General features: G+C 72.2%; 53 protein-coding genes (2 of these 53 only partly in view). 18 read left to right on the forward strand and 35 right to left on the reverse strand.

The features are described 5' to 3' along the window. Together AC6H2I_RS11810 and AC6H2I_RS11815 are read left to right on the forward strand one after the other, a co-directional pair. Positions 1–467, forward strand: the 3' portion of a protein-coding gene (locus AC6H2I_RS11810) for a M20 aminoacylase family protein (RefSeq protein WP_497500833.1). Its footprint begins 709 nt before the window's first position; the window shows 467 of its 1,176 coding nt (coding positions 710–1,176); its start codon lies beyond the left edge, outside the window; its stop codon occupies positions 465–467. Positions 468–560: 93 nt separating this feature from the next. Then, positions 561–1,547 (forward strand): S1C family serine protease, encoded by a 987-nt coding sequence (locus tag AC6H2I_RS11815; RefSeq protein WP_497500834.1) that lies wholly within the window; start codon positions 561–563, stop codon positions 1,545–1,547. A 24-nt stretch (positions 1,548–1,571) separates the two neighbouring features. Here the strand turns inward: AC6H2I_RS11815 and AC6H2I_RS11820 are convergent, their stop codons facing one another. The 7 genes from AC6H2I_RS11820 to AC6H2I_RS11850 form a co-directional block, all read right to left on the reverse strand. After that, complete coding sequence (locus tag AC6H2I_RS11820) at positions 1,572–2,198, reverse strand: glutathione S-transferase family protein (protein ID WP_497500835.1); 627 nt, start codon at positions 2,196–2,198, stop codon at positions 1,572–1,574. A gap of 155 nt (positions 2,199–2,353) precedes the next feature. Beyond that, positions 2,354–3,133, reverse strand: coding sequence for a succinate dehydrogenase iron-sulfur subunit (locus AC6H2I_RS11825; protein ID WP_497500836.1), 780 nt, complete (start codon positions 3,131–3,133; stop codon positions 2,354–2,356). A gap of 32 nt (positions 3,134–3,165) precedes the next feature. Beyond that, a complete protein-coding gene (sdhA, locus tag AC6H2I_RS11830) occupies positions 3,166–4,956 on the reverse strand; it encodes a succinate dehydrogenase flavoprotein subunit (RefSeq protein WP_497500837.1) in 1,791 nt (596 codons plus the stop codon). A gap of 6 nt (positions 4,957–4,962) precedes the next feature. After that, positions 4,963–5,358 (reverse strand): succinate dehydrogenase, hydrophobic membrane anchor protein, encoded by a 396-nt coding sequence (gene sdhD, locus AC6H2I_RS11835; RefSeq protein ID WP_497500838.1) that lies wholly within the window; start codon positions 5,356–5,358, stop codon positions 4,963–4,965. Positions 5,359–5,368: 10 nt separating this feature from the next. Next, positions 5,369–5,695: a succinate dehydrogenase, cytochrome b556 subunit gene (gene sdhC, locus AC6H2I_RS11840; RefSeq protein WP_497500839.1), complete on the reverse strand. Its 327-nt coding sequence runs from the start codon at positions 5,693–5,695 to the stop codon at positions 5,369–5,371. Between the two features lie 388 nt (positions 5,696–6,083). After that, entirely contained in the window at positions 6,084–6,332 is a 249-nt protein-coding gene (locus AC6H2I_RS11845; RefSeq protein ID WP_497500840.1) for a DUF3126 family protein, read from the reverse strand. Between the two features lie 127 nt (positions 6,333–6,459). Beyond that, complete coding sequence (locus AC6H2I_RS11850) at positions 6,460–6,726, reverse strand: hypothetical protein (RefSeq protein WP_497500841.1); 267 nt, start codon at positions 6,724–6,726, stop codon at positions 6,460–6,462. A gap of 135 nt (positions 6,727–6,861) precedes the next feature. Between AC6H2I_RS11850 and AC6H2I_RS11855 the strand changes: the two genes are divergently transcribed. Beyond that, positions 6,862–7,890: an aspartate-semialdehyde dehydrogenase gene (locus AC6H2I_RS11855; protein WP_497500842.1), complete on the forward strand. Its 1,029-nt coding sequence runs from the start codon at positions 6,862–6,864 to the stop codon at positions 7,888–7,890. Positions 7,891–7,992: 102 nt separating this feature from the next. On the opposite strand, the gene AC6H2I_RS11860 is transcribed toward AC6H2I_RS11855, so the two are convergent. After that, positions 7,993–8,958, reverse strand: a complete 966-nt coding sequence (locus tag AC6H2I_RS11860; protein WP_497500843.1) for a mitochondrial fission ELM1 family protein — start codon at positions 8,956–8,958, stop codon at positions 7,993–7,995. Between the two features lie 180 nt (positions 8,959–9,138). On the opposite strand from AC6H2I_RS11860, the gene AC6H2I_RS11865 reads away from it, so the two are divergent. The 3 genes from AC6H2I_RS11865 to AC6H2I_RS11875 all read left to right on the forward strand — a co-directional run bounded on the left by AC6H2I_RS11865 (position 9,139) and on the right by AC6H2I_RS11875 (position 13,482). Then, positions 9,139–9,660 (forward strand): Lrp/AsnC family transcriptional regulator, encoded by a 522-nt coding sequence (locus AC6H2I_RS11865; protein WP_497500844.1) that lies wholly within the window; start codon positions 9,139–9,141, stop codon positions 9,658–9,660. A 355-nt stretch (positions 9,661–10,015) separates the two neighbouring features. After that, positions 10,016–11,725: a B12-binding domain-containing radical SAM protein gene (locus AC6H2I_RS11870; protein WP_497500845.1), complete on the forward strand. Its 1,710-nt coding sequence runs from the start codon at positions 10,016–10,018 to the stop codon at positions 11,723–11,725. A gap of 44 nt (positions 11,726–11,769) precedes the next feature. Further along, complete coding sequence (locus tag AC6H2I_RS11875; protein ID WP_497500846.1) at positions 11,770–13,482, forward strand: B12-binding domain-containing radical SAM protein; 1,713 nt, start codon at positions 11,770–11,772, stop codon at positions 13,480–13,482. Between the two features lie 79 nt (positions 13,483–13,561). Here AC6H2I_RS11875 and AC6H2I_RS11880 read toward each other — a convergent pair whose 3' ends face one another. Further along, positions 13,562–14,497 (reverse strand): fatty acid desaturase family protein, encoded by a 936-nt coding sequence (locus AC6H2I_RS11880; RefSeq protein WP_497500847.1) that lies wholly within the window; start codon positions 14,495–14,497, stop codon positions 13,562–13,564. A 259-nt stretch (positions 14,498–14,756) separates the two neighbouring features. Between AC6H2I_RS11880 and AC6H2I_RS11885 the strand changes: the two genes are divergently transcribed. Beyond that, positions 14,757–15,887, forward strand: coding sequence for a cyclic nucleotide-binding domain-containing protein (locus tag AC6H2I_RS11885; RefSeq protein WP_497500848.1), 1,131 nt, complete (start codon positions 14,757–14,759; stop codon positions 15,885–15,887). On the opposite strand, the gene AC6H2I_RS11890 is transcribed toward AC6H2I_RS11885, so the two are convergent. Both AC6H2I_RS11890 and AC6H2I_RS11895 read right to left on the reverse strand, forming a co-directional pair. Next, on the reverse strand, positions 15,868–17,037 hold the full coding sequence (locus AC6H2I_RS11890) for a hypothetical protein (RefSeq protein ID WP_497500849.1): 1,170 nt from the start codon (positions 17,035–17,037) through the stop codon (positions 15,868–15,870). The genes AC6H2I_RS11885 and AC6H2I_RS11890 overlap by 20 nt on opposite strands. Then, positions 17,034–18,233: a glycosyltransferase family protein gene (locus tag AC6H2I_RS11895; protein WP_497500850.1), complete on the reverse strand. Its 1,200-nt coding sequence runs from the start codon at positions 18,231–18,233 to the stop codon at positions 17,034–17,036. The genes AC6H2I_RS11890 and AC6H2I_RS11895 overlap by 4 nt, the downstream gene beginning before the upstream one ends. A 215-nt stretch (positions 18,234–18,448) precedes the next feature. On the opposite strand from AC6H2I_RS11895, the gene AC6H2I_RS11900 reads away from it, so the two are divergent. Next, complete coding sequence (locus tag AC6H2I_RS11900) at positions 18,449–19,075, forward strand: DUF6962 family protein (protein WP_497500851.1); 627 nt, start codon at positions 18,449–18,451, stop codon at positions 19,073–19,075. 16 nt (positions 19,076–19,091) lie between these two features. On the opposite strand, the gene AC6H2I_RS11905 is transcribed toward AC6H2I_RS11900, so the two are convergent. The 13 genes from AC6H2I_RS11905 to htpX form a co-directional block, all read right to left on the reverse strand. Further along, positions 19,092–19,955 (reverse strand): SIR2 family protein, encoded by an 864-nt coding sequence (locus AC6H2I_RS11905; protein ID WP_497500852.1) that lies wholly within the window; start codon positions 19,953–19,955, stop codon positions 19,092–19,094. A 27-nt stretch (positions 19,956–19,982) separates the two neighbouring features. Further along, on the reverse strand, positions 19,983–21,170 hold the full coding sequence (locus AC6H2I_RS11910; RefSeq protein WP_497500853.1) for a DegT/DnrJ/EryC1/StrS family aminotransferase: 1,188 nt from the start codon (positions 21,168–21,170) through the stop codon (positions 19,983–19,985). A 3-nt stretch (positions 21,171–21,173) separates the two neighbouring features. Then, positions 21,174–21,455, reverse strand: coding sequence for a hypothetical protein (locus AC6H2I_RS11915; protein ID WP_497500854.1), 282 nt, complete (start codon positions 21,453–21,455; stop codon positions 21,174–21,176). A gap of 5 nt (positions 21,456–21,460) precedes the next feature. After that, on the reverse strand, positions 21,461–21,670 hold the full coding sequence (gene nifT, locus AC6H2I_RS11920; RefSeq protein WP_497500855.1) for a putative nitrogen fixation protein NifT: 210 nt from the start codon (positions 21,668–21,670) through the stop codon (positions 21,461–21,463). 31 nt (positions 21,671–21,701) lie between these two features. Continuing rightward, positions 21,702–22,859 carry a cysteine desulfurase family protein gene (locus AC6H2I_RS11925; RefSeq protein ID WP_497500856.1) on the reverse strand — a complete coding sequence of 386 codons (1,158 nt, stop codon included), beginning with the start codon at positions 22,857–22,859 and terminating at the stop codon, positions 21,702–21,704. Between the two features lie 7 nt (positions 22,860–22,866). Further along, entirely contained in the window at positions 22,867–23,205 is a 339-nt protein-coding gene (locus AC6H2I_RS11930) for a nitrogen fixation protein NifZ (protein ID WP_497500858.1), read from the reverse strand. An 11-nt stretch (positions 23,206–23,216) separates the two neighbouring features. Beyond that, positions 23,217–23,522: a nitrogen fixation protein NifZ gene (locus tag AC6H2I_RS11935; RefSeq protein WP_497500859.1), complete on the reverse strand. Its 306-nt coding sequence runs from the start codon at positions 23,520–23,522 to the stop codon at positions 23,217–23,219. A 4-nt stretch (positions 23,523–23,526) separates the two neighbouring features. Beyond that, complete coding sequence (locus tag AC6H2I_RS11940; protein WP_497500860.1) at positions 23,527–24,324, reverse strand: 4Fe4S-binding leucine-rich repeat protein; 798 nt, start codon at positions 24,322–24,324, stop codon at positions 23,527–23,529. Continuing rightward, the gene (locus AC6H2I_RS11945; protein ID WP_497500861.1) at positions 24,321–24,836 is read right to left on the reverse strand and encodes a hypothetical protein; all 516 of its coding nucleotides are present in this window, start codon (positions 24,834–24,836) and stop codon (positions 24,321–24,323) included. The genes AC6H2I_RS11940 and AC6H2I_RS11945 overlap by 4 nt, the downstream gene beginning before the upstream one ends. A 122-nt stretch (positions 24,837–24,958) precedes the next feature. Further along, entirely contained in the window at positions 24,959–25,150 is a 192-nt protein-coding gene (locus tag AC6H2I_RS11950) for a 4Fe-4S dicluster domain-containing protein (protein ID WP_497500862.1), read from the reverse strand. Positions 25,151–25,217: 67 nt separating this feature from the next. Next, positions 25,218–26,774 (reverse strand): nitrogenase cofactor biosynthesis protein NifB, encoded by a 1,557-nt coding sequence (gene nifB / locus AC6H2I_RS11955; RefSeq protein ID WP_497500863.1) that lies wholly within the window; start codon positions 26,772–26,774, stop codon positions 25,218–25,220. 321 nt (positions 26,775–27,095) lie between these two features. Beyond that, positions 27,096–28,028: an exopolyphosphatase gene (locus AC6H2I_RS11960; RefSeq protein ID WP_497500864.1), complete on the reverse strand. Its 933-nt coding sequence runs from the start codon at positions 28,026–28,028 to the stop codon at positions 27,096–27,098. A 99-nt stretch (positions 28,029–28,127) separates the two neighbouring features. Then, complete coding sequence (htpX, locus tag AC6H2I_RS11965) at positions 28,128–29,147, reverse strand: zinc metalloprotease HtpX (protein WP_497500865.1); 1,020 nt, start codon at positions 29,145–29,147, stop codon at positions 28,128–28,130. A gap of 106 nt (positions 29,148–29,253) precedes the next feature. On the opposite strand from htpX, the gene AC6H2I_RS11970 reads away from it, so the two are divergent. The 3 genes from AC6H2I_RS11970 (at position 29,254) to AC6H2I_RS11980 (ending at position 32,454) form a co-directional block, all read left to right on the forward strand. Then, positions 29,254–29,436: a DUF1674 domain-containing protein gene (locus tag AC6H2I_RS11970; RefSeq protein ID WP_497500866.1), complete on the forward strand. Its 183-nt coding sequence runs from the start codon at positions 29,254–29,256 to the stop codon at positions 29,434–29,436. Positions 29,437–29,578: 142 nt separating this feature from the next. Further along, positions 29,579–31,333, forward strand: coding sequence for a thiamine pyrophosphate-dependent enzyme (locus tag AC6H2I_RS11975; RefSeq protein WP_497500867.1), 1,755 nt, complete (start codon positions 29,579–29,581; stop codon positions 31,331–31,333). A 23-nt stretch (positions 31,334–31,356) separates the two neighbouring features. Then, positions 31,357–32,454: an enolase C-terminal domain-like protein gene (locus AC6H2I_RS11980; RefSeq protein ID WP_497500868.1), complete on the forward strand. Its 1,098-nt coding sequence runs from the start codon at positions 31,357–31,359 to the stop codon at positions 32,452–32,454. 4 nt (positions 32,455–32,458) lie between these two features. Here the strand turns inward: AC6H2I_RS11980 and AC6H2I_RS11985 are convergent, their stop codons facing one another. Further along, entirely contained in the window at positions 32,459–33,118 is a 660-nt protein-coding gene (locus AC6H2I_RS11985; protein ID WP_497500869.1) for a glutathione S-transferase family protein, read from the reverse strand. Between the two features lie 163 nt (positions 33,119–33,281). Here AC6H2I_RS11985 and AC6H2I_RS11990 point away from each other — a divergent pair, with 163 nt between their 5' ends. The 4 genes from AC6H2I_RS11990 (at position 33,282) to AC6H2I_RS12005 (ending at position 37,535) form a co-directional block, all read left to right on the forward strand. Continuing rightward, entirely contained in the window at positions 33,282–34,664 is a 1,383-nt protein-coding gene (locus AC6H2I_RS11990) for a leucyl aminopeptidase family protein (RefSeq protein WP_497500870.1), read from the forward strand. A 10-nt stretch (positions 34,665–34,674) separates the two neighbouring features. Next, entirely contained in the window at positions 34,675–36,147 is a 1,473-nt protein-coding gene (locus tag AC6H2I_RS11995) for an alkaline phosphatase D family protein (RefSeq protein ID WP_497500871.1), read from the forward strand. A 99-nt stretch (positions 36,148–36,246) separates the two neighbouring features. Beyond that, complete coding sequence (locus AC6H2I_RS12000; RefSeq protein WP_497500872.1) at positions 36,247–36,687, forward strand: MarR family transcriptional regulator; 441 nt, start codon at positions 36,247–36,249, stop codon at positions 36,685–36,687. After that, a complete protein-coding gene (locus AC6H2I_RS12005) occupies positions 36,684–37,535 on the forward strand; it encodes a C40 family peptidase (protein WP_497500873.1) in 852 nt (283 codons plus the stop codon). The genes AC6H2I_RS12000 and AC6H2I_RS12005 overlap by 4 nt, the downstream gene beginning before the upstream one ends. A 41-nt stretch (positions 37,536–37,576) precedes the next feature. Here the strand turns inward: AC6H2I_RS12005 and AC6H2I_RS12010 are convergent, their stop codons facing one another. From AC6H2I_RS12010 to adhE, 3 genes are all read right to left on the reverse strand, one after another. Further along, on the reverse strand, positions 37,577–38,737 hold the full coding sequence (locus AC6H2I_RS12010) for a PLL family lectin (RefSeq protein WP_497500874.1): 1,161 nt from the start codon (positions 38,735–38,737) through the stop codon (positions 37,577–37,579). Positions 38,738–38,852: 115 nt separating this feature from the next. Further along, a complete protein-coding gene (locus AC6H2I_RS12015; RefSeq protein WP_497500875.1) occupies positions 38,853–39,251 on the reverse strand; it encodes an aegerolysin family protein in 399 nt (132 codons plus the stop codon). A gap of 354 nt (positions 39,252–39,605) precedes the next feature. Beyond that, on the reverse strand, positions 39,606–42,248 hold the full coding sequence (gene adhE, locus AC6H2I_RS12020) for a bifunctional acetaldehyde-CoA/alcohol dehydrogenase (protein WP_497500876.1): 2,643 nt from the start codon (positions 42,246–42,248) through the stop codon (positions 39,606–39,608). Between the two features lie 221 nt (positions 42,249–42,469). On the opposite strand from adhE, the gene AC6H2I_RS12025 reads away from it, so the two are divergent. Further along, positions 42,470–44,974: a membrane-bound PQQ-dependent dehydrogenase, glucose/quinate/shikimate family gene (locus AC6H2I_RS12025; protein WP_497500877.1), complete on the forward strand. Its 2,505-nt coding sequence runs from the start codon at positions 42,470–42,472 to the stop codon at positions 44,972–44,974. 24 nt (positions 44,975–44,998) lie between these two features. Here the strand turns inward: AC6H2I_RS12025 and AC6H2I_RS12030 are convergent, their stop codons facing one another. Next, complete coding sequence (locus AC6H2I_RS12030; protein ID WP_497500878.1) at positions 44,999–45,925, reverse strand: 2-hydroxyacid dehydrogenase; 927 nt, start codon at positions 45,923–45,925, stop codon at positions 44,999–45,001. A gap of 73 nt (positions 45,926–45,998) precedes the next feature. On the opposite strand from AC6H2I_RS12030, the gene AC6H2I_RS12035 reads away from it, so the two are divergent. Further along, positions 45,999–46,679, forward strand: a complete 681-nt coding sequence (locus AC6H2I_RS12035) for a pseudouridine synthase (RefSeq protein ID WP_497500879.1) — start codon at positions 45,999–46,001, stop codon at positions 46,677–46,679. A gap of 78 nt (positions 46,680–46,757) precedes the next feature. On the opposite strand, the gene AC6H2I_RS12040 is transcribed toward AC6H2I_RS12035, so the two are convergent. Then, entirely contained in the window at positions 46,758–47,498 is a 741-nt protein-coding gene (locus AC6H2I_RS12040; protein WP_497500880.1) for an SDR family oxidoreductase, read from the reverse strand. A gap of 81 nt (positions 47,499–47,579) precedes the next feature. On the opposite strand from AC6H2I_RS12040, the gene AC6H2I_RS12045 reads away from it, so the two are divergent. Then, entirely contained in the window at positions 47,580–48,242 is a 663-nt protein-coding gene (locus AC6H2I_RS12045; RefSeq protein WP_497500881.1) for a TetR/AcrR family transcriptional regulator, read from the forward strand. A gap of 21 nt (positions 48,243–48,263) precedes the next feature. Here AC6H2I_RS12045 and AC6H2I_RS12050 read toward each other — a convergent pair whose 3' ends face one another. The 5 genes from AC6H2I_RS12050 to AC6H2I_RS12070 all read right to left on the reverse strand — a co-directional run. Next, positions 48,264–51,035 (reverse strand): ATP-binding protein, encoded by a 2,772-nt coding sequence (locus AC6H2I_RS12050; RefSeq protein WP_497500882.1) that lies wholly within the window; start codon positions 51,033–51,035, stop codon positions 48,264–48,266. A gap of 5 nt (positions 51,036–51,040) precedes the next feature. Beyond that, positions 51,041–51,283: a hypothetical protein gene (locus AC6H2I_RS12055; protein WP_497500883.1), complete on the reverse strand. Its 243-nt coding sequence runs from the start codon at positions 51,281–51,283 to the stop codon at positions 51,041–51,043. Continuing rightward, positions 51,283–53,547 (reverse strand): 3'-5' exonuclease, encoded by a 2,265-nt coding sequence (locus tag AC6H2I_RS12060; RefSeq protein ID WP_497500884.1) that lies wholly within the window; start codon positions 53,545–53,547, stop codon positions 51,283–51,285. Before AC6H2I_RS12060 ends, AC6H2I_RS12055 begins: the two co-directional genes overlap by 1 nt. After that, entirely contained in the window at positions 53,544–53,927 is a 384-nt protein-coding gene (locus AC6H2I_RS12065) for a response regulator transcription factor (RefSeq protein ID WP_497500885.1), read from the reverse strand. Before AC6H2I_RS12065 ends, AC6H2I_RS12060 begins: the two co-directional genes overlap by 4 nt. A gap of 217 nt (positions 53,928–54,144) precedes the next feature. Next, on the reverse strand, positions 54,145–54,775 hold the final stretch of the coding sequence (locus AC6H2I_RS12070) for an SPOR domain-containing protein (protein WP_497500930.1). 692 nt of this gene lie beyond the right edge of the window; only the last 631 of its 1,323 coding nucleotides appear in the window; its start codon lies off the right edge, out of view; the stop codon is at positions 54,145–54,147.

Consider the following 54,775-nt stretch of genomic DNA (forward strand, 5'->3'; position numbering starts at 1 on the left):
CCTGGGTGGAGGCCGGCACCACCTTCAACATCATTCCCGGCGAGGCGCGGCTGAGCGGCACCATCCGCACCTTCCGCGCCGAGACCCGGGCCCGCCTCCACGAGCAGCTCGCCCGCCTCGCCCGCAGCGTCGCCGCCGGCTTCGGCGCCGAGGCCGAGGTCGAGGTGCTGCCGGGATACCCGGCCACCGTCAACAGCGCGGCGGAGGCCGGACTGGCGGCGGCGGCGGCGGCCGCGGTGGTGGGCGGCGAGCGGGTGCGGCGCGACGCGCCGCCCTCCATGGCGGCGGAGGATTTCGGCTTCATGCTGCAGCAGCTCCCCGGCTGCTACGCGTGGCTGGGCCAGGGTGGCGAGGGCGGCTGCCTGCTGCACAACCCCGGCTACGACTTCAACGACGACATCCTGGTGACCGGCGCGTCCTACTGGGTCACGCTGGTCGAGACGGCGCTGCCCCTGGCGCCGGGCTGAGGGCGGCGCCCCCTGTTCAGGCGCGCCGGGAACGCCCACCTACGGGAAAGAGGACGGACGGCGCCGCCGTCCCGTGGATCAAGGAGGCGAGCGATGCGACCGACCGACGGCTGGCGGATCCCGCCAGAGTTCCAGCCCGACCCCGCGGCGCTGCCCTATGACCTGGAGCGCGCCCTGTCCTCGGTGGTGATGCTGCGCACCACGGTGGCCGAGGACGCTTTCACCGCCGAGGCGCTGGGGACGGAGCGGACCGGGCAGGGCGTGGTGATCCGCGACGACGGGCTGGTGCTGACCATCGGCTATCTGGTGGTTGAGGCCGAGGAGGTGTGGCTGACCACCAGCGACGGCCGCGCCGTGCGCGGCGACGTGATGGCCTACGACCACATCAGCGGCTTCGGCCTGGTGCGCCCGCTGGGCCGCCTCGGCCTGCCGGCGCTGGCGATGGGCGACGCCGCCGCGGTGCGGACGGGCGACCCGGTGGTGGTGGCCGGGGCCGGCGGGCGGATGCACGCGCTGGCGGCGCGGGTGGTGGCCCGCCAGGAGTTCGCCGGGTACTGGGAATACCTGCTGGAGGACGCCCTGTTCACCGCCCCGGCGCACCCGTTCTGGGGCGGCACCGCGGTGCTCGGCCCCGACGGCGCGCTGGTCGGCATCGGCTCGCTCCAGCTCCAGTACCAGGCCGACGGGGACGGGGAGCGGGTGACGCCGCTCAACATGTGCGTCCCCATCGACCGCCTGGCGCCGATCCTGGACGACCTGCTGACCCTGGGCCGCGTGGCGGGACCGGCGCGGCCGTGGCTGGGCGCCTATTTCGCCCAGGACGAGGCGGGGCGCATCGTTCTGGCCGGGCTGGCTGGCGACGGCCCGGCGCGGCGCGCCGAGCTGCGCGCCGGCGACGTGGTACGGGCGGTGGCCGGGGAGCCCGTGGGCACCCTGGGCGAGCTCTACCGCGCCCTGTGGGCGGTCGGCCCGGCCGGCGTCGACGTGCCGCTGACGGTGGAGCGCGAGGGCGACGTCTTCGACCTGCGCGTCGGCTCCGCCGAGCGCGAGCGGTTCCTGAAGACGGGGCCGGTGCACTGAGGGGTCGGCGGCCGCGGGTTCCCCCTACGCGTTGACCGAGAACGGCTGCACCACGCCCGCGAACGCCGCCTGCGCCTCGCAGGCGGCGGCGTGGGCGGTCAGCGCGGGCCAGCGGCCGGGGTCGAGGACGCCGGGGTGGGCCTCGCCGACGAAGCGCAGGGCGCAGGCCACCGCCACGTCGGCGTGGGTCGGGGCGGTGCCGAACCACCATGGCCCGGGGCGGCCCGCGCGGTCGGCCTCCAGGGCATCAAGCACGGCGCCGATCTGGCCGGTGCAGCGGCCGACCCACAGCGCCGAGCGCTGCTGGTGCAGCACCCGCTCGTAGACCAGGCTCACCGCCTTGTCGGCCAGACCGGTGGCCAGCGCGCAGACCTTCAGCACCCGCCGCCGCTCCGCCCCCTGGCGGGGCACCAGGGCCCGCTCCGGGCCGGCCAGCTCGTCCAGGTGGTCGAGGATGGCGCCGCTCTCGATCAGCGCCTCGCTGTCGTCCAGCACCAGGGTCGGCACCCGGGTCAGCGGGTTGAAGGGGGCGATGGCGGCGGCGTCGGAAAAGACCGACCACGGCCGGTGCTCGTAGGCCAGGCCGTAGAGCCGCAGGGCCACCGCCACCCGGCGCACGAAGGGGGAGTCGTACTGGCCGATCAGGATCATCGGGGGCTCCGCGCACGGGCCGCGCCGGGTGGCGCGGCGGTCCGGGGGCCAGCATAGCGCCGCCGGTGCCGTGGGGGAACGGGGCCGGACGCGGACGAGGCGCCCCGGGGGGCGCCTCGCCGTGTCGTGTCACCTCCGGGAACGGCGGTGCGGGCTCAGCGCCGCACCACCATCAGCTTCTTGATCTCGGCGATGGCCTTGGCCGGGTTGAGGCCCTTCGGGCACGACTTGGTGCAGTTCATGATGGTGTGGCAGCGGTAGAGGCGGAACGGGTCCTCGAGGTTGTCGAGGCGTTCGCCCGTCATCTCGTCGCGGCTGTCGACGATCCAGCGGTAGGCCTGGAGCAGGATCGACGGCCCGAGATAGCGGTCGCTGTTCCACCAGTAGCTGGGGCAGGAGGTGGAGCAGCAGAAGCACAGGATGCACTCGTAGAGGCCGTCCAGCTTGGCGCGGTCCTCGGGCGACTGCAGGCGCTCGCGGTCGGGCGGGGCCGGGGACTGGCTCTGCAGCCACGGCTTGATCGAGGCGAGCTGGGCGTAGACGTGCTTGAGGTCGGGGACCAGGTCCTTGACCACCGGCATGTGCGGCAGCGGGTAGATCTTGACGTCGCCCTTCACCTCGTCGATGGCCTTGAGGCAGGCCAGGGTGTTGGTCCCGTCGATGTTCATCGCGCAGGACCCGCAGATCCCCTCGCGGCACGAGCGGCGGAAGGTCAGGGTCGAGTCGAGGGTGTTCTTGATGTAGATGATCGCGTCCAGGATCATCGGGCCGAACTTGTCGAGGTCGACCACGAAGCTGTCGACCCGCGGGTTCTGCCCGTCGTCCGGGTTCCAGCGGTAGATCTTGAAGGTCTTGGTGCGCTTGGCGCCCGTCGCGGCGTTGACCGTCTTGCCGACGCCGACCCGGGAATTGGCGGGAAGGTTGAATTCGACCATTGTTGTGCGTCCTTGCCTGCGTTCCGGGGCCGTTAGTAGACGCGCGCCTTGGGCGGGAACACGTCGACCTCGTCGGTCAGGGTGTAGAGGTGGACCGGGCGGTAATCGATGGTGACCGCGCCCGTCTCCGCCACCCAGGCCACGGTGTGCTTCATCCAGGTGTCGTCGTCGCGGTTGGGGAAGTCCTCGCGGGCGTGGGCCCCGCGGCTTTCCTGGCGGTTGCGCGCCGAGTTCATGGTGACCGTCGCCTGGTAGAGCAGGTTGTCCAGCTCGATCGCCTCGACCAGGTCGGAGTTCCAGACCAGCGAGCGGTCGGAGACGCCGACCTCGCCCTTCTTGGCGAAGGCCTCGCCGATCAACCGGCTCCCCTCCTCCAGCACCTCGCCGGTGCGGAAGACGGCGCAGTTGTTCTGCATCACCTTCTGCATCTCCAGCCGCAGCTCCGACACCTTGATGGGGCCCTTGGCGTTGCGCAGGCGGTCGAGGCGCTCCAGCGCCCGGTCGGCGCCGTCGGCCGGCAGCGGCTTGTGGGACCGGGCGTCGGCCACCAGCTCGGCGGCGCGGATGGCGGCGGCGCGGCCGAACACCACCAGGTCGAGCAGGGAGTTGGAGCCCAGCCGGTTGGCGCCGTGCACCGACACGCAGGCCGCCTCGCCGATCGCCATCAGGCCGGGCACCGTGGCGTCGGGGTTGTCGGCGGTGGGGCGCACCACCTCGCAATGGACGTTGGTGGGGATGCCGCCCATGTTGTAGTGCACCGTCGGCAGCACCGGGATCGGCTCCTTGGTCACGTCGACGCCGGCGAAGATCTTGGCCGTCTCGGCGATGCCGGGCAGGCGCTGGTGGATGATCTCCGGCGGCAGGTGCTCCAGGTGCAGGTGGATGTGGTCCTTGTGCGCCCCCACCCCGCGGCCCTCGCGGATCTCGATGGTCATGGAGCGCGAGACCACGTCGCGCGACGCCAGGTCCTTGGCCGACGGCGCGTAGCGCTCCATGAAGCGCTCGCCGTTGGAGTTGGTGAGGTAGCCACCCTCGCCGCGCACGCCCTCGGTGATCAGGCAGCCCGAGCCGTAGATGCCGGTGGGGTGGAACTGCACGAACTCCATGTCCTGCATGGGCAGGCCGGCGCGCAGCACCATCCCGCCGCCGTCGCCGGTGCAGGTGTGGGCCGAGGTGGCCGAGAAGTAGGCGCGGCCGTAGCCGCCGGTGGCCAGCACCGTCTCGTGGGCGCGGAAGCGGTGGATGGTGCCGTCGTCCATGTTCAGGGCGACGACACCGCGGCAGGTCCCGTCGGCGTCCATGATGAGGTCGAGCGCGAAGTACTCGACGAAGAACTCCGCCTCGTGCTTCAGCGACTGCTGGTAGAGGGTGTGCAGGATGGCGTGGCCGGTGCGGTCGGCCGCCGCGCAAGTGCGGTAGGCCTGGGTCTTGCCGTACTGGGCCGTCATGCCGCCGAAGGCGCGCTGGTAGATCTTGCCCTCGGGCGTGCGCGAGAACGGCACGCCGTAGTGCTCCAGCTCGATGATCGCCGGGATCGCCTCGCGGCACATGTACTCGATGGCGTCCTGGTCGCCCAGCCAGTCCGACCCCTTGACGGTGTCGTACATGTGGTAGCGCCAGTCGTCCTCGCCCATGTTGCCGAGTGCGGCGGAAATGCCGCCCTGGGCCGCCACGGTGTGGGAGCGGGTCGGGAACACCTTGGTGATGCAGGCCGTCTTCAGCCCCTTCTCGGCCATGCCGAAGGTGGCGCGCAGGCCGGCGCCCCCGGCGCCGACGACGACGACGTCATAGGTGTGGTCGGTGATCGGGTATGCGGTCGCCATGGCGGGTCAGGCTCCGAAGGTCAGCTTGAGGACGGAGACGATGCAGATCGCCGCCAGCGCGTAGAGGACGAGCTTGGTCGCGATGATCGCGCCGACCTTCGCCCACTCCATGTGCACATAATCCTCGAAGACGACCTGCATGCCCGCCGCGGCGTGGTGGAAGCCCACGGCGATGAACAGGATCATCATGGCCGCCGAATAGGGCGACCGCAGCCACTCCACCATCTCCGCGTGGTCGGCGCCGAGATGCATGATGACGGCGATGACGAACCACAGGGTCAGCGGGACCAGGGCGATCGCCGTCAGGCGCTGGTGCCACCAGTGGTCGGTGCCGTGCTTGGCCGACCCCAGGCCGCGGGCGCGCCCCAACGGGTCGCGCAGGGTGTTGTCGTGTGCGCTCATGCTCCGCCCCTCACCACGCGATCAGGCCGACGATCCAGGCCAGCACCGTCAGGGCCAGCGAGGAACCGGCGACGATGTAGGCCCCCATCTCCGCGTTCGGCAGGTCGAGCGCGCTCCCGGTGTCCCACACCAGGTGGCGGATGCCGTTGCCGAGATGGTAGAAGAGCGCCCAGGTCCAGCCGAACATCAGCAGAAGGCCGAACCAAGAGCCGATGAATCCCTGGGCCGTGGCGAACGCGTCCGGCCCGGCGGCGGCCGCGATCAGCCACCAGGCCAGCAGAAGCGTTCCGAAGGTCAGCCCCACGCCCGTGATGCGGTGCGTGATGGACAGGGCCATCGTCCACTCGAATCGATACACCTGTAGATGCGGTGATAGCGGCCGACTGCTGCCGTTTGCCATTCTTGTGCGTCCTCTGTTCGGCTGCCGAGGGCGGCGCGGGTTGGGGCTGCCGCAGCGGCGGGTCAACACCTTGCTCGCATGTGCGAAATGTTTTGGCGACCTCGTTTACGCCTCTCACCCCCCCGAGTCAACGCGCCGACCCGAAAGTGCAGGTCTGAATCTAGCACCTTCGGGCAGGTATTCGATGGTGCGCCGACAACACCGCGCCAAGACGCCGCAATCGCGGCTGCGACTGCAACTCATGCGCAGCTCATGGCGGCCGGACCGAGGGCCGACCGGCTCCCGGTGGCCCGGCTTCCCGGTGGCCCGGTCCGCGGTGGTCCGGTCAGCGGCGGCGCGGCGGGCCGGCCTCGGGCAGGTCCTCCTCCAGGATCACCATGTGCAGGGCGTAGGAGACCTCGCCCTCGTCCACGTCGCGGTGCAGCGTCCCGATCAACTCGCCGGCGCAGGTCACCTCGGCGGACTGCCCCGCCTTGGCCTGCGGTTCCACGGTGATGGTGGAGTTGCCGAAGGTCTGGCGCAGATAGGCCTGGACGCGGGCGATCTCGGTGTCGGTCATTTTGGCGGGCGGCATGACGGTGGCTGTCCCTTTCCTGTCGTTCTGGTGTTTCCGTACCATATGGGAGGCGGCGGCTCCGGGGAAACGCCGGATGCCGGGCCGGGCGTCGCGGGCGCGGCGCGTCAGGTCCTGTCGACGCGCGTCACGTCTTGTCGAAGCGTTTCACGTTGTCGACCATCATCGTGTACATCTGCGAGATGAGGTCGGCCGGGCGAAGGCGGCCGAAGGGGATGTTCTCCTTGGCCCACTCGACCAGCCCGTCGGGGGGGCGCGACGGCACCACCTCGTAGCCGGTCTTCTTCAGGGTCGCAAGCACGGCGCGGGCCTGCTTGGTGTAGTCCTCGTTGAAGAAGGACTTGTCGGCGTCCTTGATGGCCTTGGCGATCAGGTCCTCAACCGGGGTCGGCATCGCGTCATCTCACTCCACGCCGGGCGAACGGGCGTCCACACCTCACCGGGCGCGCCGTCGGGGGGATTGTTGCATTTCCCCGGGTAAGCGAATAGGTCAATCCAGCGTCCGTTTCCAGCAGAAGGAGCCTTTCCCATGGGCCGCAAGGGCTACAAGATCGCCGTCGTCGGCGCCACCGGCAACGTCGGGCGCGAGATGCTGGCCACCCTGGCGGCGCGGGACTTTCCCGCCGGCGAGGTGGTGGCCCTGGGCCTGGCCGGCGCGGTCGGGCGCGAGGTCTCGTACGGCGACCGCAAGGTGCTGACGGTGCAGGACCTCGACCGCTTCGACTTCCGCGGCACCGACCTCGTGCTGGCCTCGCCCAGCGCGGAGGTGGCGGCCGGTTTCGCGCCCAAGGCCGCGGCGGCGGGCGCGGTGGTGATCGACAACACCGAGCACTGGCGCATGGACCCGGACGTGCCGCTGGTGGTGCCGGAGGTGAACCCCGAGGCGCTGGCCGGCTACACGCGCAAGCGCATCGTCGCCAACCCCAGCGCCTCGACCATCCAGATGGTGGTGGCGCTCAAACCCCTGCACGACCTCGCCACGGTGACCCGGGTGGTCGTCTCCACCTACCAGGCGGTGTCCGGCGTCGGCAAGGAGGGGATGGACGAACTGTTCAACCAGACCCGCGCCATCTATGTGAACGACCCGCTCGACACCTCGATCTTCCCCAAGCAGATCGCCTTCAACGTGATCCCCCACATCGACCGTTTCATGGAGGACGGCACGACGCGCGAGGAGTGGACGATGATGGCCGAGACCAAGAAGATCCTCGACCCCCGCATCAAGGTGACGGCGACCTGCGTGCGCGTGCCGGTGTTCATCGGCCACGCCGGGGCGCTGACCGTGGAGTTCGCCGACCCCATCGAGGCCGACGAGGCGCGCAAGGCGCTGCGCCGTGCCCCCGGGGTCATCGTCATGGACCGCCACGAGCCCGGCGGCTACATCACGCCGGCGGACACCGCCGGCGACGACGCGGTCTACGTCAGCCGCATCCGCGAGGACGCCACGGTGGACAACGGCCTGTCCCTGTGGTGCGCGACCGACAACCTGCGCAAGGGCGCCGCGCTCAACGCCGTCCAGATCGCCGAACTCCTGGTGACCGAGCATTTCGACACCTGAGCGGGTGTCGGACGGCGGGGGAGGACCGGAGGACCGGAGGATCGGGCGATGGAGGGGCGCCGTGCTCCCCTCGTCCCGGCCGGGGACTCGGCGGTCCCGGGATCAGGGCCCCTGGCGGGCGGCGAGGCGGCGGCGGATCTCGGCGGCGACGCGGGCGGTGTCGTCGAACGGCTGGTAGGTCCACGTCTCGAGGGCGCCGGTGAAGGGCCGGGCGATGCCGTCGGCGTAGAGCCGGTCGAGGAAGGCGCGGAACTTGGGGGAGCCGCCCTCCAGCTCGATCACGTGGACCGGCTTGCCGGTGAAGCAGGCCTCCGACACCATGGACACGCTGTCGCAGGTGACCACCACCGCGTCGGCCAGGGCGAGGTAGGCGAAATACGGGTTCTCGCCGGTGCCGTCCCACACCTCCGCCGGCAGGCCGGCGAGGCGGGCCCGCAGGATCGCCTCGTTGTCGGCGCCGGTGCGCCGCGACGGCGTCACCATCAGCCCCGCCCCGCGCGCGGCGGCGAGGTGCGCAAGCTTGTCCGCCAGGTCGCCCACGACGGTGGGGGTGAGATGGTAGACGCCGTTGCTGCCGCCCACCAGCACCGCCACCCGCGGCCGCGGCAGGGCGGCGAGGCGGGCGGCATGGCGGGCGCCCGCGGCGTCGAGCATGGCGCGGGTCACCCGGTGCAGCGCGCCGCGGGTGGTGATCACGTTGGCGCCGCGCAGGCGGTCGTGCTCGGGCACCACCACCAGGCCGAAGTGGCGCGGGGCGATCTGCGGGTCCTGGATGCGCACGGTGAAGGTCCGCCCGCGCGAGCCGCGCCGCGCCGCCAGGGCCGCCGGGTTGCTCTGCCGGCCGATGGCGATGAGGATGTCGGGCCACGGGGGGGCGACGGGGTCGCTGTCCTCGGCGAAGGCGAAGCGGTTGCCGATCCGCAGGAACGGGGTCAGCTGCTTCCACGGGCTGCGCAGCCGCACCCGTTTGACCACCGGCTCGATTCCCAGGGCCTCGGCCAGGCCCACCCCCTGGTTCTCCATCCCGGCGGCGCCTTCGGTGACAACCCAGCAGCTCAGGTCTTGCATCGCGGTCTCGTCTCATTGGCGGGTGCGGCGCGCAGCGCACGGCTGGTGGTGGCGCCGGCCCGGATGTTCGTCAAAAAGGTGTCGGATTTGGCGGCCAAGGCCGGGTTCCGGCTTGGCGTTGCGCCGGGTGCCGTGTAATATCCTTTCTCAGACCATCCCCCGGAGCCAATCGAGAACACCATGCGGCGGGTCAAACTCGACCGAATCGACCGGCGCATCCTGCGCGACTTGCAGAACGACGGCCGGATGACAAACGTAGAGCTGGCGCGGCGCGCCGGCATTTCGGCTCCACCCTGTCTGAGGCGTGTGCGCGCCCTGGAGGAGTCGGGCTTCATACGCGGCTATCACGCGGACATCAATCCCGATGCGCTGGGCTTCGGGGTGACGGTGTTCGCCCAGGTCGGCCTGTCCAGCCAGGCGGAGGCGGACCTCAAGAAGTTCGAGGATCTGGTGAACAGCTGGGCGATGGTGCGTGAGTGCAACATGCTGGCCGGCGAGTTCGACTTCCTGGTCAAGGTGGTTGCCGAGGACTGGGACGACTACCAGCGCTTCCTGACCACCAAGCTGACCTCGGCGCCCAACGTCGCCCACGTCAAGTCGGCGCTGTCGATCCGCTGCTCCAAGCACCTGCCGGGCGTGCCGATCGACGTGGATTCGCCCGACATCCCCGACTCCCTGGGCGACGACGACGACGAGGAGTAGGCGGCCGTCGGGCCGCTGGGCCGCTGGGCCGCCGCGCCGGTTCAGCCGGGTTCGGAAGCCGCCTTCGGGCGGCTTCCGTCGTTTCAGGCATTGCCGGTTATCGTCGATGATCACCCGCACCCGTCGCCGTGTCGAAGACCCCCCGACACCGCCCAAGGACAATGATGGCGGGGGGCGGCCGTGAGCTCTCTTCTGGCGCGGATGGCGAAGATCTGGGCGGTTTCAGCCCGGTGTCTGTCGAGAGATTAGGGTTTTTCCTCCCGGCCGTGTGTGGTCAACTGATTGGCAGGGGCGCGTCCAGAGAGGCCGGCGTCCGCGACGCCGTCCACGACCGACCGCCGCTGGTGGAGCCGCCATGCCCGACACCTTCCACCTCGTCCTCATCAAGCCGTCGCGCTACGACGACGACGGCTACGTGGTGCAGTGGCGTCGGGCGGTCTATCCGTCCAATTCCCTGTCGGCACTGAACGCCCTGGCCGAGGACTGCGCGGCACGGCGCGTCCTGGGGCCCGGCGTGGACATCGTCGTCGAGACCCACGACGACCAGGTCGGCCTGCCGTCGATGGCGGCGATGATCCGCCGGTTGAAGGCGGCGCGCGGCGGGGCGCTGGTGGGGATCGTCGGCGGCCACAGCGCGCAATTCCCCCGCGGCGCCGACCTGGCGCGGCGGTTCCGGGCCGCCGGGGTGCCGGTGGTGATGGGCGGCTTCCACGTGTCGGGCACCCTGGCCACCCTGCCGGAGCCGCCGCCCGAGCTGCGGGCGATGCTGGAGATCGGCGTGAGCCTGTTCGCCGGCGAGGCGGAGGGGCGTTTCGAGGGGCTGCTGCGCGACGCCCGCGACGGCCGCATGCCGCCCATCTACAATTACGGTGCCGACCTGGTCGACCTGGCCCAGGCCAAGCCGCCGTACCATCTGCCCGCCAACGTCGAACGCCGCCTCGCCCTGCCGCTCGACCCCATCGACCCCATCGAGGCGAGCCGCGGTTGCCCCTTCACCTGCAGCTATTGCACGGTGATCAACGTCCACGGCCGCCGCGCCCGGGCCCGCGACGCCGAGACCATGGCCGATGTCGTCCGCCACAGCGTGGCGCGCGGGCGCAAGCGCTTCCTGTTCACCGACGACAATTTCTCCCGCAACCGCAACTGGCGCGAGATCCTGACCGCGCTGGCCCGGCTGCGCGAGGACGAGGGGCTGGACTTCAGCCTGATGTTCCAGATCGACACCCAGGCGGACCGCGACCCCGACTTCATTCCGCTGGCCGTGCGCGCCGGGGTCGCCCAGGTGTTCGTCGGCATGGAGAGCATCAACGCCGACAGCCTGGCGACGGTCAGCAAGAAGCACAACCAGGCGGACCGCTACCAGCCCTTCTTCCTGGCCTGGAAGAAGCATGGCGTGGTCACCATGGCCGGCTACATCGTCGGCTTCCCCACCGACACCCCGGACAGCATCCGCCGCGATCTGCGGACCATCCAGCAGACCCTGGCCATCGATCTGCTCTACCCCTTCATCCTGACGCCGCTTCCGGGCTCGGCCGACCACGCCGCCTTGTGGACGCGCGGGGCGCCCATGGACCCCGACCTGTCGCGCTACACCACCTGCCACTCGACCACGCCGCACCCGCACATGAGCACGGCGGAGCTGGAGGGCGTCTACCACGAGGCCTGGCGCCACTATTACGACGACGCCCACACCGCCCGCATCCTGCGCCGCCACCTGGCGCTGGGCGGCCGCCTCGACCAGTTGCTCCCCTTCCTCCTGGTGGCGCGCGCCACCTTCGACATCGAGAACATCCATCCCTTCGAGATGGGGCTGCTGCGCATCCGCGACCGCCGCGAGCGCCGGCCGGACCTGCCGCGCGAGGCGGCGGTGCCGTTCGCCCTGCGCCGCGTGTGGACGGTGCTGTCCTCCCAGGCCCGCTGGGGCTGGGAGTGGCTGCGGCTGGAACGGCTGGCCCGCCGGGCCCGGCGCGTCCCGGGCCCGCCGGACGCCGCCGACCCGGCGCTGGCCGGCCTCACCGCCACGGTGCCCACCGACGAACGACCGCGAAAATCCGCCGTGGCGTGACGCCGCCGCGTCCCGCCGCCGCACAGCCACAGGGTGTCAGCGCCATGCCCCAGACCTTCCACGTGATCCTCATCAAGCCGGTCCGCTACGACGAGACCGGCTATCCCATCCAGTGGCGGCGCATCGTCTATCCGTCCTTCTCGCTGTCGCTGCTCAACGCGCTGTTCGAGGACTGCGGGGCACGGCGCGTGCTCGGGCCGGATGTGGAGATCGTCGTCGAGGCGCACGACGACCAGTGCGGCCTGCCGCCGGTGGAGGCGATGATCGGCCGCATCAAGGCGGCCTCGGCGGGCGGGCTGGTGGCCATCGTCGGGGTGCACACCGCCCAGTTCCCACGCGGTGCGGCGATCGTGCGCCGGTTCCGGGACGCCGGCGTGCCGGTCGTGATCGGCGGCTCGCACGTGTCGGGCTGCCTGACCTCGCTGCCCGACCCGGCGCCCGAGCTGCAGGAGATGCTGGATCTCGGCGTCAGCCTGTTCGTCGGCGAGGCGGAGGAGCGGCTGGACGAGGTGCTGCGCGACGCGCACGCCGGAACCCTGAAGCCGATCTACAACTACGGCGGTGTGTCGGTGAACATGGAAACGGCGCTGCTGCCGCAGCGCGTGCCGGTGAACGTCGACCGCCGCCTGCCGATCGTGCTCGATCCCATCACCCCGGTGGAGGCCGGGCGCGGCTGCCCGTTCACCTGCTCGTTCTGCACCGTCATCAACGTCCACGGCCGCAAGCCCCGCTCGCGCACCGCCGAGGCGGTGGCCTGCTTCATCCGCACCAGCGTGGCCCGGCGGCGCACCCGCTTCCTGTTCACCGACGACAATTTCGCCCGGAACGAGAACTGGCGGTCCATCCTGGAAACCCTGGTCCGGCTGCGGGAGGAGGAGGGGCTGACGTTCAGCTTCATCATCCAGGTCGACACCCAGAGCGACCGCAACCCGGACTTCATCCCCCTGGCGGTGCGGGCCGGCTGCGTGCAGGTCTTCGTCGGCATGGAGAGCATCAACCCCGAAGCCCTGCGCGGGGTCAGCAAGAACCACAACGCCGTGCAGCGCTACCAGCGGTTCTTCGCCACCTGGAAGCGCCACGGCGTCGTCGTCATGTGCGGCTACATCATCGGCTTCCCGACCGACACGGCCGACAGCGTCCGCCGCGACCTGGAGACCATCAAGCGGGAGCTGGCGGTCGATCTGCTCTACACCTTCATCCTGACGCCGCTGCCCGGCTCCAACGACCACGCGGTGCTGGCCAAGCGTGGCGTTCCCATGGACCCCGACCCGTCGCGCTACACCACCTTCCACACCACCACCGCGCACCCGCACATGAGCGGGCCGGAGCTCGAGGCGCTCTACCGCGAGACCTGGCGCATCTCCTACGACGACGCCCACACCGAGCGGGTGATCCGCCGCCACCTCGCCTGCGGCGGCAACCTGGACGATCTCACCCCCTTCCAGCTCGTGGCCCGCGGCGCCTTCGCCATCGAGGACGTGAACCCCGCCGAATACGGCATCGTCCGTGTCAAGCGGCGCCACGAACGCCGCCCCGGGATGCCCCGCGAGCCGCTGGCGGTGTTCCTGGCCGGCCGGCTGCGCGCGGTGACGGTGGCCCAGGCGCGGTGGGTCTGGTCCTGGATCCGGCTGGAGCGCCTGGTCCGCCGGGCGCGGCGGACGGTGGCGCAGGGGCTGGCCGACCCGACCCTGGCGATGGACGCCGCGGTGGAGCCGGCGGAGTCCTTCGACGTCCCGCTGGAACGGGCGGCGGGCTGACCTGTCCCACGGGGTGGTCTGGTGGGGTGGGCCGGCGGTCCGCGTGGTCGCGGCGGGTGGCTGCCCGCCAGGCCGCCCGCTAGCCCGCTGCGGCCGCGGTGTTCGGCCGCGGTCCCCGCACCGCCTGCCAGAACGGGATCACGTTGGCGGTGTAGGCCGGATCGCCCTGCGCCTTCAGCTCCCGGTGGAGCCGCCCCAGCCGGTGGTAGGGAACGCCCGGGTACATGTGGTGGGCCGTGTGGAAGCGCAGGCCCAGGGGCTGAAGCAGGGCGGCCAGCGGCGCCTCCACCGTGAAGCTGTCCAGCACGTGGTCGCGCGCGTCGGTGCGCTCCACGTGGCCCTCCATCCGGTGCTCCAGGGGAATGCGCAGCGTGGTCAGCATCCAGCCGCCCACCTGCACCAGATACATCAGCGGCAGCGTCGCCGGCAGCAGGGCGGCGTAGACGGCCCACATCGCCAGGTGGATGCGGCTGAGGCGGGTGATCCCCGGGCGGTGAACCGCCTCCACGTCGCTTCCCATGGTGAAGCCATGGCGCCGCAGCAGCCGTTCCAGACGATCCTCGGCGTCGACGCCCAGGCTGGCCGTCACCGTCAGGCACAGGTTGAGCACGGGCATCACGAAGGGGGCGACCAGCACCACCACCACCATCAGCGCCGGGTCGGTCCGCAAGGGCAGGTACTGGGGGTCGTCGCGGGTGCCGAACACGCCGATGGAGTGGTGGGTCAGGTGTGGCTTGAAGAAGCGCGCCGCCGGCATCAGAACCACGGCGCCGAGGGTGAGGTTCCACAGCCGCGTGAAGGCCGCCATGCGCGGGTCGCGGTGGCGGTGGGTGATCTCGTGAACGAAGGCGCCGGCGCGGTAGAGGGCGGCCACGCTGACGGCGAAGGCGAGGACGGCGAGCGGGCCGCTGGCGGCGACGCATCCGGCGAAGCCGGCCAGGAAGGCGGCCAGGGACAGGCCGAAGTCCCCGTAGTAGATCGCCATGTTGGCATCGTAATAAGACTTGTCGATCATCCGGAATCCGCTCATGTGCCCAGTCGTCCGGCGCCCTGCCGGGACACTGTAGAAGCGATATCCTCGCGTCCGCAATGCCGATGCATGCCGCGCCCGGCGGGTCCGCGGCAGCGGGGACCGTGGCGCCCCGCTTGACCCATCGGCATCGGCCGCTATCCTGCAACCGGCGACCGCCACCCGCGTGGTCGGCCCGGTGGCCGGCGACCCTGCGGGGCGCCGGGTCCCCCGCCGTGCCGCGCGTCCAGGAAAGACAGCCTCGATGACCGATTCCGCCTCCGTTGCGCCAGCGCTTCCCGATCCACCGGCCGCCGCACGGTTCAGCGCACTGAAGATCCTCTCCCCCGAAACCCGCGACGCCATCGAGCGGGTCGGCGAACCGGTGACGGTGCCCGCCGGCACGGTGATCGTCGCCGAGGGTGAGCGGACGAACAACCTGTTCATCGTCGAGGAGGGGGAGGTCGTCGGCATCCGCTCCGGCGGCGAAGGGGACGAGGAATGGCCGGTGCTCCAGCTCGGCCGCGGCGACATCGTCGGCGAGCACGCCTTCATGGACGGCGGGCCGCAACAGCTGACGGCGCGGGCGGTCACCGACGGCCGGCTCCTCAAGATCTCCCCGTTCGACCTGCTCGAACTGGAGGGCGGCGACCATTTCTACGACAACCTGCGGGCCAGCGTCGGCATCGCCGTCGTCCAGCGCCTGCGGGTCGGCACCGACGTCTACGTGTCGACACTCCGCCACCAGCTCGACGCGGTCACCACGCGCCAGCAGTTCGGCCGATTCTTCCTCTACATCCTGGTCTTGTGCTCGCTCGGCATGCTGGTCAGCAACGTGGTGGCGACGCGGGTGCTGGACATCGACATCTACACCCAGGGCTTCGCCTGGGCCTATCTGCTGATCCTCCTGGTCCCCAGCTTCGTGACGGTCTGGCTGCTGCGCATCCCGCTGACCCAGATGGGCCTGAGCCGGCACAACCTCGGGGTGTCGTTGCGGGAAGGGGCGGCGGTGTCGGCCGTGCTGGTCGTGCTGACCGTGTTGTTCTACGTGGCCTCCAACGCCTCCGAGGCGCTGCCCGACCGCCACATCTCGTTCGATCCCTACGGCGTGGTGCCCTACTTCGCCCATTCCTTCCTGCAGGAGCTGGTGGCCCGCGGCTTCATGCTCACCGCGTTCCAGCGGTTCCTGGACGACCGCACCGGCATCCTGACGGTGCTGGTCAGCGGCTTCATGTTCGGCGTCTTCCACATCCATTTCGGGCTGGCGGCGGTCGTGCTGACCATCATCAGCAGCATCGCCTTCGGCGCCTTCTACCTGCGCCATCAGAACCTGGCGGGCGTCACCATGGTGCATTTCATGGCCGGTGCCTGCGCCTTCACCATCGGGCTGCTGTGACCTCCGGCGCGGGCGTCACGTCCAGGGCTGCGGCGAGGCGCCGGCAGGCGGCCGGCCAGTCGAAGTCGCGCCGCGCCGCCACCGGCGGCTCCGGCTCGTGGGCCATGGTGTGCAGCAGGGCCGCCGCCGCCTCCCCGCTGGTGCGGAAGAAATGGGTGTTCGGGTAGCGGCGGAACGGCTCGTTGGCCGGGCAGTCCGGGAGGATCACATGGCGGCCGGCGACCAGGGCGTCGGCCGTCGTGGTGCACAGCACCTCGCTGCGCGACGGGTTGAGGAACACCCGGTAGGCCGCGAGCCGCTCCCAAGGGGCCGCCGAAGGGCCCAGGAAGCGCAGCGGCGCCCCGCACTCGGCCGCCTGCGCCCGGATCGCCGCGGCGTCGGGGCCGCCGCCCAGCACGTCGATGGGCACCCCGGTGCGCCGCGCGACCTCGATCACCTCGGCCAGCCCCTTGTCCCAGATCTGCCGGCCGATGAAGTAGGCGCCGCCGGCGCCCGGCCGCACCGGCGGCACGGCGGCGTACGCCGCCAGCACGCCCGACACCGGGCCCTCCACCGCGGGGTGGTCCGCGACCACCCCGGCCACCGCCGGCGACAGGGCCGCCACGGCGTCGGTGTGGCGGCGCACCAGACGGCGGTGGACGCAGGTCGCCAGCGGGCCGAGCCAGCGCAGCCCCCGCGGCATGCGGGTGCGAAGGTAGTGCTCGTAGTTGGTCATCACCACCCCGACCACACGCTGCGCGGCCACCCGGCGGCGCGGGCTGGTGGCAAGGCACCAGGCGATGTGCTCGGGCTCGCACAGCAGCACGGCGCGGGCCGGCGGGGCGGCGGCGAAGACGTCCTCCAGGGGGATCGCGCTGCGCAGCAGGGACGAGCCGTGGGCGCGGTAGTGGCCGATATGGGGCAGGGGCGGGTGGCCGAGCCGGCGCACCTCGTCCTGCAGCCAGGCGGCGTGGGCGGCGGGGGTGGCGAAGTGCGGGGCATCCCAGAACAGGGCCTGGTGGCGCGGCGGCAGCCAGGGGACGATGTAGGCCACGCGCAGCCCCAGCGCGGCCAGGCCGCAGGCCTGCCACAAGGAGAGGTAGGCCGGCCCGGTGTGCCAGGGCGGCGGGGCCGAGGTGATGGCGACGACGTCCCAGACGGGCGCTGTCACGCGTCCACCGCCTGGCGGTGGCGCCGCGCCTTGGCGCGGGACGCCAGGATGGTGCGGATGATCGCCGGGATCTGGCGGGCCGCGCGATTGGCGCCGGTGGCCGTGCCACGGCCGGGGGTCCCGGTCGCCAGCAGGCGGTCGAGGGCGGCCACGAAGCGGCGCGGCGTCGTGAAGCTGTCGCCGGCCCTGGAGCCGGCGATCCAGGACAGCACCGCGCGCTCCTGCGGCAGGGCGTGGCGGCGGTCCACCAGCAGCGGCAGGCGCAGGGCCACCGCCTCGCTCACCGACGCCGGGCCGGTCTTGCCGACGAACAGGTCGCTCAACGCCATGTAGCGGTGCACCTCCCGGGTGTAGCCCAGCACGAGGTGGCGGTAGGGCAGGGCGGCGTTCCGCAGGGCCTCGGCCAGCGCGCCGTTGCGCCCGCACAGGAACAGGACCTGGACGTCGGGGCGCCGGTCCTCCGGCGTGTCGCGCAGGGCCTCGGCCAGCTCCAGCATGCGCCAGCTCCCGTGCCCGCCGTAGAGCATGCAGACCACCGGCCGCGCCGGGTCCAGCCCCAGCGCCCGCCGCGCCGCGGCGACGTCGCCGGCGGGCTCCAGGAAGCCGGGCCGGATCAGCAGCCCGTCGGTGCGGTGCATCCGGTCCGTGGGATGGTTGCGGCGGACCATCTGGCGGTGGCTGGCGTCGGTGCCGCAGACCGCGTGGAAGCGGGTGCCGCGGGGAAACCAGACGTGGCGGCCCATCTCCGCCCAGTCGGTGATGAGGATGGCCAGGGGCGTGGTCCCGTCGCCGTGGGCGGCGAGGCTGTCGGCGATCAGGCCGTTGATCACCGGCAGCACGGAGACCACGAGGTCCGGCCTCTGCCGCTCCCACAGCGCCCGGAAGGCGCGGCGCCCGGGCCGGCCGAGCAGCGCCACGTTGAGCACGGCCAGAAGGTAGAAGCCCAGGCAGAACAGCCCGGTGCGGCCGCGGCGCAGGATCAGGTCGTTGTAGGTCGCCTCCACATTGCGTGGCGTGAAGCGGGCGAACAGGTCGAGATGGGGCAGCACGGTCTGGTAGGCGTTGACCAGGGTGACCCGGATGTCCCGCTCGTCCGCGAGGATCTCGCGCAACGCCTCGGCGGCGGCGCGGTGCCCGCCGCCGGCGTCGGTGTACACGACCACCACATGGGTCCGTTGGCCGACCTGACCGTCCATGAAACGCCGCTCGAATCGCTCGTGCCGGAAAGTCCCGGCGGGGGGGCCAGGATACTCTTCCCACCTCGGTCCGGTATAGCCCGTGTCGACGGCACGCGCCAGGGCGCTTATCGATTGCCGATCCGGGAGCAATCCCTGCCGGGTTGCTCCCAGGCTGCGAATCCTATAGGCGAAGGGATGGACCGTGCATTGTTATCTGTGGGCTTCTTGTCCTTATGACCGATTTGGCACTGTCGGCCCTGACCGACGTCATCCTGGCGTGTGAGCTGTTCTTCCTGGCCGGCCTGGCGATGCGGCCCGGCGTGGCGGCGCGATCGCCGGCCGGGCTGTGGGCGGCGGCGCTGTTCCTCACCGGCCTGGCGACCATGCTGGGCGCCATCGACCACGCCTTTTTCGAGCCGATCGGCCATGCCGGGCACGGGGCCATGATGGTCGCCACCCGGGCCGTCGTGGTGGTCGCCTCCTTCGGCATGCTGCTGGCCACCGCCCGCCAGTTCCTGGGCCCGCGCGGGCGGATGGCCGCCACGGTCCTCGGCGCCGCCGGCATGGTGGCGGTGATCGTCGCGCTGGCCCGGACCGACAATTTCCTGCTGGTGGTCGCGGCCTACTCCGCGGTGCTGCTGCTGACGCTGGTCCTGCACCTGCGGGGACTGCGGCGCGGCGACGGCTCGGCGGTGCTGTGCGCCGGCATCGTGCTGATCATCGCGGCGTCGCTGATGGGGCCGCTGGGCAGCGACGGCGTGCCCGGCCTGGGGCTCTACGCCACCTACCACATCCTGCTGATGCCGGCGTCCCTGGCGCTCTATCTCGGTGGCCGCCGCCTGCGGCCGACGGCGGCCTGACCCGTCCGGGCTCCGCTCAGCCGGCCATCGCCGCGTCGATCCGCGCCAGCGCCTCGGCCAGCGGCAGGTCGATGCGGTGGATGCCGTGCAGGTCGAGGAAACGCGCCTCGTTGCGCGACAGATCGCCCGCGATCACCGCCCAATGGGTGTCGCTGGAGCGCTTGGCGATCTGCCGGGCGAAGGTGCGCTGAACCTCGGCGTCGAAGCGGCAGCCGAGATAGAGGAAGTGGCGGCCGGCCCGGCGGTCCATGACGGTGGCGGGGATCGGCGTCTGGATGTCGATCTCAGTCAGCACCTCGACGAAGTCGCTGTCGGAGATCAGGTAGTTGCCGGCCGGCGAGACGCTGCCCGAGGGCTTGTACACGACGGTGGACCAGGCCGCGGCGGTGGCGGCGTCGGTCTCGGTGCCGTCGGGCGCGTAGTACTTGACCCATTCTCCGGTCGACTGCGGGTGCGACAAGCCCTGCACCTGCCCCCACACCCGGACGGGATCCCCGGCCAGCGCCTTTTCCAGGGCGTCGTCGTACCAGACATCGACCACCAGCGGCAGCGCCGACAGGCCGGCCACCCAGCGGTGCACCGGGGTCACCGGCACGTCGCAGCGGAACACCTCGGTGAGCAGGGTTTCCAGCGTCTTGCGGTGGCGCCGCGTCTCGATGTACTGGGCGACCGCGGTGAGGCTGGAGCGGATGCGGCCGGGCGCCGCCACCTTGGCGTTCAGGCGCTGCACCAGTTCGGCCGAGGTCCGCGGTATCGGGCAGGTGCCCTCGGGCAGGGTGGTGAAGGCGCCCGGCCCCAGATAGGGCACCACCGTGCCCGCCTTCAGTCCGTCGGCGACGGCGCGCAGCGCGGCGTCGGTGGTCAAGAGGGTCTCGCTCATGGCTTGGGCATCCGTCTCGTGGTCGGGTCAGTAGATCGCGGCGCCGGCGCCGGTGTTCACCGTGGCGTCCTTCAGCGTGTCGACGATGAAGTGCACCTGGTCCTCGGTGATCTTGTGGTGCAGCGGCAGGGCGAGCGTGCGGTCGGCCGTCTTCTGGCACACCGGGAAGTCGGCCCGGGCGTGGCCGCGCTCCTGGTAGTGCTGCTGGGTGTAGAGCGGCTGGCCGTAGTCGGAGGCCTCCACGGCGTGGAGGTCGAGATCCTCGATGATCGCCTTGCGGCCGGACGCGGTGAAGCGGGTGCCGAGGTGCACGGTGTAGAGCATGGGATGTACGATCTCCGCCCCCGCCCCCTTGTAGGGCGGCTTGATCCCCTCGAAGGAGGCCATGGCGGCGTCGTACCAGCCGATCACCCGCTGCCGCTTGGCCAGGATCGCGTCGAGTCGCGTGAGCTGCACCAGCCCGAGCGCGGCGTTGAGGTTGCTCATGCCGGCCTGCCACGGCAGGGTGCGGGTGATCACCACCGTGTAGCGGTGCTCCAGCTCGCGCTGGCGCAGGTAGCGCAGCCGGTGGGCCAGCCCGTCGTCGTCGGTGACCACCATGCCGCCGCCCCCGGCCAGCAGCACGCCGGGCTCGGAGAAATCGAAGACCGCGCAGTCGCCGAAGGTGCCGACCCTCCGCCCCTTGTAGGTGGAGCCGATCGCCTCGCTGGAATCCTCGATGAGGATCAGGCCATGGGCGTCGGCGACGGCGCGCAGCTCCTCCCAATGGGCCGGGTGGCCGTTGACGTTGCCGGCCACCAGGGCGCGGGTCGCCTTGGTCACCCGCGACGCCGCCTTGTCCGGGTTGAGCGTGTGCTGCCAATAGTCGATGTCGACCAGCACCGGGGTGGCGCCGCTGAGCGCCACCGCGTGCTGCACCTGGTGCCAGCCGAAGGGCGAGCACAGCACCTCGTCCCCCGGCCCGATGCCGTGGGCGTGCAAGGCCAGCAGCAGCGCCATGGTGCCGCTGGACACGGCGACGGCGTGGGCGCGGCCGACATAGCCGGCGAACGCCGCCTCGAAGGCGCCGGTCATGCGCCCGTCGTTGAGCGACCCGGAGCCCAGCACGCGGGCCAGCACCTCGCCCTCCGCGGCCGAGACGTCGGGATCGACCAGCGGGATGAAGGAGTCGTCGCCGGCGTCCGGCGCGTCGTCCAGGGTGGCTGCGTCCTGCATGGCTCACTCGTCCTCGTCGTGCTGGGCGATCACCAGGCCGCGGGCGGCCTGGGGATCGCCGGTGATGACCCAGCAATGGTTGGTGCCGTCGACGAGGAAGAGGTCGAAGCGCTCGGCCTGGCGGAACGGCTCCTCCGCCATCACCGAGGCGAGGGTGCCGGTGACGGGGATGCCCGGATGGGTCTCCTTCACCGCGTGCACCACCGCGTCGACGCTGTCGCCGGCGGCGAAGCGGCGGTCGGCCAGGGCGACGATGGCGTCCAGGGTGTCCGTCGACAGGGCCATGGCGGTCACTCCGCCCCGACCTTGCGGGCCTCGACGGTGATGGGCAGCCGCGTCTCGGCGGCCAGGTCCGGCAGCTCGAGGGTCCAGCCATTGGCGACCTTGACCCAGCCGCCCCACAGGCCCGGCTTCTCCATCGCGACGATGGCCTCCTCCAGGTCCTTCTTGGCGACGTAGATCGTGAACCCCTCGCCCACCTTGCGCACCATCACCTTCATGCTTCGTCTCCCCGGGAATGAATGGGCTTCGTCACGCCGCCACCCGCGCGTGCAGGGTGCGCAGCTCGGCCAACGCCGCCGCGATCTCGGCCGCCGTGGTGTAGCGGCTCAGCGAAAAGCGCAGCGACGCGGCGGCCTCGAGGGCGGTCAGCCCCATGGCGGTCAGGACGTGGCTGGGTTCGGTGCCGCCCGACGCGCAGGCCGCCCCCATGGACACCTGGATGCCGGCCCGGTCGAGGCGCATCAGCAGCTCCTCGGCGTCGGCCGGGTGGCCGGTCGGCGCGGCGAACCGGATGTTGGCGGTGTTGGGAAGGCGCGGCGCCCCGGCGCCGTTGACCCGGCTGCCCGGGCAACCGGCCAGCACGCCCTGCTCGAGGCGGTCGCGCAGCGCCGCCATCTCCGCGGCGGCCCCCGTGGCCACCGCCTGGGCGGCGAGGCGCGCGGCGACGCCGAAGCCGACGATCGCCGGAACGTTCTCGGTGCCGCCGCGGCGGCGGCGTTCCTGGTGGCCGTGGATCAGCGGCGCCAGCGGCGTGCCCTTGCGCACCACCAGGGCGGCCACGCCCTTGGGCCCGTGCATCTTGTGCCCCGACAGGGTCAGCAGGTCGGCCGGGACGGCGGCGAGGTCGACCGCGACCCGCCCCGCCGCCTGCACGGCGTCGCTGTGGAACAGGGCGCCCCGGGCGTGGGCGGCGGCGGCGGCGGCGGCGACCGGCTGCAGCACGCCGGTCTCGTTGTTGGCCCATTGCAGGGACACCAGCGCGGTGGCGTCGTCGACCGCGGCCTCCACGTCGGCGGCGGCGACCCGCCCGGCGGCGTCGACCGGCAGGATGGTGACCCGCCAGCCCTCGCGGTCCAGGTCACCCGCCAGCAGCAGGGTCGAGGGATGCTCCACCGCGGACGTGACGAGGTGGCGGCGGTCCGGGCGGGCGTCGGCGACCGCGCGCAGGACCCCGCGGATGGCGAGATGGTTGGCCTCCGTGGCGGTGGACGTGAAGACCACCTCCGCCGGCCTGGCCCCGACCAGGTCCGCCACCGCGCCGCGTGCCGCGCCGACCGCGTGGCGTGCCTCCATGCCGGCGGCGTGCGGGCTCGACGGGTTGGCGAAGCGCACGCCGAGGTAGGGCAGCAGGGCGGCCAGCGCCTCCGGCGCCGGGGTCGCGGTGGCGTTGTTGTCGAGGTAGATCATCGCCGGCTCACCCCATCACGCCGGGCCGCGGGCGCAGGGTGGCGCCCTGCGGCGTCAACTCCTCCTCGAAGCAGCCGACGACCAGGCCGGCCGGGAACTCGACGAGGTAGACGAACTCCGCCGAATCCTCGGCCCGGCCGACCCGCGCCACCACGCCGGGGGTGCCCGCCGGCACCAGCAGTGCGCCGTCGTCGGCGTGGGGATGGCTGCCGTCGTTGAACAGGTCCTCGGCGGCGGCGACCCGCATGCCCCAGTCGTAGACGGGCTCGCTGGGCGGAACGAAGGCGGGCTCGGCCGGGGCGGCATGGGAAACAGGGGCGGGAGCGGGGGTGTCGTGCTCGGGCATGGCGGGCTCCTTCAGCGCTGAGGGTCGTTGCAATGGGCGTCGACAAGCGCCAGCTCCCTGGCGCGCATGCCGACGACCATCCGGCGCTCGTAAAAATCGATCGCGTATATGTAATACAGCTGCAGATACGTGCCGACGGAGCGCACATAGCCGACGTCGCCGGTGTCGATCAGCACCTCGCCGACCGGGCGCGACGGGTAGGTCCCGTCGTTGCGCACGTCGCGCAGGCAGCGGACCTTCTGGCCGATCTCGAAGACCGGCGGGTGGACCAGCTCGACCACGTCGTCGGAATGGCGGGCGGAGTTGCGCAGGGCCATGGCATCACCTCATGGGGTCCGGGGCGGGCGGGGCGGGGCTCTCGGCGGCGACGGCGGGGAGGACGCCGGCCCGGCGGTCGCGGGCGGCGTCGCGCACCTCCTCGACCGGGTCGTCGGCCAGCGCGCCCAGCTCGTCCGGGGGAAGGCGGCTGGCGACGACCAGACGCACGCACCAGTCGGCGTCACCGGCCAGCGCCGCCAGCTTGTCGGCGGGCAGGCGCTGGGCGACCAGCAGGCGCACCCGCGGGCTGGCGTCCCAGGCCATGCTCATCAGCCAATCCATGCCGATGCGCCGGGCGACCTCCAGCCGCACCTCGGCGTCATCGTCGTGCATCATCGCCGGCAGCATGCCCGCCGGGGCGCGGCGGGCGACGCGCAGCCGCACCGCGTAGTCGAAATCCTGCATCATCGGCGCGAGGTCGGCGTCCTCCAGGCGCGAGGCGACGGCGATCCGCACCTCGCGCTCCGGATCGGTGCGCATTTTCAGGAGCAGGCGGCGGGGCAGGCGGCGCGCGACCGAGGTGCGCACGGTCTCGTCCGGGTCCTCCATCAGGCGCGGCAGCGAGAAGATGGGGGCGCAGCGCACGGCGATGGCGCGCACCTCGAAGTAGGGATGGTCCAGGTGGTCGACGGCCAGCTCGGGGTTGCGCTCGAAGAAGCGCTGCACCCGCTTGGCGTAGCGGTCGTTGACGCAGGCACGCAGGCGTTCGCAGCCGCCGGTCTGCAGGAGCGCGGCGTGGGCGCAGCTGCGGCAGTCCACCGGCCGCCCCAACCAGTCGTAGGCACCGTCAATGTCGGTCATGAGACGTCCTCCGGGGCCATCGCCCCATCGACGACGGCGATCAGCCGGCGTGCGCCCATGCGGTCGTCGGGGTCGAGGGCGGCGACCGCCTCCAGCGCCTCCCGCCCCTCGTCGAGCCGGCCGAGGCGCAGCAGCAGATAGCCCACCGCGGTCAGCGCGAAGAGGAAGAAGCGGGGGGCGGGGTCGAGGCCGCGGAAATCGGCGGTGGCGGGCGTGACCGTCCGCCAGTCCGGGTCGTTGACGCCGAGCCCGGTCAGGGCGTGCCCGACCATCCGCCAGCCGTAGGCGAGGGCGGGGTCCAGGTCGGCCTTGTAGAAGTGGAACTTGTAATGGCCGAGGTCGACCAGGCGGTGGCCGGGGGCGGCGGCGGCCGCCGCCGCGAGGTGGGCCGCGGCCGTCGCGGTGTCGGCGTAGCTCGCGGCGGCCAGGTGCAGACGCCGCTCCGCCTCCGCCGGCAGGTCGCCACCGTAGTAGCGCCGCTCCAGCCACGTCTCATCCATTTCCGCCAGCATGGATGCGTCTCCTCGGATGGGGCCCCTCCCGGGGAGCCGGGAGGGGCGGGCACGGGCGCGCGCCGGGCGGGGAAGGGAGGTGCGCGCCCGTGCCGTCGCGGGCCGCCCGGCGGCTGGGCCGGTCAGGCGGGGACGCAGCAGTCGGCCGGGCACACCGAGGCGCATTGCGGGCTGTCGAACTGGCCCTCGCACTCCGTGCACTTGGCGGGGTCGATGATGTAGGTGCCCTTCTTGAAGCTGATGGCGATGTTCGGGCACTCGGCCTCGCAGGCGCCACAGACGGTGCATTCGGCGGCCTTGATCTTGTAAGCCATGTCACGGATCTCCTTGGGTTGGCGGGACGGACGGCGAGGGTCCGTCGAGGGGATGGGGCAGGGGCGCTCAGGCGCGCAGGGCCACGTTCAGCGGCGACTGGCGGATGAAGGCGTCGCGCCCGGTGCGGGCGGTCGCCGTACCCTGGGCCAGGCGGGCGACGTGGTCCTTGAAGTACGTCAACGCCGACTCCTCGATGTATTCGAAGGCGAAGGCGTCCACCGGGTCGATGCCGGCGGCGATCAGCTTGTCCTTGGGGCAGCCGCCGATCTTGGCGACGAAGACCGCGGTGCAGTCGGTGATGGCCGACAGCACGACGTCCAGCGCGTCGTCGTCGCCCTCGCCGCCCTGGCAGTACTCGTCGACCCGGCGGTGCCCGACGAACTTGGCGCCGCGCACGCCGACCTCGTAGATCTGGAACTCCTTGGCGTGGCCGAAGTGCTCGTTGATGCGCTCGCCGCCCTTGGTGGCGACCGCGATCAGGATCGGCGGCGTCTCCTCGGCCACCGTCTCGGCCACGTCGGCCTGGGCCGCGGCCTTGGCGGCGTGGCGGGTGGCCCGCTCCGCCTCCACGTGCTCGCGGTAGGCGCGCCGCGTGCTGTCGTCGGTGGAGATCGCCATGGTCTCGACCTTCTCCGCGGTGAACTCCTCGCCGCGGTCCTCGCCCAGCAGGCCCACGGCGTCGGCGCGGCACTGGCGGCAGTGCCGCATCAGCTTCATGTCGCCTTCGCACTGGTCCTGCAGGGTCTTCAGCTCCTGCGCCGTCGGCCCGCGCTGGCCGGTCAGCCCGAAATGCGTGCCGTGCGCGGGGTCGGAGATCAGCGGCATGATGTTGTGCAGGAAGGCGCCCCGCGCCTTGACCGCCTTGTTCACCGCGACCAGGTGCTCGTCGTTGACCCCGGGGATCATCACCGAGTTGACCTTCACCAGGATGCCCGCCGAGGTGAGCATCTCCAGGCCCTGCATCTGCCGCTCGTGCAGGATCTTGGCGGCGTCGCGGCCGGTCCAGCGCTTGTGGTCGTAGAAGATCCAGGGGTAGATCCGCTCGCCGACCTCGGGGTCCACCATGTTGATGGTGATCGTCACGTGGTCGACGTTCAGGGTCTTGATGCGGTCGACGTGGTCGGGCAGGGCCAGGCCGTTGGTCGACAGGCAGAGCTTGAGGTCCGGGGCCTTGGCGGCGATCAGGTCGAAGGTGCGGAAGGTGTTGGCGCCCTTGGCGGCCAGGCTGTCGCCGGGGCCGGCGATGCCGATCACCGAGAGCTGCGGGATCTCCTGGGCCACCGCCAGCACCTTCTTGGCGGCCTGTTCCGGCGTCAGCTTCTCCGAGACGACGCCGGGGCGGCTCTCGTTCGAGCAATCGTATTTGCGGTTGCAGTAGTTGCACTGGATGTTGCACGCCGGTGCCACCGCCACATGCATGCGCGCGAAGTAATGGTGCGCCTCCTCGCTGTAGCAGGGGTGGTTCTTGACCTTGTCCCACACCGCCGCCGGCATGTCCGCCGGGCCGTCCGACGACCCGCAGGCCGACGAGGAGCAGCCCGACGCCGCGGCGACCGGGGTCTCGTTGGAGGTCTTGAGCTCACCCAGGCCGAGGATGCTGTCGAGCGCGATCACGTTGCCCATCACCCACTCCTTCTGCCGTGCCCGGTTGCGGGCCATCGTCGGATTGGCAGGGGATCAGCAAGATGCGGGCCAGAGGGGAACGTCGTGCAATGTCAAAGGCTTGTCAGAAGGCGCCCGGGTCCGGGTCCGTGTTCGCATTGCGACAATGGCCGGGAAGTGTCGGGGACGCGACATTGTCGGCGGGCGGGGTCGGCGGGCGGGGTCGGCGGGCGGGGTCGGCGGGCGGGATGCGCGCGGTTCGCACGCCATGGCCGCCCGGCGGCGTTCAGTCGGGCGCGTTCAGCCGGCCGCGTTCAGCCGGGCGCGTTCAGCCGGCCGCGTTCAGCCGGCCGCGTTCAGCCGAACGACGATCTCGGCCAGCGCGGCATCGGCCGCGTCGTTGGCCACCTGGCAGGTCCCGGCGGCGTGGTGGCCGCCGCCGCCGTATTCCAGCATCAGCGCGCCGATGTTGGCCTGGGAGGCGCGGTTGAGGATCGACTTGCCGCAGGCCAGCACCGTGTTCTGCTGCTTCAGCCCCCACAGCACGTGGATCGACACGGTGGCCTCGGGGTTGAGGGCGTAGATCATGAACCGGTTGCCGGCCCAGATCGTGTCTTCCCCGCGCAGATCCAGGACGACCACGTCGCCCTCGCGCCGGGCGCAGCGCGTGAGCTGTTCGACGAACCGGCCTTCGTGCTCGGCGTAGAGCTCCACCCGCTCCCTGACATCGGGCAGGGCGAGGATCTCGTCGATGCCGTGCTGCCGGCAATGGTCGATGAGCTGCATCATCAACTGGTAGTTGGAGACGCGGAACGTGCGGAAGCGGCCGAGCCCGGTGCGCGCGTCCATCAGGAAGTTCAGCAGGGTCCAGCCGCTGGGGCGCAGGATGTCCGTCTCGGCGTACTGGGCCGAGTCGGCCTGGTCCACCGCGGCCATCATGGCGTCGGACACGTTGGGGAAGCGGGCCTTCCCGCCGTAATGGTCGAAGACGACGCGGGCCGCCGACGGGGCGGCGGCGTCGATCACGTGGTTGTCGCGCCCACCCACCCGCAGCGTCTCCGACAGGTGGTGGTCGAACACCAGGTGCGCGCCCTCGACATAGGGCAGGTTGGTGGTGATGTCGCGGGGGCCGATGGCGATCTTGCCGTCCTGCATGTCCTTGGGGTGGACGAAGGTGATCTCGTCCACCAGGTCCAGCTCCTTCAGCAGGACCGCGCAGACCAGCCCGTCGAAGTCGGACCGGGTGACCAGACGGAACTTTGCGCCTTCGCTCATCACCCGGTTTCCCCCGCCCGCCGTGTCACCCATCGGCCTGGAGGGTAGACGCAGCCTTGGCGCGGCGCAAGCGGCCGTCGGCGTGGCGGGGGGAGCCGGTCAGCCCCAGGGTCCGCGGCGGCCCGGCGTCCCGCCCGAGGGCGGCAGCGGCGAGCGGCCGCGGGCCGGGCGCGGGGCCTGCGCCGTCGCGCCGCCCCAGCGCCCCGGGGTGCGGGAGGGCTGGACGCCGAGCGTGGTGCGCGGCGGCTCCCCCAGGCCGGGGCCGGCCATCGCGCGCAGGGCGGCGACCCGGTTGCGCACGTCGGGGTGGGTGGAGAACAGGTTGTCGGTGGCGTGCCGGCCGTTCAGCGGGTTGGCGATGAACAGGTGGGCGGTGGCGGGGTGGGACTCGGCCCGGCGGTCGACGGTGCGGGCGACGCCCTCGTGGATGCGCTCCAGGGCGCTGGCCAGCCACAGCGGCCGGCCGCAGATCTCCGCCCCGATGCGGTCGGCCTCGTACTCGCGGGTGCGGCTGATGGCCATCTGCACGACCATCGCCGCCAGCGGCGCCAGCAGCGACATCAGCAGCACGCCGACGAACCCCAGCGGGCTGCCGCCGCCCTCCTCGTCGCTGGACGAGGCGGCGCCGAAGAACAGGCCGAAATTGGCGAGCATGGAGATGGCGCCGGCGATGGTCGCGGTGATCGTCATGATCAAGGTGTCGCGGTTCTTCACGTGCGCCAGCTCGTGGGCCATCACCCCGGCCACCTCCTCGGCGCTGAGCATGCGCAGCAGGCCGGTGGTGGCGGCGACCGCCGCGTTCTCGGGGTTGCGCCCGGTGGCGAAGGCGTTGGGCTGGTCCGACTGGATCAGGAAAACCCGCGGCATGGGCAGGCCGGCCCGCTGGGCCAGGCGCTCGACGGTGCCGTAGAGCTCCGGGGCGGTGCGGCGGTCGACCTCGCGGGCGCCGTACATGGACAGCACCATGCGCCCGGAGTTCCAGTAGGTGAACACGTTCATGGCGACCGCCACCAGGAAGGCGATCATCATGCCGCCCTGGCCGCCGATCAGAAAGCCGACCCCGGCGAACAGCGCCGTCATGCCGGCCAACAGGATCGAGGTCTTGAGATAGCTGGTCATCGCGGGTGCGTGGTCTCCGGAACGGGGCGATGCCGGAGATATGGGCCTGCCACCGGGCGGCGTTCAAGATGTTGCCCCCGGCGTGTCCCTTCGCCATATCTCGGGGATGACCGACGACACCACCAAGCCGGCGGCGCCCGGCACGCCCGAGGCGACCCCCGGCCCGACCCCCGATCCGATCCCGGGGCGGGGCCCGCAGCAGAAGCCCGGCGAGATCGGCGGCGCACAGGGGCCGGAGCCGACCCGCTACGGCGACTGGGAGTTCAAGGGGCGCTGCTCCGACTTCTAGGCCGGCCCGCCCGGAACCTTGTCGCGAACGCGGCGGTTGGGATCACTGGCCGCCCGCGGCGCCCCGCGCCCGTCCCGATGCCGCATCTCCGGCGCCGAGACCGGCGGCCGCCCCCGCACGCGCAGAACCGGGAGACGGCGACATGGCCTTCAACACGTCCGACGCGATCATCGACACGCTCATCCACTGGAACGTCGACACCATCTTCGGCATCCCCGGAGACGGCATCAACGGCCTCATCGAGGCGCTGCGCAAGCGTCAGGACAGGATCCGCTTCGTCCAGACCCGCCATGAGGAGGCCGCCGCCTTCATGGCCTGCGGCTACGCCAAGTACACGGGCAGGCTGGGCGTGTGCATCGCCACCTCCGGCCCCGGCGGCCTCCACCTGCTGAACGGCCTCTACGACGCCAAGCTGGACGGGGCACCGGTCCTGGCGATCACCGGCCTGCAGTTCAGCGACCTGATCGGCACCCGCACCCAGCAGGACGTCGACCTGGACAAGGTCTTCCAGGACGTCGCCGTCTTCAACCAGCGGGTCATGAAGTCGACCCACGCCCGCAACGCCACGGTGATGGCCTGCCGCACCGCGCTGGCCTACCGCGGCGTGTCCCACATCACCGTGCCGGTGGACGTGCAGGAGGAGGAGGTCAGCGAGGATGAGGCGTCCAAGCGCAACATCCTCGGCCACAACACCGATCTCTTCGCCGCCGCGGTCAAGTCCCCGCCCGAGGTCGACCTGGCCAAGGCGGCCTCGATCATCGACGCCGGCGAGCGGGTGGTGATCATGGCCGGGCGCGGCGCGCTGGGCGCCGGCGACGAACTGGAGCGCCTCGCCGACCATCTCGGCGGGGTGATCGTGAAGCCGCTGCTGGGCAAGGCCTGTGTGCCCGACGACAGCCCCTTCACCACCGGCGGCGTCGGCCTGCTCGGCACCACCCCGTCCCAGGAGGCGCTGGAGGCCTGCGACACCCTGCTGATCGTCGGCTCGTCCTTCCCTTACATCGAGTTCTACCCCAAGCCCGGCCAGGCGCGCGGCGTGCAGATCGACCTCGATCCCATGCGCATCGGGCTGCGCTACCCGGTCGAGTGCGGGCTGGTGGGCGACGCCCGCGGCACCCTGGAGGCGCTGATGGCGCGGGTGCGGCGCAAGGACAATCGCGACTTCCTGACCACCGCCCAGGCGGGCAAGGCGGAGTGGATGGCGCTGATGGAGGAGCGCGGCACGCGCCAGGACACGCCGATGAAGCCCCAGGTGGTGGCGTGGGAGCTGGGCAAGCGCCTGCGCAGCGACGCCATCGTGTCCTGCGACAGCGGCACCATCGCCACCTGGTGGGCGCGCCAGATCCCGGTCAAGCGCGGCCAGATGCACTCGCTGTCGGGAAACCTCGCGACCATGGCGCCGGGCCTGCCCTACACCATCGCCGCCCAGCTCGCCCACCCCGCGCGCCAGTGTGTCGCCTTCGTCGGCGACGGCGGCCTGTCCATGCTGGTGGCCGACTTCGTGACGGCGGTGAAGTACAAGCTGCCGATCAAGATCTTCGTCATCAACAACCGGGCGCTGGGCCAGATCAAGTGGGAGCAGATGGTGTTCCTGGGCAACCCGGAATACGTCTGCGACCTCGCCCCCATCGACTTCGCCCGGATGGCCGAGGCGATGGGCGGCACGGGCATGACGGTGACCGACCCGGCGCTGGCCGGCTCCACCATCGAGGCGGCCCTGAACCATCCCGGACCGGTGATCGTCGACTGCATCGTCGACCCCCACGAGCCGCCCATGCCGCCCAAGGTCAAGCCAGGCCAGGCCGTCAAATTCGCCGAGGCGCTGGCCAGCGGCACCCCGGCGGCCGGCAAGATCGGCCTGACCGTGGCCGCCAACACCATCCGCGAGCTGATCTGATCCGGGGCAGGGGGAGGCCCGCGGTGGCCAAGGGGCACCCGGTGGTGGAGGCGGTGTCGGTCGCCGCCTACCGCATTCCCACCGATGCGACGGAATCCGACGGCACCCTGGATTGGGATTCCACCACGCTGGTGGTGGTCACCGTGCGCGGCGGCGGGGAAACCGGGCTGGGCTTCGGCTACGCCAGCCGGGCCGCGGCGACGGTGGTGACCGACACGCTGGCGCCGGTGGTGGAGGGCGCCGACGCCCTCTCGCCGACGGCGGCGTGGCACGCCATGACCGGTGCGGTGCGCAACCTCGGCCGCCCGGGCGTGGGGGCGATGGCGGTGTCGGCGGTGGACGTTGCCCTGTGGGACCTCAAGGCCCGCCTGCTCGGACTGCCGTTGTTCCGCCTGCTGGGGGCGGTGCGCGGGGGGGTGATGGCCTACGGCAGCGGCGGCTTCACCTCCTACGACGAGGCGCGCCTGGCCGACCAGCTCGGCGGCTGGGCGGCGGCGGGGATGCGGGCGGTCAAGATGAAGGTGGGCCGCGACGCCGCCGCCGACCCGCAGCGGGTCGCCGTGGCGCGGCGCGCCGTCGGCCCGGCGACGGAGCTGTTCGTCGACGCCAACGGGGCGTACGGGGCGGCGCACGCCCTGGCGATGGCCGACCGCTTCGCCGCCCAGGGGGTGGTGTGGTTCGAGGAGCCGGTCTCGTCCGACAACCTCGCCGGCCTGCGCCGGGTGGTGGAGGGGGCACCCGCCGGCATGGAGGTGACCGCCGGGGAGTACGGCGACGGCCCGGTCTACTTCCGCCGCATGCTGGAGGCCGGGGCGGTGGACGTCCTGCAGCCGGACGCCACGCGCTGCGGCGGGGTCAGCGGTTTCCTGATGGTCCAGGCGCTGGCCGAGGCGTTCGAGGTGCCGCTGTCCGCCCACACCGCGCCGACCCTGCACGCCCATCTCGGCTGCGCCTGCCGCCGGGTGCGGCATGTGGAGTTCTTCCACGACCACGCCCGCATCGAGGGGATGCTGTTCGACGGCGCCCTGCGGCCACGTGACGGCGATTTGCGGCCCGACCCCGGCCGCCCCGGGCTGGGCGTGGCGTTCCGCCAGGCCGACGCGCAGCGCTACGCCGTGTGAGGCGTCAGCGGGCCGGCAGGCCGAAGTCGATCTCCCACGATTCCCGCCGGGCGGCGGCGGTCCACTCCGCCATCGCCGGCAGCGCCAGCACCGCGTCGGCGTAGGCACGGCAGCCGGGGTCGAGGGGCACGCCGTAGGTCTCGAAGCGGGTGACCACCGGGGCGAACATGGCGTCGGCGTTGGTGAAGCGGCCATAGAGGAACGGCCCGTCGCCGCCGAACCGCGCCAGGGCATCGGCCCACAGCGCCTGCACCCGGGCGAAGTCGGTCAGCACGTCGTCGGCGAAGGCGAGCCCGGGGTGGGTGGCCTTGAGGTCCATGGGCAGCGCCTTGCGCAGGGGCACGAAGCCGGCGTGCATCTCCGCCGCCACGGCCCGGGCGTGGGCGCGGGCGGCGGGATCGTCCGGCCACAGCCCGGCGGCGGGAAACAGCTCCGCCACATATTCCAGGATCGCCAGGGATTCCCAGACCACCACGGTCCCGTGCCGCAGCGCGGGCACCTTGCCGCCCGGCGAGTGCTCCAGGATGCGGCGTTTGGTGTCGGGCTGGCGCAGCGGGATCACCACCTCCTCGAACGAGGCGCCGGCGTGCGTCAGCGCCAGCCAGGGACGCAGCGACCAGGACGAGTAGGCCTTGTTGCCGAGGACGAGGGTGAGGTCGGTCATGTCGCGTTCGCCGCAAGTGGGGAGGGGAGCCGATGCGGGCGCAGTGTGCCGTGCCCGGCCGGGTTTGTACACGCCGGCCGCTTTCCCCCTTTTCACACCGCCCCGGCCACGCCATCCTCTGTCCCCTCGCCGCTTTCCCGCCCGCACGAGAGGACGTTCCCCCTTGCTCGCCACCCTGCGCGCCAAGGCCGGCGCCGACGCCGTCCCGCTCACCCCGCTCGCCAAGGCCGACCTCGCCGGCTGGCTGGCCACCCAGCCCGCCGCCACCGCCGGCTGGGTCAAGGCGCTGAACTTCGCCGCCGACACCGGCGCCACCGCGCTGATCCCGGCCGGCGACGGCGCACTCGCCCGCGTCCTGGTGGGCGTGCCGGCGGAGCCCGACCTGTGGGCGCTGGCCGGGTTGCCGTCGGCCCTGCCGCCCGGCACCTACCGGATCGACCCGGAGCCCGACCGCGAGACGGCGACCCGCTTCGCCCTGGGCTGGGCGCTGGGCAGCTACCGCTTCGACCGCTACAGGAAGTCGGACAAGGGGTTCGCCAGCCTGGTCTGGCCCAAGAAGGCCGACCACGGCGCCGTGGAGCGGGCGGCGAGCGCCACCCACCTGGTGCGCGACCTGGTCAACACCCCGGCCGCCGACCTGGGCCCGGCGGAGCTCGCCGACGCCGCCAAGGCGCTGGCCGAGGAGTTCGAGGCCAATCTGAAGGTGATCGTCGGCGCCGACCTCCTGAAGAAGAACTATCCGGCCATCCACGCCGTCGGGCGCGGCAGCGCCCGGGCGCCGCGGCTGATCGACCTCACCTGGGGGCGCAAGGACGATCCCCGGGTGACCATCGTCGGCAAGGGCGTGTGCTTCGACAGCGGCGGCTACGACATCAAGCCGTCCAGCGGCATGCTTTTGATGAAGAAGGACATGGGCGGGGCCGCCCATGCCCTGGGCGTGGCGCGCATGGTGATGATGGCCGGGCTGCCGGTGCGCCTGCGCGTGCTCATCCCGGCGGTGGAGAACATGATCTCCGGCGACGCCTTCCGGCCCGGCGACGTGCTGGCCACCCGCAAAGGCCTGTCGGTGGAGATCGGCAACACCGACGCCGAGGGCCGGCTGGTGCTGTGCGACGCCCTGGCCGAGGCCGACGCCGAGAAGCCGGCCCTGCTGGTCGACTTCGCGACCCTCACCGGGGCGGCCAGGGTGGCGCTGGGGCCGGAGCTGCCGGCGCTGTTCGCCAACAACGACCAGGTGGCCGAGGACCTGCTGGCGGCCGGCACGGCGGAGAAGGACCCGCTGTGGCGGCTGCCGCTGTGGCAGGCCTACCGCAAGATGATCGACAGCAAGGTGGCCGACCTCAACAACGCCGGCACCGGCGGCATGGCCGGGGCGATCACCGCCGCCCTGTTCCTGGAGTCCTTCGTCTCCAAGGAGACGCCGTGGGCGCACCTGGACGTCTTCGCCTGGAACGGGTCGGCCAAGCCGGGCCGGCCCGACGGCGGCGAGGCGCTGGGGCTGCGGGCGGTCTACGCGCTGATCGAACGGCGCTTCGGCAAGGGGTGAGCGCGTCGCCATGGCGCGCACCTTCGGGCAGCCCCGAGTCGTCCTCGGCCCGGTCCTGTTCTTTCGCGGGGAGCAGGGCGACCGCTGGCGGCTGGCCGCCCTGTTCGTCCTGGAGGGCGAGGCGGAGCCCGACGACCTGACCGTCGACGGCGTCACCCTGGCGGTGCCGCCGCGCCACCTGGCGTCGTGGCGCGGCCGCCATGTCTGGCGCTTCGACTTCGCGGTGCCGCGGGGGCCGGACGACAGGGTGGCCGGCTACGGCTTTTCCGACGAGATGCGCTGGAGCGTGACGGTGCCCGGCACCGAGTCGCCGCCGCCCCGCGTCGCCTTCACCTCGTGCAACGGCGCCGAGCACCCGCGCGCCCTGGAACGCCACGGGAGGCCCCGCAACGCGCTGTGGGATGACGTGGCCCTCCAGCACGCCCAGGCGCCGTTCCATCTGCTGATCCAGGGCGGCGACCAGCTCTACGCCGACGGGGTGTGGCGCGACTGCCCGGCCCTGGCGGCGTGGCGCCGCCGTCCCGCCACCCGGCTGGCCGAGCCCTTCAGCGCCACCATGGCGGAGCAGGCGCTGGACCACTACATGGCCCTCTACCTGGAGACCTGGGGCCAGCCGGAGGTGGCGGCGGTGCTGGCGCGCGTGCCCTCGGTGATGATGTGGGACGACCATGACATCTTCGACGGCTGGGGCTCGCTGCCCAGGGAGGAGCTGGCGGCGCCGGTGCTGCGCGGCGTCTACGCCGTGGCGCGGCGGGCGTTCGCGCTGTTCCAGCTCGGCGCCGTTCCGGAATCCCTGCCGGAATGCGTCTGGGGCGCCGGGCTCGGCACCTTCACCCAGGGATTCGTGGTGGGCGATGTCGGCATCCTGCTGCCCGACCTGCGCAGCGAGCGCACGCCCGGCCGCGTGCTGTCGCCGCGCAGCCGCGCCGCGCTGCCCGGCTGGCTCGACCGTTTCGCCGGCTGCCGGCACCTCCTGCTGGTGTCCAGCGTGCCGCTGCTGTTCACCGGCACCGCCGGGGTCGAGCGCGCGGTGGCGGCGGTGCCCGGGCGCACCGGCTACGAGGACGACCTGCGCGACCAGTGGCGCAGCTTCGCCCACGCCGAGGAGTGGCAGGGGGTGGTCGAGGCGCTGACCGCCTTCTCCTTGCGCACGGACTGCCGGATCACCGCGGTGTCCGGCGAGATTCACCTGGGGGCCCAGGCGGTGCTGACCGGGGCGGTGGAGATCCGCCAGCTCATCGCCTCGGGCATCGTCCACCCGCCGCCGACGCCCCTCTACGCCGCCGTGCTCGACCGCCTGGCACGGCGGCGCGAGACGCCGTTCCCCGGCGTCAGCCTGGAGATGCCGGTCTTTCCCGAAACCGGACGGCGGCTGATCCGCGCCCGCAACTGGCTGTCGCTCACCTTCGACGGCCGCGGCGCCCTGCGCGCCCAGTGGCGCTCCGAGGAGGCGCCGGAGGTCTACCTCCAGCAGATCGGCTGACCCGTTCGGTGCGACCCCGAAACGCTTGCCCGCACGTGCCCGGTTGGGCACACTCGGGAGCGCCGCGGGCAGGGGGGCGCGCGGCGGCGAGGGGGTGGCATGGCGCGGAACCTCAGGGCGCTCGGCTTGTGGCGCACGGCGCTCATCGACAGCGTTCGGCAGTCGGGCCCCGACCTGTCGGCGCGGCAGATGGCGATCATGCTCCAGGTCTATCTCAGGGACCCGCCGCACACGGTGCGCGGGCTGGCCGCCATCCTGAACATCTCCAAACCGGCGGTGACCCGGGCGCTCGACCGCCTCTCGGTGCTGGGATTCATCAAGCGCAAGCGCGACACCGAGGACAAGCGCAACGTCCTGGTCCAGCGCACCGTCCGCGGCTCCGTCTTCCTCTCCGATTTCGCCGAGCTGGTGATTCGTGCCGGCGCCGTCACCGCCGACGACCTTGCCACCGTCGAGGACCAGGAGCGGATGGCCGCCGCCGCCAAGGCCCGGCTTGAGGCGGAACTGCGCGAGCGTCAGGACCAGCCGGCCGACCAATGAGCGCCGCCCTCGACCCGCGGCGCCATCCCTGGCGCCCCGACCTCGCCGCCGACCATCTGCGGGGCCGGGTCGGATCCGCCCGCTTCGTGGAGGGCGCCGCGCACCGCGTCGCCGCCGGCGTGGCCACCCTCGCCGCGGCCCCCGGCCCGGCGCCGTGCCAAGCCTCCCAGGTGCTGTTCGGCGAGGGGTTCACCGTCTACGACCGCCGTGACGGCTGGGCCTGGGGGCAGTGCGCGGCGGACGGCTACGTCGGCTGGGTGCCGGAGGCGGCGCTGCTGGCCGGCGCCCCGGCGCCGACCCACACGGTGGCGGATCTCGCCGCCTTCCGCTTTCCCGAGCCGGACCTGAAGGCGCCGCCCCTGGACAGCCTGCCGCTGGGCGCCGGCGTGCGGGCGGTGGGCGAACGCGGCGGATACACGGAGCTGGCCGACGGCGGCTGGGTGTACGCCCGCCACCTCGCGCCGGCCGACGTGGTCGAGCCGGACCCGGTGGCCACGGCGCTGCGCCTGATCGGCGTGCCGTACCTGTGGGGCGGGCGCACGCCGCGGGGCATCGATTGCTCGGGGCTGGCCCAGCTGGCCCTGCGGCGCGCCGGCATCCCGTGTCCGCGCGACAGCGACATGCAACGCGACGAGGTGGGCGCACCGGTGATGGCCGGCGCCGCCCGCCGGCGCGGCGACCTGGTGTTCTTCCCCGGCCATGTCGGGCTGATGCTGGATGGCGACCGCCTGCTGCACGCCACCGCCTTCACCATGACGGTGACGGTGGAGCTGCTGGACGCGGTGGTCCAGCGGGTCGACCCGACCCGGGCGGGCGGCATCCTGGGGGTGCGGCGGGTGATGGGCTGACAGCCGGCCGATTCCCCTTGCGGCCGGCTGCCGCTACCGCGTCAGCTTTTGCGACCGCGATGCACGCACAGCAGATGATCTTCCGTGCCATATTTGTCGCGGTAATGCACCAGCGCCGGGGCATCGTGGCCGCGGGCGGACATTCGGCGCGCCCCCGACCAGTCGGTCCCGTCGAACACACTCCAGTATAGGGCGCCGTCGTTGCCTCCCCCGGCATAGACGCAATAGAGCCGGTCACCGTAGACGGCGATGGCGGGGCCGCTGGAGGTGAAGGCGTACAAGCGACCGCCGACCCGCCATTCCGTTCCGTCCGAGGTTGCCCACCACAAATCGCCGTCGTCGGTCCGGTAGACGCTGATCAGCACCCCCCGGAACACCGCCAGTGCGATGCTCGACGTGGTGTGGAAGGGCAGGCGGCGGTCGGGGCTCCAGCCGGTCCCGTCGAACTCGGTCGACCATACGGTATCATCGGACTGCACCCCGCGATGGAGGCAGACCAGCCGGTCGCGAAACACCGCCAGGCCGGGACCGGTCGATGTCAGGTGGGCGGGAAAGCGGTGATCCACGCTCCAATTGCTGCCGTCGAACGTCGTCCACCACAAGCTGTCGTCTTCGTCGTCGCCCTTGTGGACGACGTACAGGCTGTCCCGGAACACCGCCATAGACGGCTCCGCGCTGGTGACGTGGGCCGGAAACGCCTGGTCCGTCGTCCATCCCTGGTCGGGGTCGTGGGTCGTGCTCAGAAGATAGCGGTTGTCGGCGCCGCCACGGTGCACGCAGATCAGGCGCCCGTCGAAGCTGGCGGCGGCGGGTCCGACCTCCGCATAACTCGCGGGGAACAGCGTGTCGTCGCTCCAGCCCTGGGTGGGGTCGAAGACCGTCCAGTACAGCCTGTTGTCATCGACATGTTCGGTCTGGTTGTCCGGCAGCGGAACCAGCATGGTCGGAGAAAGCCAGGGGGAGACGAGCTTGACCCCGTTTCCCTGGTCGACGAGCTTGATCCATTCCTTTTCGATGAGGATGGCCACCTTGACGGGCAGCGCCAGTTCCGGGTCCAGCAGCTTGGCCAGCCGTTCGGCAAGATCCTTGATGTCCTCGAGAAGCTGAACCGCGTCCTCATTGAGATGAAGCGCAAACCCCCACCAATAAGTGGAAATGGTGATCTGGACATTCTCGATCTGAAACGCCTGCGACGACTTCATGGGTTTCCCTCCGATCGGACATCGGCCGTCCCGGGCAATGCACCCGCGGATGGTGGCGCGCGGTGATGAGGGAGGCCGGCCACCATCGGCGAGCCGGCCTCCCCGTCGTGATCGGTTACGGGCCGACCCAGGCGAACGTTGCCGTCGTGGAAAGGACGCGCCCGGTGTCGCTGGTCGGATCGGCGATCCAGACGATGTCTTCGGGATTGCTGCTCGTCGCCTCGCAGTAGTTCGTCGTGCCGGCCAGCCAGGGAACGTTCCAGTACATCGAGATGGTCTCGTTGGTCCCCTCGACCTTGTAGATGACGGTTCCTTCGGTTCCGGTCGCCGAGTTCTCGGCGCCGGTGACGATCATCGCGATCAGCGAGGTCCGCGGCGGAATGGTCGCCACCGGGGACTTCGCCCCGTTTTCCGGATTGTTGAAGTTCCCGTGCTTGAGGTCGACCGAGCCGAACGTCAGCGTCTTGTTCGAGCGGTTGCTGACATACATATGAAACTGAAGAGAGTCCGCCATGACGTTTCTCCCGTTTTAAGGCATTTTCGTGTGTACAACACACGTGCATATACAGATACGAGCGCAATTGTTATCACGCAAGAAGAAAAACAACGTCGATAATATTCTTTCGAGTGCGCTTGCGAGCGTCATATCGCTGAGTCCGGGTAGGGACGGCAACCGAAGGCACGGTCATCCCGGCCGGTGCTCGGACGCAGCCGGCAAAGTCGGCACCCCGTTGGACGCGCCGAACCCGAACCGCTGGAACGGGAACGCCCCGGGTGATTCCACCCGGGGCGTTCCCGTTCCAAAATCAATCATCCAACTCCGGATGATTCATGCTTTTGCCGATGCCAGGGGGAGGGGCGGTTTCGGTTACCCCGACTTGGCCAGCGTCACCACCTCGCCGCGGCTCTCGGCCCGCTCGCGGTAGGCCCGGCCGTAGTAGCTGTCGAGCAGCAGCTGCTTGATCTCGGCGATCAGCGGGAAGCGCGGGTTGGCGCCGGTGCACTGGTCGTCGAAGGCGGCCTCGGCGACGGCGTCGAGGTGGGCCAGGAAGGCCTCCTCGGGCACCCCCGCGGCCTGGATCGACGGCGGGATGTCCAGGGTGGCCTTCAGCTCCTCCACCCATTGCACCAGCTTCTCCACCCGCTCGTGATCGCGGCTGCCGCCCAGACCGAGGTGCCGGGCGACCTCGGCGTAGCGGGCCACGCCCTTGGGCCGGTCGTACTGGCTGAACGCGGTCTGCTTGGTCGGGATGTCGACGGCGTTGTAGCGGATGACGTTGGCGATCATCAGCCCGTTGGCCAGGCCGTGGGCGAGGTGGAACTCCGCCCCCAGCTTGTGGGCGATGGAGTGGCACACACCCAGGAAGGCGTTGGCGAAGGCGATGCCGGCGATGGTCGCCGCGTCGTGCACGCGCTCGCGCGCCACCGGGTTCTGGGCGCCCTCGCGGTAGGCCGCGGGCAGGTGATCCTTCAGGAGCTTGAGCGCCTGGAGGGCCTGGCCGTCGGTGTACTCGTTGGCCAGGACGGAGGCGTACGCCTCCAGCGCGTGGGTCACCGCGTCGATGCCGCCGGCCGCGGTCAGCGGCTTCGGCATGTCCATCACCAGGTTGGCATCGACGATGGCCATGGTCGGTGTCAGCTCGTAGTCGGCGATGGGGTATTTGACGCCGGTGCGCTCGTCGGTGACGACGGCGAAGGGGGTCACCTCCGATCCCGTGCCCGAGGTGGTGGGCACGGCGACCAGCTGCGCCTTCACGCCCAGCTTGGGGAAGGCGTAGATGCGCTTGCGGATGTCCATGAAGCGCAGCGCCAGGTCCTCGAAGGCGACGTCGGGGGCCTCGTACATCACCCACATGATCTTGGCCGCGTCCATGGGCGAGCCGCCGCCCAGCGCCAGGATGACGTCGGGCTGGAAGGCGTTGGCCAGCGCCAGCCCCTTGCGCACCACCGCCAGCGTCGGGTCGGCGGCGACCTCGAAGAAGACCTCCACGTCCATCCCCAGACCCTCGAGGATATCGACGGTGCGGGTGACGTGGCCGTTCTCGAACAGGAAGCGGTCGGTGACCACCAGGCAGCGCTTCTTGCCGCGCAGCTCCTCCAGGGCGAAGGGCAGGCAGCCGCGGCGGAAGTACACGGATTTGGGGAGCTTGTGCCACAGCATGTTCTCGGCCCTCTTCGCCACGGTCTTGCGGTTGAGCAGGTGCCGCGGCCCGACGTTCTCCGAGATCGAGTTGCCGCCCCACGAGCCGCAGCCCAGGGTCAGCGACGGCGCCAGGCGGAAGTTGTAGAGGTCGCCGATGCCGCCCTGGGACGAGGGCTGGTTGACCAGGATGCGGGCGGTCTTCATGCGGCCGCCGAAGATCTGCACCCGCTCGGGCTGCAGGTCCTGGTCGGTGTAGAGGACCGAGGTGTGGCCGATGCCGCCCAGGGCCACCAGGGCCGCGGCCATGTCGCAGGCCTGCGTGAAGTCGGCGGCGCGGTAGAGCGCCAGGGTCGGCGACAGCTTCTCGTGGGCGAAGGGCTCGGCCGGGCCGACGTCGGTGACCTCGGCGATCAGCACCTTGGTGTTCGCGGGCACGCCGATGCCGGCCATCTCGGCGATGGTGCGGGCGGACTGGCCGACGATGGCGGCGTTGAGATGGCCGTCGCTCATCAGCACCCGGCGCACCGCGTCCGCCTCCCCGGCCGACAGGATGTGGCCGCCATGGCGGGAGAAGCGGTCGCGCACCGCGTCGTACACCGCGTCGACGGCGATGGCCGACTGCTCCGACGCGCAGACCACCCCGTTGTCGAAGGTCTTCGACATGAGGATGGAGGCGACGGCGCGCTTGATGTCGGCGTGCTCGTCGATCACGGCGGGGGTGTTGCCGGCGCCGACGCCGATCGCCGGCTTGCCCGAGGAGTAGGCGGCCTTGACCATGCCGGGGCCGCCGGTGGCCAGGATCAGGTTGATGGCGGGGTGGTGCATCAGGGCGTTCGACAGCTCGGCCGTCGGCTCGTCGATCCAGCCAATGATGCCGTCGGGCGCGCCGGCGGCGACCGCCGCCTCGAGCGCCAGGCGCGCCGCCTCGCAGGTCGCCTTGCGGGCGCGCGGGTGGGGCGAGAAGACGATACCGTTGCGGGTCTTCAGGGCGATCAGCGCCTTGAAGATGGCGGTGGAGGTCGGGTTGGTGGTGGGCACGACGGCGGCGATCAGACCGACCGGCTCGGCGATGGTGAGGATGCCGGCCTGGGCGTCCTCCTCCAGGATGCCGCAGGTCTTCTCGTCCTTGTACTTGTTGTAGATGTACTCCGACGCGAAGTGGTTCTTGACGACCTTGTCCTCCATCACCCCCATGCGGGTCTCTTCGACCGCCAGCTTGGCCAGGGGGATGCGCGCATTGGCCGCGGCCAACGCGGCGCTGCGGAAGATGCGGTCGACGGTCTCCTGCGGGAACTCGGCATAGCGGCGCTGGGCGTCGCGCACCCGGGCGATGAGGGCGTCGAGTTCGGCGGGCGTGGCGATGGGCATGGTCAGACTTCCGTTTCGGCGGGTGGCGCCGCGGACACGCGTTGGGCCGGCGCCTTTCACGGCCGCGACAGTGCACCGCCGCATCGGGCCCTTCCATGACCCAGGTCAACGGGGCGCGCCGAACCGGCCGGGCACCCAGTCCGCGGGCCGCAGGGAACCGCCGCGCTCATGCCGCGTTGCTCCGGCATCCTCCCTGCGGCTTCCGGAATCGGGATTCCCCCATGAGCGACACTCAGAACCGGCCCTTCCTCTGGGCCATGGCGGCCCTGCTCGCCCTCATCGGGCTGGCGGTCGGCGCCGCCGGCGTCCACCTGATCACGCTCGGCGGGTCGTGGTACTACCTGCTGGCCGGGATCGGCTTCCTGGTCACGGCCGGGCTGCTGGCCGCGGGCCGGGCGGCGGCGCTGTGGATCTACGCGCTGGTGGTGCTGGGCACGCTCGCCTGGGCGGTCTGGGAAGCCGGGCTGGACTGGTGGGCGCTGGCGGCGCGCGGCGACGTGGTGTTCGTCCTGGGGGTGCTGCTGTTGCTGCCCTGGGTCACCCGCGGCCTCGGCCGCAACGACCCGCGGCGCCGGGCGGGCGAGCTGCCGCGGCCGGTCACCCCGTTCCGCCGCTCCGGCCCGCCGCTGACGGGGGCGCTCGCCCTGTGCGTCGTGGTGGCGGTCGCGTCCCTGGTCAGCGATCCCCACGACCGCCCCGGCACGGCGCCGGGCGCCCGCGCCGCCGTGGCCGCCGACGCCCAGGGGGTGCCGCCCGGGGAGTGGCACGCCTATGGCCGGACCCCCCATGGGCAACGCTACTCGCCGCTGGCGCAGATCACGCCGGAGACGGTGGGATCGCTGGAGGTCGCCTGGACCTACCACACCGGCGAGGTGGGCCGCCGCGCCGGCGACCCGGTGGAGACCACCTTCGAGGTGACGCCGCTCAAGATCGGCGAGCGGCTGTTCTTCTGCACGCCGCACCAGAACGTGGTGGCCCTGGACGCCACCTCCGGCGACGAGATCTGGCGCTACGACCCGCAGATCCGCGGCGCGCTGGCGCTGCAGCACCTCACCTGCCGCGGCCTGTCCTACCAGCCGGCCGGGGCGGCGGCGGTCGCGGCCCCGGCGGTGTCCGACGCCGCGGCCGCGGCGCGGGTCGAGGCCGCCCGCGCCGCCGTGCCGGACCTGCCGGTCGCCGCCGAGAGCGCCGGCGACACCACGGAGTGCGACGCCAAGCTGTTCATGCCGACCGCCGACGGCCGGCTGATCGCGCTCGACCCCGGCAGCGGCGCGGTGTGCGCCAATTTCGGGGGCGGCACCGGGCAGATCAATCTGTGGGCCAACATGCCCAACGTGCGCCCCGGCGCCTACTACTCCACCTCGCCGGTGGCGGTGGTGGGGAACCTCGTCATCGTCGGCGGCACGGTGCTCGACAACGTGTCGGTCAACGAGCAGTCCGGCGTCATCCGCGCCTTCGACATCGCCACCGGGGCGCTCGTGTGGAACTGGGACTCCGGGGCGCCGCAGCGCACCGAGCCGGTGCCGCCCGACGCCACCTACACCGTCAACTCCCCCAACAGCTGGTCGATCTTCAGCGTCGACCCGGCGCTCGGGCTGGTGTACGTGCCGTTGGGAAACCAGCCGCCCGACCAATGGGGCGGCAACCGCACGGAGGCGGTGGAGCGCACCTCGTCCTCGGTGGTGGCGCTGGACGTGGCGACGGGTGAGGAGCGCTGGATCTTCCAGACCGTCCACCACGACCTCTGGGACTACGACGTGCCCTCCCAGCCGACCCTGATCGACCTGCCGGTCGGCGGCGAGACGGTGCCGGCGCTGGTCCAGCCCACCAAGCAGGGCGAGCTCTACGTGCTCGACCGCCGCACCGGCGAGCCGGTCCTGCCGGTGACCGAGGTGGCGGCGCCCCAGGGTGCGGCGCAGGGCGACCGCACCGCGCCGACCCAGCCGGTGTCGGCGCTCTCCTTCGACCCGCCGCCGCTGGCCGAGGCGGACATGTGGGGAACGACCCTGTTCGACCAGCTCGCCTGCCGCATCCGCTTCAACGAGCTGCGCTACGAGGGGCGCTACACCCCGCCTTCGACCCAGGGCAGCATCGTCTATCCCGGCAATTTCGGCGTCTTCAACTGGGGCGGCATCGCCGTCGACCCCGAGCGCCTGATCGCCTTCACCACCCCCGCCTACCTGGCCTTCGTGTCGGAGCTGGTGCCGCGCGAGGACGACACCAGCCTCTACGTGCAGGACGGCGGCCGGCCCGAGGGCAGCCTGCCGGCGCTCAACGAGAACTTCGGCGCGCCCTTCGCGGCCAAGCTGTCGCCGCTGCTGTCGCCGCTGGGCATCCCCTGCCAGGAGCCGCCCTGGGGCTACGTCGCCGCCGCCGACCTGACGACGGGGGAGATCGTGTGGATGCACCGCAACGGCACGGTGCGCGACCTGGCGCCCCTGCCGGTGCCGCTGGAGATGGGCGTCCCCGACCTGGGCGGCCCCATCGTCACCGCCGGCGGCGTCGCCTTCCTGTCGGGCACCCTGGACTATTACGTGCGGGCCTACGACGTCACCACCGGGGCCGAGCTGTGGAAGGACCGCCTGCCGGCCGGCGGCCAGGCCACGCCGATGACCTACGAGGGCGCCGACGGCCGCCAGTACGTGGTGGTGGTGGCCGGCGGCCACGGCTCCCTGGGCACCAAGATGGGCGACTCGGTGATCGCCTACGCGCTGCCGCGGCGGTAGGGCCGCGCCGCCAGGGCCGCCGCGTTAGTAGCCCCGGACCCGGTCCACCAGGTTGGCCAGGGGCTGGCCGGCGCGGTGGCGGCGGATGGCGTCGGCCACGTGGTCGGCGCAGGGGCCGGGGTGGGTGACGCCGGCGACGTGGGGCGTCACCCGCACCCTGGGGTGGCTCCAGAAGGGATGGCCGGCCGGCAGCGGCTCCTCGGCGAAGACGTCGAGGCTGGCCCCGCCGAGGTGGCCGGAGTCCAGGGCGGCCAGCAGGTCCGCCTCCACCAGGTGCCCGCCGCGCGCGGCGTTGATCACCACGGCGCCGCGGGGCAGGGCGGCGAAGGTGGCGCGGTCGAGGACGCCGCGGGTCTGCGGCGTCAGCGGCAGCAGGCACACCAGGACGTCGCTGCGCGCCAGCAGCGCCGGCAGCCCGTCGTCGCCGTGGAACGCCGCGACCCCGGGCAGGGCGCGCGGGCTGCGGCTCCAGCCCGCCACGTCGAAGCCCAGCGCCACCAGGCCCCGCGCCGCGGCGGCGCCCAGTTCGCCCAGCCCCAGCAGGCCGACCCGCACCGCCGCCGCCGGGCGGTGCGCCAGCGGCGTCCACACGGCGGCGCGCTGCTGCTCGGCATACCGGTCGGCGTGGCGCTGCCAGCGCAGCACCTCCAGGGCCACGTACCCCGCCATGTCCTCGGTCAGGCCGGCGGCGACCATGCGGACCAGCGGCACCGCCGGCAGCGCCGGGTCCTCCAGCAGCGGCTCCACCCCGGCGCCCAGCGACAGGACCAGGCGGAGGTTGGGCAGGGTGGCCAGCATCCCCGGCGGCGGCTTCCAGACCAGGGCGTAGGCGATGTCAGCCGGGTCGCCCAGGTCCGGCCACACCCGCACCTCCAGGTCGGGCAGGCGGCGGGCCAGTTCGGCGGTCCAGGCGGCGGGGTCGTCGGAGGCGGAGCAGAACAGCAGGGTCATCGCAGGTCGGGTCCGGCGGGCGGTTTGGCGGGTGGTGCGGCGGCGGGCCTTGCGGGACGCGCGGGATTCCGCCATGTCCTTCAGGATGCACCAGAGCCCGACCTCCCGCCTCATCCTTCTCAACAAACCGTACGGCGTGCTGCCGCAGTTCACCGACCGGGAGGAGGGGCGGCCGACGCTCGCCGACTGGCTGCCGGTCAAGGGGGTCTACCCGGCGGGCCGGCTCGACCGCGACAGCGAGGGTCTGCTGGCGCTGAGCGACGACGGCGTGCTGATCGCCCGCATCGCCGACCCCCGGCACAAGCTGCCCAAGACCTATTGGGTGCAGGTGGAGGGCGCGCCGACCGACGAGGCGCTGGAACGGCTGCGCCGCGGCGTCGTGCTGAAGGACGGGCCGACCCTGCCGGCCGAGGCCTGGCCGATGCCGGAGCCGGCCGGCCTGTGGCCGCGCGACCCGCCGATCCGGGCGCGCGCGACGATCCCCACGGCGTGGATCGGCCTGACCCTGCGCGAGGGGCGCAACCGTCAGGTCCGCCGCATGACCGCCGCCGTCGGCTTTCCGACCCTGCGGCTGATCCGCTGGGCGATCGGCGACTGGACGCTGGAGGGGCTGGCGTCGGGCGCGTGGCGCGAGCTGACCCTGCCGCGCCTGGGGGGACCCGGTGACCGCGGGCCGGGCGACCGCGGCACGGACGACCCGGCGCGGCGCCGCCCGCGCAGCCTCGCGCCGGGTGCCGCCCGCCGCCGGCGGTGACCGGCCGGGCGCGGGAGGGGGGCCGACCGCCCCCCTCCGTCATCCGTGCCGCCGGCCGGCGGGGGCCGGACCTCCCGCTCAGGCGTTCACGCCGCCGTCCACGGTGACGACGGACCCGGTGATCTGCCGCGCCGCGGGGCTGGCAAGGAACGCCACCGCCGCCGCGACATCCTCAGGCGTGCCAAAGCGGCCGAGCGCCGTCATGGCACGGATGCCCTCCGCCTGGTCGCCATCGGCCGGATTCATGTCGGTGTCGATCGGCCCGGGCTGCACCAGGTTCACGGTGATGTCCTGGGGGCCGAGCTCGCGAGCGAGGCCCCGCGTGAGGGCGAGCAGCGCGGACTTGCTCATCGAATACACCGTCACACCGGCGATCGGGACGCGCTCGGCCAGGCACGACCCGATCGAAACGATGCGGCCGCCCTGCTTGAAGTGCGGGATGGCCGCCCGGGAGGCCAGAACGGCCGCCCGCACGTTGACGTTCAGGAGCGAGTCGATGTCGGCCAGGCTCATCTCCACCAGCGCGCCGTGGCGGGCGATGCCGGCGTTGTTGACGAGAATGTCGAGGCCGCCGAGCCCTTCGACCGCCTCCTCGACCGAGCGCATCACGGCCGTCGCGTCGGCGCTGTCCGCCTGGATGGCCAGAGCGCGCCGGCCCTTCTCCTCGATGGCCCGCACCACCGCGGCGGCGCGATCGGCCGACCGCTCGTAGGTGATGGCCACGTCGGCCCCCCGCTCCGCCAGCGCCAGGGCGATTGCCGCACCGATGCCGCGCGAGGCGCCCGTCACCAGGGCGCGCTGTCCAACCAGCTCACTCATCGTCCACCTATTTTGTAACGATTGACACAGAAAGCGGTAGGCGCGTTGCTGGAGCGAGTCAAGTGATTTATATATCGATCGATGCAGAAGTCAGCGCCCCCATCGCCCACCCCTGGAAAGGCGACGGCCCGCGGCCGCGGACGCCCCCGCGCGTTCGACCGCGAAGCCGCCCTGGCCCAGGCGACCCGTCTGTTCTGGCTCAAGGGCTACGAGGCGACGTCGATCGCCGACCTCACCGAGGCGATGGGGATCGGCTCGCCCAGCCTGTACGCGGCGTTCGGGTCGAAGGAGGCGCTCTACGTCGAGGCCCTGCGCTATTATGGCGAGCAGTACGACGCGCTGGTGTGGTCCAGGTTCCGCGCCGCGGCGACGGCCCGCGCGGCGGTCGTGGCCCTTCTCGAGGATTCCGCCGTGGCCCTGACGGGCTGCCTCCGCGACACGCCCACCGGCTGCATGGTGACGCTGTCGGCGGTGGGCAGCCAGTGCCACTCCGAACTTGGCGAGCGCATGCGCGCGGCGCGCGCCGTCACCCTCGAGCGCCTGGAAGCGCGCCTGGACAGGGCCGTGGCCGAGGGTGAGCTTGCGGCGTCGAGCGACGTCCATGCCCTCGCCCGGTTCGTGCAGGCGGTCCAGACCGGCATGTCGATCCTGGCCCGCGACGGGGCGAGCCGGAGCGAGCTGGAAGCGGTGGCCCGGGTGGCGACGCTGCGATGGGACGCCGGCTCCCCTGACGCCGGGCCCTGACTCGAGGGGACGGCGGCGCTGTCACGCCGTCGGTTGCCGTCGCCGGGCGGGGGTGGCGCCGGCCGTGGCGTAGGGCACCGTGAAGGAGAAGGTGGCGCCCTCTCCCGGCGTGCTCTCCACCCACAGCCGGCCGTGCAGATGCTCGACGATGCGCTTGCAGATGGCCAGCCCCAGCCCGGTGCCCTGGGGCTTGTCGGTCATGGTGTCGCCGACCTGGCGGAAGCGGTCGAAGACGATGGCCTGGTGCTCCGGCGCGATGCCCGGCCCGTCGTCGGCCACGTCGACCCGCACGCCGTCCGCCTCGGGGACCACCCGCAGCGCGACCCGGCCGCCGGGCGGGGTGAACTTGGCGGCGTTCGACAGCAGGTTGACCGCCACCTGGACCAGCCGGTCGGCGTCGCCCTCCACGGCCGGGACGGTGCCGGGGATGCTCACCTCCAGCGCCACCCCCTTGTCGCGGAAGAGCTGGCCGGTGGCCGAGGCGGCCTGGTCCACCGCCGCGGCCAGGTCGACCGGGCCGATCGCCCACTCCACCTCACCGGCCTCGATCTTGGCCATGTCCAGGACCTGGTTGATCAGCCGGGTCAGGCGCTCGCTCTCCTTGATGACGGTGTTCAGGAACTCGGCGCGCTGCTCCGGCTCGATGTCGGGATGGTCGTAGAGGATCTCCGACAGGGCGCGGATCGAGGTCAGCGGCGTGCGCAGCTCATGGGTGACCGTGGAGAGGAACTCGTCCTTCAGGCGGTCGAGCTCCTTCAGGCGGTCGTTGGCCGCGCGCAGCGCCGCGGAGGTGCGTTCCAGCTCGGCGGTCTTGTGCTCGAGCTGGCGGCTGTACTCGATGACGTGGCTGGTCTCGTCGAGCATGCGCATCAGCTCGGCCAGGCTGACCTCGCCGCCCTTGACCGCCGAGGCCAGCGCCACCCGGGCCGAGGCGGCGCCGATGGCGCCGGCCAGCAGCCGCTCGGCGAAGCGCACGACCTCCGCCCCCGCCCGGCGCTGGGCGGCCAGCGACTGCTCGCTGCGCAGGGCGTACTGCTCGAACGCGGTCTCGGCGCGCTGCGGGCCGATGAAGCGGGCGACGATGCGCTTGAGGTCGCCCACCGTGGCGCTGCCGCGCCACTGGCCGGTGCCGACGAAGGCCGCGGCCGCCTCGCCCTGCTGTTCGTAGACCTCGACGAAGGCGGTCGCCTGGGCCCGCTCGCCCGGGCTCGGCCGGTCGAACAGGGACACCGCCACGTAGAGTCCGATGTTGAGCAGCATGCTCCAGAACAGCGCGTGGGTCAGCGGGTCCATGCCGTCGAGGCCGAACAGCGCGTAGGGGCGCAGCAGGGCCGCACCCCAGGGGCCGTCCTCGATGAACGAGGAGGGCAGCCAGCCCGAGCGGGCGAAGCTGGGCAGCAGCAGGGTGTACGCCCAGGTCAGGATGCCGGCGCCCAGGCCGGCCAGCGCGCCGCGCCGGGTCGCCCCGGCCCAGTAGATGCCGCCGACCAGCGGCGGCGCGAACTGGGCCACCGCGGCGAACGAGATGAGGCCGATGGCCACCAGCGCGTAGGCCGACCCGGCGAAGCGGAAATACGCGTAGCCCAGCAGCAGGATCGCCACGATGGCGACGCGGCGGATGGTGAGCAGCAGGCGCGACACGTCGGTGGAGCGTTCCAGCTCGGCGTGGCGGAAGCGCAGCAGGGCCGGCATGATCAGGTCGTTGCAGACCATGGTGGAGAGCGCGATGGTTTCCACGATGATCATGCCGGTGGCCGCCGACAGCCCGCCGATGAAGGCGACCAGGGCCAGCCAGCGCTGCTCCGCCGCCAGCGGCAACGCCACCATGAACACGTCGGGGTCGACGCTGTGGCCGGGGAAGCGCAGCAGCCCGGCCACCGCCACCGGCAGCACGAACAGGTTGATCACCAGCATGTACAGCGGGAACAGCCACAGCGCGCGGGTCAGATGGCGCTCGTCGACGTTCTCGATCACCATGACCTGGAACTGGCGCGGCAGGCACAGCACGGCGGCCATGGACAGCAGGGTCATGGTGACCCAGGTGCCGTCGCCCAGCGCCGGGGCGGCGGTGAAGAGGCGGGCGATCTCCGGATGCTCCGCGCCGCGGGCGAACAGCGAGGCGGCGCCGTCGTGCAGCCCCCACACCACCATCACCCCCACCGCCACGAAGGCCAGCAGCTTGACCAGGGACTCCATGGCGACCGCCGCCACCATGCCCTCGTGGTGCTCGGCGGCGTCGATGTGGCGGGTGCCGAAGACGATGGCGAAGGCGGCCATCACCACCGCCACGTAGAAGGCGTTGTCCAGCGCCACGGGCAGGCTGAGCCCGCCGGTCAGCCCGGTGGGGTCGGCCCCGGTCAGCACGTCGAAGCTGACCGACACGGCCTTGAGCTGGAGGGCGATGTAGGGGGTGATCCCAACCACCGCGGTGGCGGTCACCAGCCCCGCCAGGCCCTGGCTCTTGCCATAGCGCGACGCCAGGAAATCGGCGATCGAGGTGACGCGCTGGGCCTTGGCGATGCGCAGGATCTTGCGCAGCAGCAGCGGCCCGAGGATCATCAGCAGGGTCGGGCCGAGGTAGATGGGCAGGAATCCGATGCCCAGGCTGGCGGCGCGGCCGACCGAGCCGTAGAACGTCCAGGTGGTGCAGTAGACCGCCAGGGACAGCGCGTACACCGACGGCGAGGCGATGACGCTGCGCCCGGCGTCGGCCCGCCGGTCGGCCCAGTGGGCGATCGCGAACAGCCCCAGCAGATACGCGAACGACGCCGCGACGACCGGCAGCCAGCCCATGCCCGTCACCCCCCGCCGCCCCGCTCCAGGTGCAGCGCCAGCAGACCGACCGCGCCGCCCCAGACCCCGAGGATGTAGACGTACAGCAAGGGCCAGCCGAACACCGTGTCGCCGGCGCCGAAGACCCGCAGCAGCGGCGGGTTGAACAGGATGGCGCCCAGCAGGAACAGCGCGACCACCCGCTCGGCGCCGGGGCGCGCGCCGCGCCCGGCGCCGTCCGGCGGGGCACCCGGCGGCGGCCCGGCCATCAGAACGCGCGCTCCCGCTGCGCCAGTTCCACCAGCATGTTGGCGGCGCGGATGGCGTCGTCGAGGGTGCGCACGTCGCGCTCGCGCAGCATGGCGAGCATCCGCACGAACACCGCCGCGGTCACCAGGCTGTCGCCCAGCGCGGTGTGGCGGTCGACCACCTGCACGCCCAGACGCTGGGCGATGCCGTCGAGGGTGTGGTCGCCGTCGGCGCCCTGGAGCAGGCGCGACAGCAGCATGGTGTCGAGCACCGGGGTGTCGAACCGCACCCCGGCCCGGCGTTCCTTCATCTTCAGGAACTTGAGGTCGAAGGCGGCGTTGTGCGCCACCACCACGGCGCCGGCGACGAAGGCGCGGAACTGCGGCAGCACGGCCTCGATGGCGGGCTGGTCGGCCACCATGGCGTCGGTGATGCCGTGGAAGCGGATCGACTCCTCGGGGATGCGGCGGCGCGGGTTGACCAGCGCGTTGAAGGTTTCGCCGGTCAGGATGCGGCCGTTGACGATGCGCACCGCGGCGATCTGGATGATCTCGTCGCCGCCCGACGGGGACAGGCCGGTGGTCTCGGTGTCGAACACCACGTAGGGCAGGGCCTCCAGCGGCGTGCTGCCCAGGGCGCTGGTGGCGAGCGGCTGGTGCATCAGGCCGAAGTCGAAGAACTCGGCCCGCGCCGGCGCGGTGCGGTCCCGCCGCGGGTGGGCCGATGGCGGCGCCAGGGCGGGGGGCAGCGGCACGCGCAGGCGGGCGGTGCCGTCGCGGCCAGGCACCGCCTCGCACCACAGCTCGCTCCGGTGGTGCTGCAGCACGTCGCCCACCGTCAGCCCGCCCAACGCGTCGGCGACCGGCTGGTCGAGCCAGCCGTCGACGGTGGCGCTGGCAAGCGGCGCCCCCTGCCAGGCGAGGTCGACGTACACCCACTGCCCGCCGGCCTCCACCGCCAGGTCGAAGGCGCGCACGCCGGTCAGCGCGTGGACCCGCCCGATCAGGTGGTCGAACATCACGACCAGGCCGTAGCTGTCGCCGTGCAGCCACTGCGGCAGCCCGGTCGGGGTCACCGTGATGGCGTCGCGCGGGCCGACGCGGTGGCGCACCAGGTTGGCGAGGTTGGCGCTGTGCACGTCGCTCATCGGCCAGGTGCCGGTCATCACGCTGCGGTACTCGCCGGTGATGCGCTCCAGCCGGTCGGCCAGGGTGCCGGTGGCCTCCAGCAGAACCGCCTCGAAGGCGGCGCGCTCGTCGGGGCCGAGGTCGGGGTTGTCGGCCAGGGTCTCCAGAGCCGCGCGCAGGTTGGCGACGGGGCCGCGGAAGCCTTCGGTCGCCTCGCGCAGCAGGCGGTCGCGCTGGCCCAGCGCGGCCAGCTCGCGGGTCGCGTCCTCCAGGGTCAGCACGTACCCGGTGATGACCGGGCCGCTGGTCGCCGTCGGCGTTTCCCCGCCGCCGCCGCTCCCGCTGTCGCCGGTGCCGTCCTGCAGCATCACGCTCATCCGCCCGGTCAGCAGGATGCGACCGTCGGTGGTGCCGCCGACGAACTGGGCCGTCGTGCCATGGGCGTGGCCGAGGTGGCGCCCCTCGCGCACCCGTAGGGTCAGGCGCTCCAGGGTGTGGGTGACCGGCTCGGGCAGCAGCACGTGCAGCAGGTTGCGGCCGAGGCCGAGGTCGCCGGTGAGGTGCAGGAGGTCCAGCGCCGCCTGGTTGTAGAGCAGGACCTGGTGCTTGAGGTTGCACACCAGCACGCCCTCGTGCAGGTCGCGCAGGGTGGCGCCGAGGCGCGCCTTCTGCTCCTCGGCGGCGGCGGTGGACGCGGCGATGGCGCGGTCGATGTCCTGCCGGGTGGCCACCAGGCGATCGGCGAGGTCGTTGAGGGCGACCGCGATGGGGGCGAGGTCGGCGTAGCGCTCGACCGGGATGCGGGCCCCGGCGTCGCCGTGGGCCAGCACCCGCGCCTCGCCGGCCAGCGCCGTGCCGGCGCGCAGCAGGTAGCGGTCGATCACCAGCCACAGGAAGCCGAACCCGGCGATCAGCGCCAGGGTCATCGCCGAGGCGTAGGCGACCAGCGGGTTGGGCTGGGCGTCGCGCATGGCGATGGCGCCGAGCACGGCCAGCATGACCAGCAGCGCGCCGATCCCGCGCACGGCCAGGGGAATGAAGCGGCGCGACGCGATCGGCGGGCGGCCGGCGGCCGGCTGGCCGGGCGGGCCGGCGGGGGCGACTGGCGCCGCGCCCGCGCCGCCCGCCACGGACGACGGCGCGGCCGGCGCGGTCACGACGGCACTCCCTCGGTCTGCAGGTACTTGCGCACGGTGGCCACGAGGTCGCGGGTCGAGAAGGGCTTGGTCACGTAATCCGTGGCCCCCAGCGCCAACCCCTTCTGGCGCTCCACGTCGCGGCTCTTGGCCGTCAGCATGATGATCGGGACGTCCTTCCAGCGCGGATCGGCGCGCAGCGACTGGCAGACGTCGAAGCCGTCGCGCTTGGGCATCATGGCGTCGAGCAGGATCAGGTCGGGCGTGGCGGCGGCCACCGCGGCCATCGCCTCCTCCCCGTTGCGGGCGACGCGGACGTCGTATCCCGCTTTCTGGAGAAGGACTTGCAGGGACATGACGATGCTCGGCTCGTCGTCGGCCACGAGGATGGTCGGCTTCACGGCGGGTGTCCTCCGGTGCGTCGGCCCTTGCGGCCGATCATTGTTTGTTCGGGAAGGCAACACAGAACACCCATCGTACCGTTGCGGGTATCGGCAGATCAAGCGCACCCCGACTCCGGGCACGGCGGCGCGGCCGGGCCAGCAGGACGGGTGGCCAGGGGCGTGTCGGCGCGGGGGAGGCAGAGCGGGCCGCCGGGCGAGGGCCGGGCGGCCGCGGTCAGCGCAGGCTGAGGACGATGGGCTCGAGGCCGAGATCCGTCTTCAGGGTCTCGGCGATGCGGCCGGCCTCGCCGCGCGACGGGTAGCCGCCGACCCGGACCGCCGTCCAGGGCCGGTCGTCGCGCCCGGTCCAGTCCATGGCGAAGGCGCGGTAGCCGCGGTCGCTGAGCCGGCGCACCAGGGCGGTGGCGTTCTTCGCGTCGCGGAAGGTGCCGACCTGGACCACGAACCGGCCGCCCGCCACCGCCGCCGCCGGTCGGGCGCGCTGCGGCGTCGCGGCGGGGGGCGGCGGCCTGGCGGCAAGAACCGCCTGGAGGTCGCCGGCGTCCGCGTCCTCCGCCTCCATGGCTTCGCCGGCCATGGTGTCGTCGTCCATGGTGTCGTCGGCCATGATTTGCTCGGCCATGATTTGCTCGGCCGTCGCGTCGGGGGACTCGGTCGCACCGTCGTCGAACGCCTGGTCGGCCGAGGCGGGGGGGGGCGCGGCGGGCGCCGGCGCCGTGCGGGCGATCAGCGGCGGCACCAGCGGCGGCGGTTCCGACAGGCCGCCGGCCGTCCCGGCCGCGACAACCGTCGGGGCGTCGGGGGGGGCCGCCGCGGTGCGGGCGCCGCCGTCGGTGGTCCGCGGC

This window comes from Azospirillum sp. NS33, from assembly GCF_059703765.1.

What these genes read in the sequence shown, in the direction of transcription:
- AC6H2I_RS11815 (WP_497500834.1), top strand. Translation starts at nt 561, where the DNA reads ATGCGACCGACCGACGGCTGGCGGATCCCGCCAGAGTTCCAGCCCGAC.
- AC6H2I_RS11820 (WP_497500835.1), bottom strand. Translation starts at nt 2,198, where the DNA reads ATGATCCTGATCGGCCAGTACGACTCCCCCTTCGTGCGCCGGGTGGCG.
- AC6H2I_RS11825 (WP_497500836.1), bottom strand. Translation starts at nt 3,133, where the DNA reads ATGGTCGAATTCAACCTTCCCGCCAATTCCCGGGTCGGCGTCGGCAAG.
- sdhA (WP_497500837.1), bottom strand. Translation starts at nt 4,956, where the DNA reads ATGGCGACCGCATACCCGATCACCGACCACACCTATGACGTCGTCGTC.
- sdhD (WP_497500838.1), bottom strand. Translation starts at nt 5,358, where the DNA reads ATGAGCGCACACGACAACACCCTGCGCGACCCGTTGGGGCGCGCCCGC.
- sdhC (WP_497500839.1), bottom strand. Translation starts at nt 5,695, where the DNA reads ATGGCCCTGTCCATCACGCACCGCATCACGGGCGTGGGGCTGACCTTC.
- AC6H2I_RS11845 (WP_497500840.1), bottom strand. Translation starts at nt 6,332, where the DNA reads ATGCCGCCCGCCAAAATGACCGACACCGAGATCGCCCGCGTCCAGGCC.
- AC6H2I_RS11850 (WP_497500841.1), bottom strand. Translation starts at nt 6,726, where the DNA reads ATGCCGACCCCGGTTGAGGACCTGATCGCCAAGGCCATCAAGGACGCC.
- AC6H2I_RS11855 (WP_497500842.1), top strand. Translation starts at nt 6,862, where the DNA reads ATGGGCCGCAAGGGCTACAAGATCGCCGTCGTCGGCGCCACCGGCAAC.
- AC6H2I_RS11860 (WP_497500843.1), bottom strand. Translation starts at nt 8,958, where the DNA reads ATGCAAGACCTGAGCTGCTGGGTTGTCACCGAAGGCGCCGCCGGGATG.
- AC6H2I_RS11865 (WP_497500844.1), top strand. Translation starts at nt 9,139, where the DNA reads ATGCGGCGGGTCAAACTCGACCGAATCGACCGGCGCATCCTGCGCGAC.
- AC6H2I_RS11870 (WP_497500845.1), top strand. Translation starts at nt 10,016, where the DNA reads ATGCCCGACACCTTCCACCTCGTCCTCATCAAGCCGTCGCGCTACGAC.
- AC6H2I_RS11875 (WP_497500846.1), top strand. Translation starts at nt 11,770, where the DNA reads ATGCCCCAGACCTTCCACGTGATCCTCATCAAGCCGGTCCGCTACGAC.
- AC6H2I_RS11880 (WP_497500847.1), bottom strand. Translation starts at nt 14,497, where the DNA reads ATGATCGACAAGTCTTATTACGATGCCAACATGGCGATCTACTACGGG.
- AC6H2I_RS11885 (WP_497500848.1), top strand. Translation starts at nt 14,757, where the DNA reads ATGACCGATTCCGCCTCCGTTGCGCCAGCGCTTCCCGATCCACCGGCC.
- AC6H2I_RS11895 (WP_497500850.1), bottom strand. Translation starts at nt 18,233, where the DNA reads ATGGACGGTCAGGTCGGCCAACGGACCCATGTGGTGGTCGTGTACACC.
- AC6H2I_RS11900 (WP_497500851.1), top strand. Translation starts at nt 18,449, where the DNA reads ATGACCGATTTGGCACTGTCGGCCCTGACCGACGTCATCCTGGCGTGT.
- AC6H2I_RS11905 (WP_497500852.1), bottom strand. Translation starts at nt 19,955, where the DNA reads ATGAGCGAGACCCTCTTGACCACCGACGCCGCGCTGCGCGCCGTCGCC.
- AC6H2I_RS11910 (WP_497500853.1), bottom strand. Translation starts at nt 21,170, where the DNA reads ATGCAGGACGCAGCCACCCTGGACGACGCGCCGGACGCCGGCGACGAC.
- AC6H2I_RS11915 (WP_497500854.1), bottom strand. Translation starts at nt 21,455, where the DNA reads ATGGCCCTGTCGACGGACACCCTGGACGCCATCGTCGCCCTGGCCGAC.
- nifT (WP_497500855.1), bottom strand. Translation starts at nt 21,670, where the DNA reads ATGAAGGTGATGGTGCGCAAGGTGGGCGAGGGGTTCACGATCTACGTC.
- AC6H2I_RS11925 (WP_497500856.1), bottom strand. Translation starts at nt 22,859, where the DNA reads ATGATCTACCTCGACAACAACGCCACCGCGACCCCGGCGCCGGAGGCG.
- AC6H2I_RS11930 (WP_497500858.1), bottom strand. Translation starts at nt 23,205, where the DNA reads ATGCCCGAGCACGACACCCCCGCTCCCGCCCCTGTTTCCCATGCCGCC.
- AC6H2I_RS11935 (WP_497500859.1), bottom strand. Translation starts at nt 23,522, where the DNA reads ATGGCCCTGCGCAACTCCGCCCGCCATTCCGACGACGTGGTCGAGCTG.
- AC6H2I_RS11940 (WP_497500860.1), bottom strand. Translation starts at nt 24,324, where the DNA reads ATGACCGACATTGACGGTGCCTACGACTGGTTGGGGCGGCCGGTGGAC.
- AC6H2I_RS11945 (WP_497500861.1), bottom strand. Translation starts at nt 24,836, where the DNA reads ATGCTGGCGGAAATGGATGAGACGTGGCTGGAGCGGCGCTACTACGGT.
- AC6H2I_RS11950 (WP_497500862.1), bottom strand. Translation starts at nt 25,150, where the DNA reads ATGGCTTACAAGATCAAGGCCGCCGAATGCACCGTCTGTGGCGCCTGC.
- nifB (WP_497500863.1), bottom strand. Translation starts at nt 26,774, where the DNA reads ATGGGCAACGTGATCGCGCTCGACAGCATCCTCGGCCTGGGTGAGCTC.
- AC6H2I_RS11960 (WP_497500864.1), bottom strand. Translation starts at nt 28,028, where the DNA reads ATGAGCGAAGGCGCAAAGTTCCGTCTGGTCACCCGGTCCGACTTCGAC.
- htpX (WP_497500865.1), bottom strand. Translation starts at nt 29,147, where the DNA reads ATGACCAGCTATCTCAAGACCTCGATCCTGTTGGCCGGCATGACGGCG.
- AC6H2I_RS11970 (WP_497500866.1), top strand. Translation starts at nt 29,254, where the DNA reads ATGACCGACGACACCACCAAGCCGGCGGCGCCCGGCACGCCCGAGGCG.
- AC6H2I_RS11975 (WP_497500867.1), top strand. Translation starts at nt 29,579, where the DNA reads ATGGCCTTCAACACGTCCGACGCGATCATCGACACGCTCATCCACTGG.
- AC6H2I_RS11985 (WP_497500869.1), bottom strand. Translation starts at nt 33,118, where the DNA reads ATGACCGACCTCACCCTCGTCCTCGGCAACAAGGCCTACTCGTCCTGG.
- AC6H2I_RS11995 (WP_497500871.1), top strand. Translation starts at nt 34,675, where the DNA reads ATGGCGCGCACCTTCGGGCAGCCCCGAGTCGTCCTCGGCCCGGTCCTG.
- AC6H2I_RS12000 (WP_497500872.1), top strand. Translation starts at nt 36,247, where the DNA reads ATGGCGCGGAACCTCAGGGCGCTCGGCTTGTGGCGCACGGCGCTCATC.
- AC6H2I_RS12005 (WP_497500873.1), top strand. Translation starts at nt 36,684, where the DNA reads ATGAGCGCCGCCCTCGACCCGCGGCGCCATCCCTGGCGCCCCGACCTC.
- AC6H2I_RS12010 (WP_497500874.1), bottom strand. Translation starts at nt 38,737, where the DNA reads ATGAAGTCGTCGCAGGCGTTTCAGATCGAGAATGTCCAGATCACCATT.
- AC6H2I_RS12015 (WP_497500875.1), bottom strand. Translation starts at nt 39,251, where the DNA reads ATGGCGGACTCTCTTCAGTTTCATATGTATGTCAGCAACCGCTCGAAC.
- adhE (WP_497500876.1), bottom strand. Translation starts at nt 42,248, where the DNA reads ATGCCCATCGCCACGCCCGCCGAACTCGACGCCCTCATCGCCCGGGTG.
- AC6H2I_RS12025 (WP_497500877.1), top strand. Translation starts at nt 42,470, where the DNA reads ATGAGCGACACTCAGAACCGGCCCTTCCTCTGGGCCATGGCGGCCCTG.
- AC6H2I_RS12030 (WP_497500878.1), bottom strand. Translation starts at nt 45,925, where the DNA reads ATGACCCTGCTGTTCTGCTCCGCCTCCGACGACCCCGCCGCCTGGACC.
- AC6H2I_RS12035 (WP_497500879.1), top strand. Translation starts at nt 45,999, where the DNA reads ATGTCCTTCAGGATGCACCAGAGCCCGACCTCCCGCCTCATCCTTCTC.
- AC6H2I_RS12040 (WP_497500880.1), bottom strand. Translation starts at nt 47,498, where the DNA reads ATGAGTGAGCTGGTTGGACAGCGCGCCCTGGTGACGGGCGCCTCGCGC.
- AC6H2I_RS12045 (WP_497500881.1), top strand. Translation starts at nt 47,580, where the DNA reads ATGCAGAAGTCAGCGCCCCCATCGCCCACCCCTGGAAAGGCGACGGCC.
- AC6H2I_RS12050 (WP_497500882.1), bottom strand. Translation starts at nt 51,035, where the DNA reads ATGGGCTGGCTGCCGGTCGTCGCGGCGTCGTTCGCGTATCTGCTGGGG.
- AC6H2I_RS12055 (WP_497500883.1), bottom strand. Translation starts at nt 51,283, where the DNA reads ATGGCCGGGCCGCCGCCGGGTGCCCCGCCGGACGGCGCCGGGCGCGGC.